At 69.3% G+C, this 57671-nt stretch carries 48 protein-coding genes, 2 pseudogenes and 1 riboswitch (2 of these 51 cut by a window edge); of the genes and pseudogenes, 17 read left to right on the forward strand and 33 right to left on the reverse strand.

All coding sequences use genetic code 11. The annotated features are described in order from the left end of the window. Positions 1-815, reverse strand: partial view of a PTS transporter subunit EIIC gene (locus AB0K02_RS23015; RefSeq protein WP_365994374.1) — the 5' portion only. Its footprint begins 421 nt before the window's first position; the window shows 815 of its 1236 coding nt (coding positions 1-815); it begins with the start codon at positions 813-815; its stop codon lies off the left edge, out of view. Positions 816-1104: 289 nt separating this feature from the next. Here AB0K02_RS23015 and AB0K02_RS23020 point away from each other — a divergent pair, with 289 nt between their 5' ends. The 6 genes from AB0K02_RS23020 to AB0K02_RS23045 all read left to right on the forward strand — a co-directional run bounded on the left by AB0K02_RS23020 (position 1105) and on the right by AB0K02_RS23045 (position 5691). Then, the gene (locus tag AB0K02_RS23020) at positions 1105-1833 is read left to right on the forward strand and encodes a GntR family transcriptional regulator (protein ID WP_365994375.1); all 729 of its coding nucleotides are present in this window, start codon (positions 1105-1107) and stop codon (positions 1831-1833) included. Positions 1834-2083: 250 nt separating this feature from the next. Next, positions 2084-2392 (forward strand): PTS glucose/sucrose transporter subunit IIB, encoded by a 309-nt coding sequence (locus AB0K02_RS23025; RefSeq protein ID WP_365994440.1) that lies wholly within the window; start codon positions 2084-2086, stop codon positions 2390-2392. Beyond that, positions 2389-2853 (forward strand): PTS glucose transporter subunit IIA, encoded by a 465-nt coding sequence (locus AB0K02_RS23030; protein WP_365994376.1) that lies wholly within the window; start codon positions 2389-2391, stop codon positions 2851-2853. Before AB0K02_RS23025 ends, AB0K02_RS23030 begins: the two co-directional genes overlap by 4 nt. Further along, positions 2850-3614, forward strand: coding sequence for an HAD family phosphatase (locus AB0K02_RS23035; protein WP_365994377.1), 765 nt, complete (start codon positions 2850-2852; stop codon positions 3612-3614). Before AB0K02_RS23030 ends, AB0K02_RS23035 begins: the two co-directional genes overlap by 4 nt. Next, the gene (locus AB0K02_RS23040; protein ID WP_365994378.1) at positions 3611-4654 is read left to right on the forward strand and encodes a Gfo/Idh/MocA family oxidoreductase; all 1044 of its coding nucleotides are present in this window, start codon (positions 3611-3613) and stop codon (positions 4652-4654) included. Before AB0K02_RS23035 ends, AB0K02_RS23040 begins: the two co-directional genes overlap by 4 nt. Then, positions 4654-5691: a Gfo/Idh/MocA family oxidoreductase gene (locus AB0K02_RS23045; protein WP_365994379.1), complete on the forward strand. Its 1038-nt coding sequence runs from the start codon at positions 4654-4656 to the stop codon at positions 5689-5691. The genes AB0K02_RS23040 and AB0K02_RS23045 overlap by 1 nt, the downstream gene beginning before the upstream one ends. A gap of 12 nt (positions 5692-5703) precedes the next feature. On the opposite strand, the gene AB0K02_RS23050 is transcribed toward AB0K02_RS23045, so the two are convergent. The 6 genes from AB0K02_RS23050 to AB0K02_RS23075 all read right to left on the reverse strand — a co-directional run bounded on the left by AB0K02_RS23050 (position 5704) and on the right by AB0K02_RS23075 (position 12326). Beyond that, positions 5704-6783, reverse strand: a complete 1080-nt coding sequence (locus AB0K02_RS23050) for an ABC transporter ATP-binding protein (protein WP_365994380.1) — start codon at positions 6781-6783, stop codon at positions 5704-5706. A gap of 1 nt (position 6784) precedes the next feature. Continuing rightward, positions 6785-7888, reverse strand: a complete 1104-nt coding sequence (locus AB0K02_RS23055) for an ABC transporter ATP-binding protein (RefSeq protein WP_365994381.1) — start codon at positions 7886-7888, stop codon at positions 6785-6787. Then, positions 7885-8730, reverse strand: coding sequence for a carbohydrate ABC transporter permease (locus AB0K02_RS23060; RefSeq protein ID WP_365994382.1), 846 nt, complete (start codon positions 8728-8730; stop codon positions 7885-7887). The genes AB0K02_RS23055 and AB0K02_RS23060 overlap by 4 nt, the downstream gene beginning before the upstream one ends. Continuing rightward, positions 8730-9605 carry a sugar ABC transporter permease gene (locus AB0K02_RS23065; RefSeq protein WP_365994383.1) on the reverse strand — a complete coding sequence of 292 codons (876 nt, stop codon included), beginning with the start codon at positions 9603-9605 and terminating at the stop codon, positions 8730-8732. Before AB0K02_RS23065 ends, AB0K02_RS23060 begins: the two co-directional genes overlap by 1 nt. 80 nt (positions 9606-9685) lie before the next feature. Next, on the reverse strand, positions 9686-11281 hold the full coding sequence (locus tag AB0K02_RS23070) for an extracellular solute-binding protein (protein ID WP_365994384.1): 1596 nt from the start codon (positions 11279-11281) through the stop codon (positions 9686-9688). Between the two features lie 19 nt (positions 11282-11300). Further along, entirely contained in the window at positions 11301-12326 is a 1026-nt protein-coding gene (locus tag AB0K02_RS23075) for an NAD(P)-dependent alcohol dehydrogenase (RefSeq protein WP_365994385.1), read from the reverse strand. Between the two features lie 178 nt (positions 12327-12504). Here AB0K02_RS23075 and AB0K02_RS23080 point away from each other — a divergent pair, with 178 nt between their 5' ends. The 3 genes from AB0K02_RS23080 (at position 12505) to AB0K02_RS23090 (ending at position 17129) form a co-directional block, all read left to right on the forward strand. Further along, positions 12505-14289, forward strand: a complete 1785-nt coding sequence (locus AB0K02_RS23080; protein ID WP_365994386.1) for a GAF domain-containing protein — start codon at positions 12505-12507, stop codon at positions 14287-14289. Positions 14290-14589: 300 nt separating this feature from the next. Further along, positions 14590-14808 carry a hypothetical protein gene (locus tag AB0K02_RS23085; RefSeq protein ID WP_365994387.1) on the forward strand — a complete coding sequence of 73 codons (219 nt, stop codon included), beginning with the start codon at positions 14590-14592 and terminating at the stop codon, positions 14806-14808. Positions 14809-15392: 584 nt separating this feature from the next. After that, positions 15393-17129, forward strand: a complete 1737-nt coding sequence (locus tag AB0K02_RS23090; RefSeq protein WP_365994388.1) for an Ig-like domain repeat protein — start codon at positions 15393-15395, stop codon at positions 17127-17129. A gap of 228 nt (positions 17130-17357) precedes the next feature. On the opposite strand, the gene AB0K02_RS23095 is transcribed toward AB0K02_RS23090, so the two are convergent. The 9 genes from AB0K02_RS23095 to AB0K02_RS23135 form a co-directional block, all read right to left on the reverse strand. Continuing rightward, positions 17358-17531 carry a hypothetical protein gene (locus AB0K02_RS23095; protein ID WP_365994389.1) on the reverse strand — a complete coding sequence of 58 codons (174 nt, stop codon included), beginning with the start codon at positions 17529-17531 and terminating at the stop codon, positions 17358-17360. A gap of 165 nt (positions 17532-17696) precedes the next feature. Further along, positions 17697-18503 (reverse strand): SMI1/KNR4 family protein, encoded by an 807-nt coding sequence (locus tag AB0K02_RS23100; protein WP_365994390.1) that lies wholly within the window; start codon positions 18501-18503, stop codon positions 17697-17699. Positions 18504-18654: 151 nt separating this feature from the next. Next, positions 18655-19341: an SMI1/KNR4 family protein gene (locus AB0K02_RS23105; RefSeq protein WP_365994391.1), complete on the reverse strand. Its 687-nt coding sequence runs from the start codon at positions 19339-19341 to the stop codon at positions 18655-18657. A gap of 239 nt (positions 19342-19580) precedes the next feature. Then, positions 19581-20069, reverse strand: coding sequence for a hypothetical protein (locus AB0K02_RS23110; protein ID WP_365994392.1), 489 nt, complete (start codon positions 20067-20069; stop codon positions 19581-19583). After that, positions 20057-24847, reverse strand: coding sequence for a putative T7SS-secreted protein (locus AB0K02_RS23115; protein WP_365994393.1), 4791 nt, complete (start codon positions 24845-24847; stop codon positions 20057-20059). Before AB0K02_RS23115 ends, AB0K02_RS23110 begins: the two co-directional genes overlap by 13 nt. Positions 24848-24891: 44 nt before the next feature. After that, on the reverse strand, positions 24892-25536 hold the full coding sequence (locus AB0K02_RS23120) for a hypothetical protein (protein WP_365994394.1): 645 nt from the start codon (positions 25534-25536) through the stop codon (positions 24892-24894). Continuing rightward, entirely contained in the window at positions 25526-25948 is a 423-nt protein-coding gene (locus AB0K02_RS23125) for a hypothetical protein (RefSeq protein WP_365994395.1), read from the reverse strand. Before AB0K02_RS23125 ends, AB0K02_RS23120 begins: the two co-directional genes overlap by 11 nt. A 386-nt stretch (positions 25949-26334) precedes the next feature. Beyond that, positions 26335-27174 (reverse strand): tyrosinase family protein, encoded by an 840-nt coding sequence (locus AB0K02_RS23130; RefSeq protein WP_365994396.1) that lies wholly within the window; start codon positions 27172-27174, stop codon positions 26335-26337. A 24-nt stretch (positions 27175-27198) separates the two neighbouring features. After that, entirely contained in the window at positions 27199-27621 is a 423-nt protein-coding gene (locus AB0K02_RS23135; protein WP_365994397.1) for a tyrosinase cofactor, read from the reverse strand. A 587-nt stretch (positions 27622-28208) separates the two neighbouring features. On the opposite strand from AB0K02_RS23135, the gene AB0K02_RS23140 reads away from it, so the two are divergent. Then, positions 28209-28637 carry a subtilase-type protease inhibitor gene (locus AB0K02_RS23140; RefSeq protein ID WP_365994398.1) on the forward strand — a complete coding sequence of 143 codons (429 nt, stop codon included), beginning with the start codon at positions 28209-28211 and terminating at the stop codon, positions 28635-28637. Positions 28638-28805: 168 nt separating this feature from the next. On the opposite strand, the gene AB0K02_RS23145 is transcribed toward AB0K02_RS23140, so the two are convergent. Next, positions 28806-29210 carry a hypothetical protein gene (locus tag AB0K02_RS23145; protein ID WP_365994399.1) on the reverse strand — a complete coding sequence of 135 codons (405 nt, stop codon included), beginning with the start codon at positions 29208-29210 and terminating at the stop codon, positions 28806-28808. Between the two features lie 378 nt (positions 29211-29588). Here AB0K02_RS23145 and AB0K02_RS23150 point away from each other — a divergent pair, with 378 nt between their 5' ends. After that, complete coding sequence (locus AB0K02_RS23150) at positions 29589-30272, forward strand: GntR family transcriptional regulator (protein WP_365994400.1); 684 nt, start codon at positions 29589-29591, stop codon at positions 30270-30272. Positions 30273-30335: 63 nt separating this feature from the next. Here the strand turns inward: AB0K02_RS23150 and AB0K02_RS23155 are convergent. Together AB0K02_RS23155 and AB0K02_RS23160 are read right to left on the reverse strand one after the other, a co-directional pair. Beyond that, positions 30336-30527: pseudogene (locus AB0K02_RS23155) on the reverse strand (proline racemase family protein); the annotation flags it as partial. Between the two features lie 102 nt (positions 30528-30629). Then, a pseudogene (locus tag AB0K02_RS23160) lies at positions 30630-31110 on the reverse strand (diadenosine tetraphosphate hydrolase). A 19-nt stretch (positions 31111-31129) separates the two neighbouring features. On the opposite strand from AB0K02_RS23160, the gene AB0K02_RS23165 reads away from it, so the two are divergent. After that, positions 31130-31480 (forward strand): hypothetical protein, encoded by a 351-nt coding sequence (locus AB0K02_RS23165; protein ID WP_365994401.1) that lies wholly within the window; start codon positions 31130-31132, stop codon positions 31478-31480. Between the two features lie 89 nt (positions 31481-31569). On the opposite strand, the gene AB0K02_RS23170 is transcribed toward AB0K02_RS23165, so the two are convergent. The 4 genes from AB0K02_RS23170 to AB0K02_RS23185 form a co-directional block, all read right to left on the reverse strand. Further along, a complete protein-coding gene (locus tag AB0K02_RS23170) occupies positions 31570-33453 on the reverse strand; it encodes an AMP-binding protein (RefSeq protein WP_365994402.1) in 1884 nt (627 codons plus the stop codon). A gap of 65 nt (positions 33454-33518) precedes the next feature. Further along, complete coding sequence (locus AB0K02_RS23175) at positions 33519-34853, reverse strand: glycosyltransferase (protein WP_365994403.1); 1335 nt, start codon at positions 34851-34853, stop codon at positions 33519-33521. 133 nt (positions 34854-34986) lie between these two features. Further along, positions 34987-35784 carry a CbtA family protein gene (locus AB0K02_RS23180; RefSeq protein WP_365994404.1) on the reverse strand — a complete coding sequence of 266 codons (798 nt, stop codon included), beginning with the start codon at positions 35782-35784 and terminating at the stop codon, positions 34987-34989. A 17-nt stretch (positions 35785-35801) separates the two neighbouring features. After that, positions 35802-36029 (reverse strand): CbtB-domain containing protein, encoded by a 228-nt coding sequence (locus tag AB0K02_RS23185; RefSeq protein WP_365994405.1) that lies wholly within the window; start codon positions 36027-36029, stop codon positions 35802-35804. Between the two features lie 57 nt (positions 36030-36086). Next, a riboswitch (cobalamin riboswitch) is annotated at positions 36087-36171 on the reverse strand. Between the two features lie 154 nt (positions 36172-36325). Between AB0K02_RS23185 and AB0K02_RS23190 the strand changes: the two genes are divergently transcribed. Further along, complete coding sequence (locus AB0K02_RS23190; RefSeq protein WP_365994406.1) at positions 36326-36910, forward strand: histidine phosphatase family protein; 585 nt, start codon at positions 36326-36328, stop codon at positions 36908-36910. A gap of 227 nt (positions 36911-37137) precedes the next feature. Here the strand turns inward: AB0K02_RS23190 and AB0K02_RS23195 are convergent, their stop codons facing one another. The 4 genes from AB0K02_RS23195 to AB0K02_RS23210 all read right to left on the reverse strand — a co-directional run bounded on the left by AB0K02_RS23195 (position 37138) and on the right by AB0K02_RS23210 (position 39972). Next, positions 37138-37740, reverse strand: coding sequence for a hypothetical protein (locus AB0K02_RS23195; RefSeq protein ID WP_365994407.1), 603 nt, complete (start codon positions 37738-37740; stop codon positions 37138-37140). A gap of 127 nt (positions 37741-37867) precedes the next feature. Then, positions 37868-38740 carry a peptidase gene (locus tag AB0K02_RS23200; protein ID WP_365994408.1) on the reverse strand — a complete coding sequence of 291 codons (873 nt, stop codon included), beginning with the start codon at positions 38738-38740 and terminating at the stop codon, positions 37868-37870. Positions 38741-38831: 91 nt separating this feature from the next. Continuing rightward, a complete protein-coding gene (locus AB0K02_RS23205) occupies positions 38832-39416 on the reverse strand; it encodes a hypothetical protein (RefSeq protein WP_365994409.1) in 585 nt (194 codons plus the stop codon). A gap of 13 nt (positions 39417-39429) precedes the next feature. Then, a complete protein-coding gene (locus AB0K02_RS23210; RefSeq protein WP_365994410.1) occupies positions 39430-39972 on the reverse strand; it encodes a hypothetical protein in 543 nt (180 codons plus the stop codon). Between the two features lie 145 nt (positions 39973-40117). On the opposite strand from AB0K02_RS23210, the gene AB0K02_RS23215 reads away from it, so the two are divergent. Next, entirely contained in the window at positions 40118-42133 is a 2016-nt protein-coding gene (locus AB0K02_RS23215) for a S8 family serine peptidase (protein WP_365994411.1), read from the forward strand. 82 nt (positions 42134-42215) lie between these two features. On the opposite strand, the gene AB0K02_RS23220 is transcribed toward AB0K02_RS23215, so the two are convergent. Further along, positions 42216-44219, reverse strand: a complete 2004-nt coding sequence (locus AB0K02_RS23220; RefSeq protein WP_365994412.1) for a glycoside hydrolase family 15 protein — start codon at positions 44217-44219, stop codon at positions 42216-42218. Between the two features lie 273 nt (positions 44220-44492). Here AB0K02_RS23220 and AB0K02_RS23225 point away from each other — a divergent pair, with 273 nt between their 5' ends. After that, the gene (locus AB0K02_RS23225) at positions 44493-45230 is read left to right on the forward strand and encodes a TetR/AcrR family transcriptional regulator C-terminal domain-containing protein (RefSeq protein WP_365994414.1); all 738 of its coding nucleotides are present in this window, start codon (positions 44493-44495) and stop codon (positions 45228-45230) included. Positions 45231-45239: 9 nt separating this feature from the next. Here AB0K02_RS23225 and AB0K02_RS23230 read toward each other — a convergent pair whose 3' ends face one another. The 3 genes from AB0K02_RS23230 to AB0K02_RS23240 form a co-directional block, all read right to left on the reverse strand. Continuing rightward, the gene (locus AB0K02_RS23230) at positions 45240-46028 is read right to left on the reverse strand and encodes a leucyl/phenylalanyl-tRNA--protein transferase (RefSeq protein ID WP_365994415.1); all 789 of its coding nucleotides are present in this window, start codon (positions 46026-46028) and stop codon (positions 45240-45242) included. Continuing rightward, on the reverse strand, positions 46025-49300 hold the full coding sequence (locus AB0K02_RS23235) for an amino acid adenylation domain-containing protein (RefSeq protein ID WP_365994416.1): 3276 nt from the start codon (positions 49298-49300) through the stop codon (positions 46025-46027). The genes AB0K02_RS23230 and AB0K02_RS23235 overlap by 4 nt, the downstream gene beginning before the upstream one ends. A gap of 72 nt (positions 49301-49372) precedes the next feature. Then, complete coding sequence (locus tag AB0K02_RS23240) at positions 49373-52546, reverse strand: EAL domain-containing protein (protein WP_365994417.1); 3174 nt, start codon at positions 52544-52546, stop codon at positions 49373-49375. Positions 52547-52914: 368 nt separating this feature from the next. Between AB0K02_RS23240 and AB0K02_RS23245 the strand changes: the two genes are divergently transcribed. Together AB0K02_RS23245 and AB0K02_RS23250 are read left to right on the forward strand one after the other, a co-directional pair. Then, positions 52915-54123 carry an MFS transporter gene (locus AB0K02_RS23245; RefSeq protein ID WP_365994418.1) on the forward strand — a complete coding sequence of 403 codons (1209 nt, stop codon included), beginning with the start codon at positions 52915-52917 and terminating at the stop codon, positions 54121-54123. Further along, the gene (locus AB0K02_RS23250) at positions 54120-54266 is read left to right on the forward strand and encodes a hypothetical protein (protein ID WP_365994419.1); all 147 of its coding nucleotides are present in this window, start codon (positions 54120-54122) and stop codon (positions 54264-54266) included. Before AB0K02_RS23245 ends, AB0K02_RS23250 begins: the two co-directional genes overlap by 4 nt. A 24-nt stretch (positions 54267-54290) precedes the next feature. Here AB0K02_RS23250 and AB0K02_RS23255 read toward each other — a convergent pair whose 3' ends face one another. Then, positions 54291-55178, reverse strand: coding sequence for a glycosyl hydrolase (locus tag AB0K02_RS23255; RefSeq protein WP_365994420.1), 888 nt, complete (start codon positions 55176-55178; stop codon positions 54291-54293). A gap of 953 nt (positions 55179-56131) precedes the next feature. Then, positions 56132-57671, reverse strand: partial view of a right-handed parallel beta-helix repeat-containing protein gene (locus tag AB0K02_RS23260; RefSeq protein ID WP_365994421.1) — the 3' portion only. Its footprint extends 110 nt past the window's final position; only the last 1540 of its 1650 coding nucleotides appear in the window; its start codon lies off the right edge, out of view; its stop codon occupies positions 56132-56134.

The following is a 57671-nucleotide window of genomic DNA, read 5'->3' on the forward strand; positions in this document are numbered from 1 at the left end:
GCGGCCGGGAGGGCGAACATCATGATCGGGAAGAAGCCGGTCATGAAGATGCCCGCCTCCGGGTCGCCTGCGAAGAACCGGTTCAGGTCACCGTGGGCGCCGTTGTAGTCGCCGAGGATGAACCACACGACGGAATTGAGGATGTGGTGCAGGCCGAGCGGGATGAGCAGTTTGTTGGCGGTTCCGTAGATGCCGCCGCCGACGATGCTGTTCTCGTCGACGGCCTCCCCGACCGCGGTGAGGCCGGTGTTGAACAGCGGGTAGACCAGACTCATCAGGACGCCCACGACGAGTGCGGTGACCGCCGTCAGGATGGGCACGAGTCTGCGGCCGCTGAAGAAGCCCAGGTAGGGCGGGAGCGCGGTGCGGTGGAAGCGCTGCCAGAGCATGGCGGCGAGCAGACCGACGACGATGCCGCCCAGGACCCCGAACTCAACGAGGGCCTGCTCGCCCACCAGGTCCTTCTTCCCCGCCAGGACCACCGGCGACATCGCCGTGAAGACACCGTCCAGGACGAGATACCCGACCACTGCGGCCAGCGCCGTGGAACCGTCCGCCTTCTTCGCGAACCCGATCGCGATGCCGACTGCGAAGATCAGCGGCAGATGCGTGAACAGCGCTCCCCCGGCGGCGGAGATGACGTGGGCGGTGTCCTTGAGAGCGGAGAACCGGCCCAGGACATCGTCCTGACCCAGCCGGAGCAGCAGACCCGCGGCCGGAAGCGTGGCGATCGGCAGCATCAAGCTGCGGCCGAGTTTCTGCAGGCCCGCCAGGCCCGGACGGCGGCCGACGGAGGTGGACGTACTGGTGCTCATGACAAACCTCGAGGGGGAGAAGGAACACGCCGGGAGCGGCAGCTCAACCGAGACACGACTTGGTACTACTGGTTATGACCAGTAGTCCTCAGAATGGCCCCGGCTTCACGGCATGTCAATGCCTCGAGACCGAAGAGCCGGGTCTGCGGCGCGTGTCAGCGGGTGATTGGGTCCAGGCACCCTGACCTCGCAGCCCTCACGGCGCGCGGACGCGAGGGACAGGCGTGATGCATACTGGTAGTAACCAGCTGGGAGACGTCGTCTCCAGGAGACCGGGAGTGGAGTCACAGTGGCCGCACAACAGATCGCCGCCAAGGGCATGGTGCCCAAGCACGCGCAGCTGCGCGCGATTCTGGTCGACATGTGCACCAACCAGCTCTCCCCCGGCGACGCGCTGCCGAGCGAGCGGCAGCTGTGCCTCGACCACGGGGTCAGCCGGGTGACGGTGCGTGAAGCCCTCAGCCAGCTCGTGGCCGAAGGCCTCGCCGTCCGGGTGCACGGGCGCGGAACGTTTGTGGCCGAGCGGACACACCGCTCGGAACTCGGGCTCGCCTCGTTCCACGAGGACATGCGCCGGCTCGGCCTCGAGCCGGGCACCGTGGTGCTCTCCGTCGAGAAGGAGCCCCCCGCCGCGGCCACCGCTGCGGCCCTTCAGATGACCGAGGAGCAGGAGGCGTGGCACGTCCGTCGCCTGCGACTGGCCAACGGGACCCCCATCTGCGTCGAGGACGCCTGGTACAGCGCCGACCTTCTGCCGGAGCTGGACAGCGTGGACTTCACCGCCTCCATCTACGACACTCTCGGCTCGCGGTTCGGATATCCCGTCGACCGCGCGGAGCAGACGGTCGGGGCAGGGCCGGCCTCCGCCGAGACCGCCGCGCTCCTGGGAACGCGCAAGGGCACTCCCGTCATGACCTTCGACCGGATCGCCTACAGCGCCGACCGCCCCGTCGAGCACGCGTACTCATGGTTCCGCGCCGACCGCTACCAGTTGCACATGACCCTCACCGACCACTGAGCCTTCTTCTTCGCAGCCCCGCAAGAGGGCCGCCGGCCTCCGAGCCCTGCGACCGTTGCCCTTCGACACCGGTTCGGGATGCCCCGAGAGTGGCGGGTCGGAGCGAGAGCCGGTTCGCCCCCGCGGCAAACCGCGCATGTACAGCGACAGACACGGACGGACCGTCACGTCACACACAATTGACATGCGCATGATCATCGCTGCTTGCCTCGTCGACACCTCCGGGTTAGCCTTCTGGTCGTAACTGGTCATTACCAATTTACCCACGGCATGGTCGCCACTTCGGCGGCACCGCAATCCATCCGTCACAACGCGAGGGGGGCACCCCATGTCCAAAGCCCGGCTCATCGTCGAAGGGCTCGGAGGGCCCGACAACATTGCCGACATCGAGGCCTGCATCACCAGGCTGCGCACCGAGGTGAACGACCCCGACGCCGTGGACGTGGGCGCCCTCAAGAGGGCCGGCGCCCACGGGGTGCTGGTGTCGACCGGCATCGTGCAGGTGGTCGTCGGTCCCGAGGCGGACTCCCTTGCCGAGGACATCAAGGAGCTGTTGTGAGTCTTGCCGTCTACGCCCCGCTGTCCGGGACCCTCACGGCGCTCGGCAAAGTCCCCGATCCGGTCTTCGCAGCTCAGATGGTGGGCTCGGGAGTGGCAGTGGAGCCTCCCCCCAGCGCCGGCCCCGTCGACGTCGTGGCACCCGTCGCCGGCACGGTCGCCACCCTGCACCCGCATGCGTTCGTCATCCGTACCGACAGCGGGGCGGCCGTTCTGGTGCACCTGGGCATCGACACCGTGCGGCTGAAGGGGGAAGGGTTCAACGCGCAGGTGGCCGCAGGGGAACAGGTCGAGGTCGGCCGGACTGTGATCACGTTCGACCCGTCTGCGGTCCGGTCGCGCGGCATGTCCGCGGTCTGCCCGGTCGTGGTCCTCGACAGCCGGCCCGGATCGGCGCGGCCGCCGTCCGTCACCGGCCCTGTGTCGGCCGGGGCCCTGCTGTTCGGCTGGGCGGCGCCGTGACGACCGCCGGCTCGCACGCGCCGAGGAGGCCCGGCAACCAGCGGTCCGGTTCGCGCCCGCCGTGCGAGGCGGTCCTGCTGGACCTGGACGGCACCCTGGTCCTCAGCGAAGAGGTCCACCGCCTCGCCTGGCGGGCCTTCTTCGACACATGGGGCGTCGAGGTGACTGACGCCGACTACCAGCAGCAGTACATGGGGCGAAGGCCCAGTGACATCATCGCCGGCGTTCCCGGGCCCTGGACGGGCACCGACGCACAAGCCGTGCTGTCCACCATGACGGCCTTCACGCTGGAACACGCCGGCAGCATCGAGGTCGTTCCCGGTGCTGCGGCACTCATCCGGCGGCTGCGCGTGAAGTACCCCGTCTCCGTCATCACCAGCGCCGGAGCGCTGTGGGCCCAGCACCTCCTCGACAAGGTCCTCGGCGTACGGCACTTGGTGGACGTGGTCGTCACCGCTGAGGACACCACGTCCGGGAAGCCCTCCCCCGAGGGCTACCTCAAGGCCTGCACCGCACTGCGAGCGCGGCCCGAGCACTGCCTGGCCTTCGAGGACTCACCCTCGGGAGTCCGTGCTCTGGTCGCTGCCGGTGTCCGGGACATCGTCGGCGTCACCACCACCGCCGCCGCTGCCGACCTCACCGGCGCCGGAGCGCGCTGGACAGTCCCCGATCTCACCTCCGCAAGCGTGCGCAGTATCAGCGGCGCCCTCAGAGCGCACCTCCCGGCCGCGGGAATCGACGACGAGGAGAAGGAAGCATGAAGAGACTCGACGTGGCCGTGATCGGTGCCGGATTCATCGCGCGCACCCATGTGCCTGCCTGGATCGCCCTCGGCGCACGGATCCGCATCTTCTCCACCGACGACCAAGCCGCGCTGCTCGCCGAGGAGTTCGGCCTCACCGAGGCCGGCTCCCTCGAGGAGGCGCTGGACTGGGCGGCGGTCGTCGACATCTGCACCCCCACCGCCACCCACCGCGACATCGCCCTGGCCGCCTTCGATGCGGGAGCGGACGTCCTGTGCGAGAAACCCCTCGCCCTGACGCCGCAGGACGCCCAGGAAATGGCCGAGGCCGCACACAGAGCCGGACGCCTGCTCTACCCCGGCCACGTCGTGCGGTTCTTCCCCGCATACGTCCGCCTCCGCGACGCCGTCACCTCCGGCGCGCTCGGGCGCGTGGCCGTGGCCCGCTTCACCCGCACCGGCCGCTATCCGACGTGGAGTTCCTGGTTCGCCGACCCCGCCCTCTCCGGAGGCATCGTGACCGACCAGATGCTCCACGACATGGACATCGCCAGGTGGCTCTTCGGGGAGGTGGTCGGCATCCATGCCACCCAGCGCGGCCACCTCACCACTCACCCCTCCGCCTCCGCCTCCGCCTCCGCCTCCGAGGCGCCCGTGGCCACCGGCAGCGCCACCCTCACCCACGAATCCGGCGTGATCTCCCAGGTCCTGGGCGTATGGGGTCCGCCTGCCACCCCGTTCCGCTACACCTTCCACGTGGCCGGCTCCAACGGCACCCTCACCCACGACTCCCTCGCCCACCCGTCGCTGCGCCTGAGCGGCGCAGGCGGCGCCGAAGCCGGCGCAGTACCCACCGGCGACTTCGGCGAAGACCCCTTCGCCGCCCAGATCCGCGAGTTCGCAGCCGCCTTCCAAGGCGGCCCGGCCCCGCGCGTGAACGCCCTGGACGGTGTGGCAGCCGTCCGGATCGCGGCAGCCGCCCGCCGGTCCGCGGCCACCGGGCTGGCCGTCGCCGTCGACGACACGGCCCCGCACACGCTCACGGAAGGAAACTCCTGATGAAAGTCGCCCTTCTCTCCTTCGCCCACGTCCACGCAGCGACGTACATCCAGCTCCTGCGCGACCGGAGTGACATCGAGCTCGTCGTGACCGACCCCGACGCCGAACCGGGCGATCCCACGCGTGGCAAGGCCCTGGCCGACGAACTCGGTGTCACCTACCGGGCCGATTACGAGGAGGCCCTCGCCGAGGGTCCCCGCGCCGTGATCGTCACCAGCGAGAACACCCGCCACCGGGACCTTGTCGAGCAGGCGGCCGCCGCAGGTGCTCACATCCTGTGCGAGAAGCCCCTGGCCACCACCGAGGACGACGCACGCGCCATGATCGACGCCTGCGAGCAGGCCGGCGTGAGCCTCATGACCGCCTACCCGGTCCGCTTCCACCCGGCTTTCGCAGCGCTGCGGCACACCCTCACCGACGGCACCCTCGGGCCCCTCCTCAGCGTCCACGGCGTCAACAACTCCCGCCCGCCCGCCTTGGTCCGACCCTGGTTCGCCGACCCGACCCTCGCCGGAGGCGGCGCCGTCATGGACCACACCCTGCACATCGCAGACCTCCTCGACGTCCTCCTCGACGGCGAACAACCCATGCACGTCCATGCCGTCGCCAACACCCTCCTCACACCTGACGGCGCCCGTGAACCGGAAGTGGAGTCCGCCGGACTCCTCACCCTCACCTACGCCAACGGGCTCACCGCCACCATCGACTGCAGCTGGAGCCACCCCGCCACCCACCCAGCCTGGGGCGGCCTCACCCTCACCTGCGTCGGCCAACGCGCCCTGGCCGAATTCGACGCCTTCCCACCCCTCCTGACGGGCTACGACACCACCGACGCCATCACGCGCTGGGAACCCGCCGCCATCGACCTCGACGCGGCCATGCTCGACACCTTCCTCACCGCCGCCCGCACCGGACAACGCTCCCACCCCGACGGACACACCGGACTGCGCACGCTGCGCACCGCCCTCGCCGCCTACGAATCGCTCCGCACTGGCCAACCCGCCACCGTGACGGAATCCGGAACCGGCAGGCGGTGACAACAGCAGGATCTACGACTGGAGGACCAGGCGACCGTCCGCATACGGGAGGGCCTTGGCACGAGGCAGATGCACCAGAGGCTCCTCCACCGCCGGAATGCCTTCCTCCCGCGGCGCCTTCGCCCGGATGAGCTGGCCGGCCACGTCCATCTCCAGCACGAGCTGCGGCCCGTGGTCCCGGACGCCCCGAAGCCTGGCGGGAAACGTATTGGGTCCGGGCTCCGTGACGACTTTGACGTACTCGGGCCGGATTCCCACCTGACTCTCGGTGGTGCTCTCCGGAAAGTCCCACGCCATTGCCAGCGACCTACCACCCAGGGTGACGCTCCCGTGCGCCCGATCAACGGTCAGGAAGTTCATTGGAGGTGATCCGATGAAGTAGCCGACGTACGTGGACGAGGGGGCCTCGAAAAGCTGCTCCGGTGTGCCCTGCTGCACGGCTCGGCCGTCCTTCATGACCAGTACTTCCTGGGCAATGCTCATCGCTTCGTACTGGTCGTGGCTGACGTAGATGACCGTGGGCCGGAACTGCTCCGTGATCTCACGGATCTTGCGCCGCAGCGAGTGCTTCAGCTGTGGATCGATGACGGTCAGTGGCTCGTCCATCAGCACGGCGGCCACGTCATCACGGACAAGACCACGACCGAGCGAGATCAGCTGCTTGTCGTCGGCGGTGAGCTGCCGGGCAGGTTGTCCGAGCCGGTCGTCCAGGTCCAGCGCCTCGGCGACCTGATGGACCTTGGCATCGATCCTCGCCTTGTCCCACCGGCGGCACTGCAGGGGGAAGGCGAGGTTCTCGTACACCGTCATCGACTGGTAGATAACGGGGAACTGGAACACCTGGGCGATGTTGCGCGCCTTCGTGGGCAGCGCAGTGACGTCCGCACCGTCGAAGAGGACCTGGCCCTGTGACGGCCTGACCAGCCCGGACAGGATGTTCAGCAGCGTGGTCTTGCCGCAGCCCGACGGCCCGACCAGTGCGTAGGTCTTGCCGGCCTCGAAGGTCAGCCCGATCGGCTTGAGAGCCCACTGTTCCTCTTCGACCCCGTGCGTGTAGCTGTGCCCGACGTCGACGATGTCCAACTGCGCCATATCAACGCCCTTCCACTGAAGCGAGATCGTATGAAGGTGTCCGTACGAGCGTTCCCTGCTCGTCGAAGGCGAACAAACGCTCGGGGCGCAGTCGCAGTTTCACGAGATCACCCAGAGCGACGTCATGGATGCCCTCGATCTGTATGACGAACGGGGTCTCGCCGACGGCCGCATGGACGAACGTCTCCGACCCGGAGATCTCGATGAAGGTGACCTCGCCCTCGACGCCGACGGACGCCAGGCCGACGTCCGTCGCGCGCAGGCCGAACTGGTAGGCGCCGTCGGGCAGATCCGCGAGGTGCGCGGACACGTGCGTGGCCTGGAAGCCGGCCACCGTGACCTGACCGCTCTCGATGCGGCCCGTGAAGACGTTCATGGGCGGATCGTTGATGATGGACGCCACCGTGGTCGTCGCCGGGCGCTCGAAGACCTCCTGCGGAGGACCGATCTGGAGGATCCGCCCCTCGTGCATGACCAGCACCACGTCACCGAGCATCATCGCCTCGGCGGGCTCGGTGGTCGTGTAGATCACAATGGTGTCGCCCTGGTCCGAGAAGAGGGTCTTGAACTCGTCTCGCAACTGTTCACGCAACTTGTAGTCCAGATTGGCCAGCGGCTCGTCGAGCAGGAGGATGCCCGTGGCGCGGGCGAGCGCCCGCGCCAGCGCGACTCGCTGCTGCTGGCCGCCGGAGAGCTGGGACGGCTTGCGCCGCTCGAAGTCGGCAAGGCCGACACGCGCCAGGCTCTCCCTGACACGACGCTGGATCTCCTGTCGTGACAGTCCCGCCCGCTTGAGCGGGAAGGCGACGTTGTCGAACACGTTGAGATGTGGGTAGTTGATGAACTGCTGGTAGACCATGGCGGTGTCGCGTCGCCAGACCGGCGTCTTCAGGAAGTCGGCTCCCCCCCTGGTCAGGGAGCCGGAGTCGACCGCCTGGAGACCGGCCAGTGCCCGCAGCAGCGTGGTCTTTCCCGCCATCGTCCGGCCGATGACGGTATGGAGCCGTCCCGGCAGGAAGACCGCGGTCACTTCCTTGAGGTGATCGACGCCGTCGACGGTCAGGCACAGATCGGTGGCGCTCAGATCAGTGGTGCTCAGCTTCATCGGACCGCTCCCGAGAGGTTGCCTTTGGACAGATAGCGCTCGACCCGGAGCGCGAGAAGAACCAGCGGCGTCACGCCGAAGAGAGCGGCGGCGGACAGCGTCCACCAGGGCGGGATGGACGAGTTGAGGGCGACGACCGCCTGGGGAAGGGTCTGGACCTCGGTGAAGGTCAGCCGGAAGGCGAAGAAGAAGTCGTTCCAGCCGAACACGACACAGAACATCGCGGCCACGGTCAGCCCGGGCAGGGAATTCGGCAGGATCGCACGCACGAAGGTCTGGAACGGGCCGCAGCCGTCGAGCATGGCCATCTCGTCGATCTCACGCGGAACGCCGTTGAAGAAGTCGACCATCACCCAGACGGCGATTGGCAGCAGCAGCGCGACCGTCACGATGACCAGGCCCAGGATGGTGTCCAGCAGGCCCGTCCACTGGAGCAGGTAGAAGAACGGAATCACCAGGACGACCGGCGGCATGATCCGCTGCGATACGAAGAAGAAGATGATGTCGCTGTTCTTGACGAAGCCGAACTTGAAGCGGTACCGGGACAACGCGTAGGCGGCCAGGGACCCGAGGACGAGGCTGATGGCCGAGGCGGCGATGGTGACGATGGCGCTGTTGACGAAGGGCTGCATCACATCGACACCTCCGGCTCCGCCGAAGATGTTGCGCCACCCGGTGACGGTGGGTTCGTATTGCAGCCATGGCAGGTAAGTGGCGCCCCCCTGGACGCCGTTGACGTCCTTGAAACTGGTCGTCATGGCCCACAGGAACGGCCCCGCGACGAAGCAGGCCCAGAGGGTGATCACGGTGTACTTGAATATGGGATAAAGGCGTGACCTCATCAGTCCCCCTTCAGCTTGAAGGCCCTGGCGAGCAGGGCGGCGACAACCGTGAGCGTGACGATCATCAGGACCAGATAGGTCAGGGACATCGCCCCGCTGTACCCGGTCTGCTGATCCCTCAGCCCCTGGATGTAGAGGTAGTAGCCCGGCGTCTCCGTGGCGGAGCCCGGCCCCCCGGAGGTCAGCACGTAGACGCTGTCGGAGAGCTTGGACGCCTCGATCAGCCGGATGATGACTGCCGCGACCGACACCGGCGCCATGAGCGGAAAGGTCACCTTCCGGAAGGTGCGCCAAGCGTCGGCCCCGTCGATGGCTGCGGCCATGAACGGTTCCTTGGGGAGGCTCAACAGGCCGGCCAGCAGCAGCAGGAACATGAACGGGGTCCACTGCCATACCTCGACGGTCATCAGCGCGATCAGCGCCGGACCGGACTCGGTGAGCCAGGGCACCTCGGTCAGGCCGAGCATCCCGAGCAGATCGTTCACCGGCCCCAGCGACTCGTGGAAGATCATCTGCCAGATGGCGGCCATCACCACGGGAGTGGTCATCATGGGGACGAGGAAAAGCACCCGCCACAGGCGACGGCCGCGTGTCTCACGCCAGACGAGCAGGGCCATCCCGAACCCGATCACGTACTGGATCAGGACTGTGCCGCCCGCCAGCAGGACCAGGCGCATGATCGAGGCCCAGAACCGGCTGTCCTGCAGCATCGTGGCGTAGTTGGCACCTCCGACGAAGTCCATCTGAGGGTTGCTCACGTTCCAGCCGGAAAAGCTGACACGAATGGTGAACAGAAGCGGAAAGACGATGATGAGTGCGAGCGTGAGCAGTCCTGGGAGGAGGAACATGCTCTTGTGCCGGCGCAGAGCTTCCATGGTTGTCCTTGTGGAAGTGGGCGGACGGCCCCGGGTGGCCGACCGGCTCGGCCGGCCACCCGGAGCGTTCCGCGATCAGGTCAGTTGTCCTCGAGTGCGACGACGTGTCGATAGGCGCTCTGCACCTTGTCCTTGCCGATCTGGCCGGTGATGGTGTCCCACTCCTTGGCCACGTCGTCCAGCGCGCGCTGCGCAGACTTCTGGCCCGCGAGAGCCGCGGCGACGCCGTCGGCCAGGGCGGACATGTACCCGTTGACACCCGGTACGCGCAGATCGAAGACGCGGTTGATGCTCGACTCCATGCCGGAGAGCGTCTCGACGTACGACTCCGCGACGTCCTTGTCCCAGCCCTGCTGCTCCCAGAATTCCGCGCTGAAGTGCGCGTTTCGGTACGGGTTGACACCGAAACGACCGATGGTCAGGTCGAGAGCGGTGTTCGCCTCGTTGCTGAAGAAGCACAGATAGTCGAAGGCCATGTTCTGGTTGCGCGCGCCCTTGGCCACGGCCGAGGTCCATCCCCAGGTGAAGTAGGGAGCCTGGTTGGGCTTCTTGTCCCACTTCTTCGTGGTGCGGTTGTAGACCTCCTCGGAGCCCGGCAACTCCGCCGCCTTGATCTTGTTCCGGATCCTGCCATCCGGCTGCTGGCCCTGAATGAAGGCGTCGTCCCACGAATAGGACATGACGCTCTGGCCACCTCCGAAGGACAGGATTTCGTCCCCCAGACCGAAGTTGGCGCCACCCGGTGCCCAGGTCGACTTGGCCTTCACCATGTCCTCAAGGGCGCGTACGAAGCCGGGCGTGTTGATCAGCGGCTTCATCGTGTCGACGTCGAAGAAGAGGCCACCCTTGACATCCGGGTGCCTGACGTACGGCGCCGCACGGCTGATGAACGCCGAGAATGTCAGGTCGTCACGCTTGGTCACCTCGGCACTGCCGAAGTTCGGCTTGCCGTCACCGTCGACATCCTTGCCGCTGAAGAACGCGGCGACCTCCTGGTATTCGGCCCACGTCCGGGGAGTCCGGAGGTCCCTGCCCGTGGCCGCCTTGTACGCCGCCTGCTGCTTCGGGTCCTCGAGGACATCCGTCCGGACCTTGAGATAGTGCCGGTCACCGTCCACGGGGTACTGCACAACCTTCCCGTCCCAGGTCGCCACGTCCATGTAGGCCTTGGTGACGTCCTTCATGCCGGGAGTGTCCAGGTACTTCTTCGGCACCGGGGCCAGGTAGGGGGCCATGTCACCGATCCACAAGGACGGGTAGAACATGACGTCGTACGCCGGCTGGCCGGCTTGCAGGGGCGTGAGGATCTTCTGGTGCAGCTCCCCGAAGGGGACGTTGACCACCTGCACCTTTGCCCCGGTGATCTCTTCGAACTGCCGGGCGTGCAACTGGGTCGGCTCGCCGATGACGGGGACGGCATGGCTGATGATCTTCAGCGTCTGTCCCGAGTAGTCCTTGCGGCTGATGGACTCGTAGCTGCACGGTCCCGGGACGTCCTTGACCTTCGTCGCCGGGTACGCCTTGCTGTAGGCCTGGTAGCTGATCTCCGAACCCGGCTTGAACATCGCGGGCTTGTCGGGCTTGTTCTCCACTGGGCCCTGGCCGGTGCAGGCGGTGGCGGAGAGGGCCACGGCGATCGCGGCGGCGACCACGCCCTTGTACGAACTGTTACGCATGGGAGTGCTCCTTCGACGGTCAGGGAATCAAGATCGCTCTGCCGCGTACGGCGCCGGCGGACAGGTCGTCGAGGGCGTCCTGGAAGGACGCCAGGGGGTACCGCTGGGTGTGCAGGCCGACCTTGCCCTGAGCCGCCAGCACCATCAGCTCGGACAGGTCGTTGTAGGACCCCACGAGGTTGCCGATGAAGTTGATCTCGGTGGAGATGACATCGATCGTCGGAACGTCGAGCCGGCCGCCGTAACCGATCACGTAGTAGTTGCCGTTACGGCGCAGGCAGGCCACGCCCGTGTGGACAGCACCCCCCTCGCCGACGAAGTCGAGCACCGCCTCCGCCCCGTGCCCTCGGGTGAGCTCCCGTACGCGCTCGGTCTCGCTGCCGTCGGCGACCAGTGTGTGGTCGGCACCCAGCTCCTTGGCGAGGGCGAGGGCATCCGCGCTCCGGTCGATCACGATGATCTCGACCGGAGACAGAGCCCGGAGCACCTGAACACCGATGTGCCCGAGACCTCCGGCACCGATCACCACGGCCCGGTCACCCGGCCGCAGAGTCCGGGCCGCCTTGGCGACGGCGTGGTACGCCGTGAGCCCGGCATCGGCCAGCGCGGCCACCGAGGCCGGCTCGAGGGACGGATCGAGTGCCACGACCGAGCGGGCGGTCGTCTTCAGGTACTCGGCATAGCCACCGTTCGTGTCGATCCCCGGGAAGGCCGAACTCATACAGTGCACGTCGTCGCCGGCCCGGCACGCCCGGCACAGACCACAAGTCACGAGCGGATGCAGGATGACCGGGTCGCCGACCTCGACGTTGGTGACGGCCTGCCCCACCTCCTGCACCCAGCCGGCGTTCTCGTGGCCGAGGGTGTACGGCAGGACAACCCCGCTCTTGGCGGCCCACTGACCCTCGAGAACATGGAGATCGGTGCGGCAGACCCCCGCACCACCCACCTTCACGATCACATCCAGCGGACCGGTGATCTGCGGGTCCGGCACATCCACGAGCACTGGCGGCTCGTCGTACTCGATGACCTGCACGGCTTTCATGGCGCTCCCTGCGAATCGGCGGTGGATGGTGCGCCGATTACACAGGCCGCCGCTCGCAGGCCGATGTCTCAGAAAGGGTCCCTGGATGTCTCAATGTGATACACGGCATATGCGCGGCGTCATCGAGCTGGTCCAATCAGTCCATCGAGGGATGACGCGCGTGATTCGGAAGTGTTAAATGCCCCGACGCCGACCTGGCAGCTCGCTGACAGCAGCCAGAGAGCTGTACCTGGAAGTCACCAAGGACCGAAGTGCCCGCCCGCTCGTGGTCGCTTCGTGGCAGCGCTCGATGGAATACCAGGTGAAGTCGAGCCGCATCGAGGCTCCCTACCTCGAGAACCCCAATCTGGACAGCCCCCTCGCCAGGGCGGCGCTGCCGATCGTGAACAGGCTGCACGAGCAGCTCGCCGACGACCCCGTGTCCACGATGATCACGGACCGGGACGGTGTGGTGCTGTCCCGCAAGCTCTCCCACGAGGGTCTGACGACGCGGCTCAACCGGGTGCAACTGGCCCCGGGCCACGTATTCGCGGAACGCTATGTGGGCACCAACGGCATCGGAACCGCGCTGGCCAGCGGCCGTCCGGTCATGATCGCCGGAAGCCAGCACTACGTCGAGGAACTGCGGGACTTCCACTGCGCGGCCGTGCCGATCCTGCATCCTGTCCGGCGCACGCTGCTGGGAGCCTTCAACCTGACCACGCTGCGTCAGGGATCCGCCGGGATGCTGATGGCCCTGGCCCGGTCCGTCGCGGGTCAGATCGAAGGTGAGATCGCCGCAATCAGCTCGCGACGGGAGCGGGCCCTGTTCCAGGACTACATGGACGCCTGCTCCTCGGCACGCCCCGGTCCGGTCCTGGCCCTCAATCGTGAAGTCGTCATGATGAACGAGCAGTTCAGGTCGATCGTGACAGGGCCCGATCACTACGCGCTGCTCGACCACGCACGGGAGATCGCCGCCGACGCCCGCTTCGAAGGGACACGGAGCATCGCCCTGCCCTCCGGACGGGTCGCCGAACTCCGGGTCAGCCGAAGCCGGCGCGAGGACAGCGACGCGGGCGCCGTCTTCCGGGTCCGGATCATCGGACGTCCCCAGCCCGGACCCGTCCCTTCCGCCGGCCTCGGACGATCGAGCCTGGGGTTGGTGGGCTCCTCCCCGCAGTGGCTGCGCGCGGTCGCCGAAACCGAGGCGGCGTTCGTCGCAGGATCCTGGCTCCATCTCGTGGGCGAGGTCGGTACCGGCAAGCGGACGCTGGTCCATGCCGTCCACCGAGCCCACAGTGGCGAACGCCGGCTCGAGATGGTGGAAGCGCCTCCGTCGGAGTCACCGCACGCCACCGAGCACTGGCTGCGCGAGGTCCGCGACCTGCGGGCCAGGCCGTCGACCGTGGTCGTACTGCGCGACGTCCACCTGCTGAGCGATCGGCTGCGCCGGCAGCTGACAGGCCTCCTGGCACACCCCGAAGGGACCGCCGCCGGGCAACTGATCATGACCAGCCAGCCGTCCATGGTCACGACCGACGACGCGCTCCACCATCTGTGTGGCGTATCGGTGGAGGTGCCGCCCCTGCGCCATCGCTATGGCGACATCGAGCACCTGGTTCGGTTCTTCCTGCTCAAATACCGGCCAACCGGAGAGAACAGCTGCTCCCCGGACGCTCTGGCGATGCTGGAGCGCTGCCCCTGGCCGGAGAATGTCCGGCAGCTGGAGTCGGTGATCCGCGGCCTCGCACGGCGCCCGTTGGCCGGGACCATCCATGTGGACGATCTTCCACCGGAATGCCGGGTGTCGTCGCACAAGGTCCTGACCGCCATCGAAGCGCTGGAACGGGATGCCATTCTGCGCGGGCTGATGGACCGCAACTCCAACGTCCAGCGCACGGCTCAGGACCTCGGCATCTCCCGCGCCACCATGTATCGCAAGATGCGCCGTTACGGGATCGTCCCGTCGAGCCTCACCTAGCCAGCTGACGCCGCAACCGGCCGCCGCGGACGACGGGCCGAAGATCCCCCGAACCGACTGCGACCTGTGCGGGAGCCTGTGTCGGGGATCGCCGACCGGTAGGCATGCGGGGGTGTGCGGCTGGGTGAACCGCTGGTCCGAGGGACACCGGCCACGACCGCCCGCGGAGGCCGACGTCGACTACACCCCGGAGCTCGTGCGAGGCCGCTCGACGCCGCGGACGGGCTGATCGTGCGACTCGCACAGCGCGTCGCCGCGCCTCCGGCGTAGCAGCAGCGAGCGCGGTCGTACTATCCGGCCGTGGCTGACAAACTCCCCGAATCCCTGATCGAACTCCAGCGTGAGGCGAACCGAGCTCGCGAGGCGGCGACAGCGGCCGGCTACAGCCCAGAAGCCTGGCGACCGTGGGTCGAGGCGGCGGCGGTGGTCCAGAACGCCATCAGCGAGTACGCGGCGTCGACAGGCGCGAACAGGAACGAGCTGGAGCAGGCCGTGAAGAAGGCCGCCCAAGAGGACTGATCATCACACTGAGGTGCCGGGACGCCCACCGTACACACCCAGGGTTACCGGGCTGGCTGAAGAACGCCCGCGCCGCCGCCCAGAAGGCAGCCGGGATCGACCAACGGCGTGTTGCCGAGGGCCTGCCGGTCCAGTCCCCGGCCCGCGCGCCCTCTCCCCCGGAGCGGAGAGGCGGGGGATCATGTCGTCGCTGCCGTCCCGGCCGCCGCCGGCGCCGCACCTGGGGCGGGAGGCCTTGAACTCGCCAATGACACGCCGGGCCAGTGCTCGGTGCCGCCGCCGTCGGCTGGGACGAGGACGACATGCCCGGTTCGCGACCACACGCCCAACGAACTGCGGGATCAGCACCGCGCGCTGGTCGCCTGGCCTCGGCTGATCGTGCGCCTCGTGGCGGGGCGTCCGGCATCCGCCCTGACCTGCGGGGTCGCGAACGACCCGTCAGGTGACGAGGGCCCCTGGCGCCCCTCAGGATCCTGGGCCGAACTCTTCACGGGATCCGGGCGCGGCGTCTTGCGTCCACGGCTCGCTCACATGTTCCATGGATCTTCATGTTCAATGATGAACTGAGCCTGTGGGGGGCATAGTTGAGCACGTTCAAGTACAGCAGGAGACGCCTCGCCGCCATGGTGGCCGCCGCTGTCATCGGCGGTGGCGGCATCGTCCTCGCGGCACCCGTCGCGCACGCGGCGGAGACGTCCGACGTGGTCGCCAAGCTGCCGTTCTCGTCGTTCTCCGACATGGTCGTCGACTCGGTCCACCAGCGCGTCTTCGTCTCCGACAAGGCGGGGTACGCCCACTACCCCGGCACGGTCGCCGTCTACAACTTCCAGGGCCAGAAGGTCGGCTCGTTCTACACGAACACCCGCGCATCCGGCCTCGCACTGAGCGAGGACGCGACCAGGCTGTACGTGGGACAGCGGGACGAGATCCTCGCCTACGACACCCAGACCCTCGCCGTGACCGGCCGCACCACCGCGTACACGGACACCTGCCAGCGCGAACTCGCCTTCAGCGGCACCAAGCAGTGGCACACCACGACCAACGCCTCCAACGACTTCTACTGCGACCGGGAACGGACCGACCTCGACTCCGTCGTGAACGGCGTCAACACGCGCACCCACTGGAACGCCCCGGGCAAGCTCCTCCTCGCCACCGGTGACGGTGCCGCCAACCGCATGTTCATGGGCCAGGCCAAGGGACCTGCCGCCGCCGACCCGTTCCTCACCTCCTTCGACACCTCCGGCGACACCCCCGTGCGCGGCGACTCCCGCCGCTTCGCGGACGTCGAGGGCAAGGGCGCCCTGGATCTGAAGGACATCGCGGTCAGCGCGGACGGCAGGCACCTCGGCGTCGCCGACGCCGCCCACGGCACCCGTCTGCTGAACTCGGGGGACCTGTCCGACGCCGCCGTCGGCTACCAGCCGTTGCCCGCCGGAGCGGTCTCCTCGGCCGTAGCGTTCAGCGGTGACGGCACGTACGTGGCGCGCGGCGCGTCCGCGGTGGGCAGCACGCCGGACCTGCTGATCCAGCCGGCCGACCCGGCGAACGGCACGACGGCGATCGAGTTCGCCTACGAGGGCGACCTCGACGGCAACCGCATCGTCAACCGTGGTCTGGAATGGTCGAAGGACGGCTCCCGGCTGTTCGCCCTCACCACCAACACCACCGGCAACGCCTTTTGGCTGCACGTCATCCAGCCGCCGGCCGCCCAGTACGACTCCCGGTTCAGCGGCGCCCTGACACACACACCGGCCCAGGCCGTCGCCGGCGAGCCGCTGGGCATCCGGGGCCGCCTCGAACTGGACGGCCCCGCCCCGGCCGAGCCGGCCAAGGTGACCGCCGTACGCACCACCGCCGACGGCACCCGCACACTCGCCGCCGCGCAGGTGGCGGCGGACGGCACGTTCACCGTTCTGGACGTGCCGGACGCCGTCGGCAGCGCCACCTACACGCTGTCGTTCCTCGGCGACCTCACGCACCGGCCTGCCGAGGACGTCTCGATCACCGTGGACGTGGCCAAGGCGCCGACGTCGATCGCTCTGACGGCGCCCGCGGAGGCCGGCATGAGCACGGGCGTGGAGATCACCGGCCGGCTGTCCGCCCAGGGGCGGGCTCTGCCCGCCGGGGTCACCCTGTCCGTGGAGCGCACCGACCGGCTGGGCACCGGCACGTTGTCGTCGGTGCCGGTCGCGGCCGACGGCACGTTCACGGTCAAGGACGTGCCGCGCACGCGGCGGGAGGTGACCTACACGATGTCGTACGCGGGCGACGACCTGCACACCGGCAGCACGGCGTCGGCCACGGTGTTCGTCACGCGCTGAGCCCGGTCATGCCTGTGCCCGTAGCCGGACGGATCCGGGTACGGGCACAGGCGGTCGCGGGTGGCACCTGGTCCGCGTGCCTCCCCGGCCGTGGACCGGGCCTTCCAGGGGGCGCCGCCGCAGATCGCGGCTCATTGCGTGCCCTGCCGTCTCCGCGGCGGACACGCCGCGCATGACGACGGGCCCGACAGGCGTGCTCGCCCTGCCGAGCCCGTCGTCCGGGGAGGATCAGCGCCTGAAGTGGCCCTTGGTCCTCTCCTTGGCGTCCCGTGCCTCACCCCGGGTTTCCAGGGCAGCACCCTTGATCTCGGCGGACCGGTTGTGCATCGCATGGCCCGCCATCTTCACCGCCTTGCCGACGATCTGCTCGGCCTTGGCCCTGACCTTCTCTCCTGCACTCATGATCAGTCCCTTCACCTGGGGGCACGTCTCGCGCGTGCCCGCCGCAGCGCCGTTGAAACGGTCCCACGCACTTCGCCCCCACCTGACGACGAGGGCAGACACCGGCGCCGCCGCCCGCCGGCCTTCGAGGTGAAGCCGGGCGGGGTGTGCGCGAGGGCAGGCCACTCAGACGCTCAGCCGCGCCAGGGCGCGCTTGACCGTGTCGTCAGGCCGAAAGGACGGGGTACTCACGTCACCGATGGACAGAACGGACCGCACGGTGGTGACCAGATCGACCAGAAGATCCTCGGTGGGCGCCCAGAAGTAGACACTCCAGCCGCACCCGGCGGCGAACGGCGGTATGAGAAGGAGGCGCTGGTCGTCGTCGTGGCCGGCGAACCGTCGCGACTGCCGGGTGGCCGCTGTCACCGGACGTGCCTCGAGCAGCTGACCGAGGGCGTCCAGGTCGGCTTCTGTGATTTCCTGCGCGGTGGCCTCCAACGCGCCGGCGCTGCGCAACGGCGCGAAGTCCCACACACGCGTGTAGACCCACTGGGAAAAGCTCTCCGCATGGGGGAGCCACGAGTCCGGCAGCACACCGTCCCAGGACAGCAGCACGGGCGGGTCGTCGGAACCGTCCAGCCGGACAGCCAGGCAGTAGACCCCCTGATTCTCGTTCAGGAACGGCAGCAGGTCGTGCGCCACGGGGTCGAACTCGCGCTCCTCCTGCTCCTCCACGCCTTCGGGCCACTCGTCGTCGGTCGGCCAGTAGTACGTCTCCGGCTCGCCCAGTCTCTCGACCGGGTACACGAAGTCGCCGTTGCTCTCCGGCTCCAGAATCGTGGTGGCGGCGGAGAGGGAGTACCACGTGCGCACCGTTGCCGGAAGGGAGCGCCCGTGCTCGGCTTCGAGAGCGTTCAGTCGGGCAACTGCCGTGTCCGAGCGCTCGGCATGCGCGCCCGCCAGTGCAAGGGCGTTCGCCAGGTAGTCCATGTCCTCAATCCGTTCGTGATTCGTGATTCATCGGCCGCATACCGCGGCCGGCACCAGGTGCTTTTCGGCACCACGGTCAGGGAGTTCGACAGGCAGCTCGAAGTGCCGGATGAACGGCCAGGATCCCAGCCTGTTACCGGCGAAACATCCCTCAGTGGGTGGCCACGGTGTCCCGCGCCTGGCGCTCCGCCTCCTCCAGCCAGGTCAGGTACCAGTCGGCGAAGGTCATGGGGGAACCGTCGGCGTTGCTCATCGGCTGCAGGTCGATGCCGTCGGCCCGGCGGTCGTCCCACATCCGCCCGCGGTCCGGCCCGCTCACGACCAGCCACCGGCGGAGCGCGCAGCCCAGGTGGCACAGGCATATCGCGCCCACCGTGAGGTCATCGGACCACAGCGGATCGCGCTCGTCCCAGGCCTCGTACGCGGCGTCGTACGCGTCGGGGTCGTCGAAGTCGTCCTCGTCGGGACACTCCGACTCGTGAGCCGCAAGGGCTTCTTCCCGGGGACGGTCGACGGGGAAAAGCTCGGTCATGCGGTCCAGAGACGCCATGTCGCCACCGTCCCCGTCCCACTCCCATTCCCCGTCCTCCCCGCGCTGCACGGGGAACACCCCGTATGCCGGACCGGCGCCGCCCGCGCCGACGTGGAGCAGGAACGCCCGGTAGTCCTCCGGCAGCCGCACCCCCAACCGCTCCTCCAGCGCCGCCAGTTCTTGAGGCGTCAGCGGGTCCTCCAGTCTGAATCCGTGCCCGTGGAACCCGAACACCTGGACTGCTCCTGGAGTGCCGGCCAGCGCCTGCACCCGCTCGCGTACCCCCACCCACATCTGTGCGTTCATGTGGGGAGGGTACGAGCCGCCACTGACAGCGAAGCCGCGCTCCCAGGGATACGGGGCGGACGGCCACCAGGGCCACCGGTTACGGGAAGCACTTGATCCGCTCGTGTGGCCCTGCGCGGCGTGCGGGTGCGGGCTGTCACCCGGTCGGCGTGCTCAACGCGCAGCCGGCGGGCGGCTCGCCCGGCCCCGGACCGGAGGCGAGAACCCCGTCCCGCCTCCGGGCGCCCGGGGAGACTGTGTCAGGCGGAGGTGGCTGCCGACTGCTCCAGGGTGATCACGACCATCACCGGGAGGTCGGTGTCCTGCTGGACGACACCCGCCGTCAGGACCCGGCCGTCCAGGGTCCACTTCCGCACCGCGATGAATTCGTCCTTGTCCGCCGCCGTCTGCTCGGCCTCGGTGAGGTGGCCGGCGAGCGGGGACTGCTCGATCTCGGGGAGGAACGCGGCCAGCGCCCGCTCGCCCTCCTCGTAGACGGCCTCCAGGTCGTCGAAGTAGCCCGACTCGTCGACGTCGCGGATCCAGACGGCGAACGAGACGCGGACCGCCCCGCTGCGGAACGTCTGGATCCACCCTCGGACTCCGTCCTTGCGCCAGGACGTCTCCACGCCGTCTCGGGGCTTGCCCCCCGGCGTCCACCCCTGGGCCGCGAATCTCTCCGCACCGCCCTCGGCGGTCAGCGGGACAAGGCCTCGGAGCTCTTCCAGCATCGCGTTCACTGCAGCCATGAACTCATTCCACTCATGCCGTTGCCGGGCACGTGATAGGCCCTGAGCCGCCCACTGGCGTACGCCTCCGGGAAGGCCTTGGACAGCACCTCGTTCACATGCGCGGCACCCCATTCGTTGGACACCATATAGCGGACTCCCTTGCCGCCGAGATCCTCGTTGAGAGCGAGCAGCTTCTCGGCCTGAGTGGTGATCCGGCTCTCGTTGTAGAACTCGAAGTCGGGATTGTACGGCGAACTCTCCCACTCGCCGTGGTTGTCGCCGCCGGTCCACTTGGCCTCGGTGATCCACCCGTCCCGCGGGCCGCCGTCGACATGGACCTCCCGGCCGTCCGGCAGGATCCACTGCTGCTCGTAGCTCTGGTCGGTGACGAGTCTCTGGTATCGGAACGACGGACGTTCGAGCAGCTTGTCGGTCAGCCAGCCCAGGCCCTTGAACTGCGAGTAGGGCGACAGCCCCAGCGGGTCGCAGACGGTGAACGGGTTGTGCACGTAGGCGACCGGGTTCGGCGCTGGGCCGAGGCCCAGCGGGTCCGGGGAGGTGTAGCGGCCCGTTTCCGGGTCGTAGTGGCGGAACAGGTTGTAGTGAAGGCCGGTCTCCGGGTCGTAGTACTGGCCGGGAAAGCGCAGCGGGGTGTAGGCGGTACTGGAGCGGGTCCAGGCGGTGGTCCCCCAGAGGGTGCTCCTGGCGCGCCAGGCGATGTCGCCGGACTCGTCGACGAGTTCGGTGGGCGTGCCCACGAGGTCGGTGGCGATGGCGAAGAACCGCCGGTCGATCTCCTCCTGCCGGGCGTCCGGGGTGAGGATGCGTTCTGTCTGGGACAGCGGGACCAGGCCGCGATGGTCCCAGGTGAGGGCCACCACATGCGGCAGGTCCGGTGCATGGACCGTCTGTTCGCACAGGGTCTGGCCGTCCCAGGTGAAACGGATCTCCTCGGCGACGCTCTCGCCGTCCACGGCGAGGCGCTGTTTGGCGGTGCGGCGGCCCAGGGGGTCGTAGCGGTAGCGCCAGCGCGTGCCGTCGGGTGTGACGACGGAGGTGAGGCGGCTCTCGGCGTCCCACTCGTAGCGCCAGGTGTCAGGCTTGCGGGAGAGGCGGGTCTTCTGGCGGAGGGTGACGCGGCCGAGGGCGTCGTGCTCGAAGCGGACGTTGCCCGCGCGGGTGACGGTGGTGCCGGAGTAGGAGCGGGGGCCGGTGGCCTCGTGGCCGGGGTGGGAACCGGGCCAGGAGGCCGCCGTCTGGTTGCCGGCGGAGTCGTAGGCGTAGTGCTCGCTCCAGCCCTGGGCGTGGACGCCGGTGACCCGGCCGGCCGCGTCCAGGTCGAACGTACGGGACCCCGACAACGTGTCGGCCACGGACCCGAGATGGCCGTCGGCGCGGTAGGAGTACCGGCGGTGGTTGAGGGATCGGTCGCCCATGGTCAGATGCTGGGCGGCGAGTCGTCCCGCCTCGTCCCAGGCCGAGGTCACGGTGAGGGCGCCGCCGAAGACGCGTTCCAGTTCCCTGCCCGCGGCGTCGTGGGTGAAGGAGACCTCGTGGCTTCCGGCGGTCATCCGAACGGGGCGGCCCGCGGCGTCATAGGCGTACGTGGTGACCGCGCCGGTGGGGGTGGTGCGGCGGATCCGGCGGCCCAGTGCGTCGTAGGCGTAGTTCGTGGCGCGGCCGTCGACGAGTTCCGTCTTGATCCGCCCGCGCCGGTCGTACACGTAGGCGATCTCGCTCTCCGGTCCGACTGCTTGCAGCAGGCGCCCGGCCCGGTCGTACGTGTAGGTGGTCACCTGGCCCGCGGCGTCCTTGCGGACCACCTGGCCGAGCTGGTCGTAGGTGTGGGAAACGGTCCGGCCGAGCGCGTCCGTCCGGGAGATGAGCTGTCCGGCGGCGCTGTAGCGGTACGTGAGGGTGCGGCCGTCGAAGTCGGTCTCCGAGGCGAGCCGGCCGGCGGCGTCGTACTCGTAGGTCCAGGTGAGGCCGTGCGGTCCGGTGACCTTGGTGAGCCGCAGCTCGGCGTCGTGCTCGAACGTGTGGCGGGAACCGTCGGGGCGGGTGCGGGCGGTGAGCAGGTCGAAGTGGGTGTACTCGAACCGGGAGACGCCGCCGATCGGGTCGGTGTGACTGAGGCAGTTGCCCTCACCGTCGTAGGTCCACGACTCGACGGAGCCGTCCGGGGAGACACGGCGGGCGAGATTGCCGTCCGCATCCCATGCGCAACGCGTCACGCCGCCCACCGGGTCGACGGTGCGCACCGTCCGGCCCAGGGCGTCGCGTTCCAGCAGGGTGGTGCCACCTGCCGGGTCGGTCACCTCCACCGGCAGCCCGGCGACGTCGCAGCGCACGGTCGTGGTGGCGCCGAGCGCGTCGGTGACGGTGCTGAGCCTGCCCCGGTCGTCGTAGGCGTACCGCGTGGTGGAGCCGGCCGGGTCGGTGACGGCCGTGCGGTTGCCCTGCTCGTCGAACTCCTGGAGCCAGCGGGCGCCGTCCGGTCCGCGGAACTCCGTCGACAGCCCGAACCGGCCCCTCACGGTGCGCAGTTCGCTGCCGTCGGGCCGCACGACGGTGAGCAGGCGGCCCTCCTCGTCGTAGGAGAAGGCGGTGGTGCGGCCCAGGGGATCGGTCCGGGTGAGGGTGTTCCCGCGATGGTCGTAGGTGAAGCGGGTGGTGTTCCCGAGCGGGTCGGTGGTGGCCACCACCTGGCAACGGCTGTCGATCACATGGCGGGTGGTGTGGCCGTCGGCGGTGGTGAGGGTGGTGGTGCGGTGGCCGGTTTCGGGATGGGGTTCGGTGTAGGTGAGGGTGATCTTGACGTGGCCGGCTTCGCCGCCTTCGGCGACGACGCGGTCGTGGTCGTCGTACGTGTAGTCGTAGCGGCTGTTGTTGGAGTCGATCCAGGCGGTGACGCGGCGGCGGTCGTCGTAGACGAAGGTGGTGGTGGCACCGGACGGCTTGGTGACGGTGGTGAGGTTGCCGTCCTGGTAGCCGTAGGACATCAGCGGCAGGTCCGTGCCGCCCTCGCCCGCGCCGGCCAGGGACAGTCCCGTGATCCGGCCGTCGCTCACCGAGACGGTCACCCGCCGACCCGCCGAGCAGGTCAGGGCCAGCGGTACGGCGTCCTCGGCGCGTTCCACGGCCCACCAGTTGCCGAACCGGTCCTCGGTCCGCTCCAGCCACGCGATGCCGTCCTCCCCCGGCTCGCCGCCGAGCGGGGCGGGGAAGTGGAGGACGAGGCCGCTGTCCGGGTCGGTGACGGTGTAGTCGCCGTTGCCGTCGCGAGCGAGCAGGGTGCGGGCGGAACCCGACTCCGGCCGGGTCGGCGCGCCGGGGACGGGGTGCGGGTAGGGGATCAGGAGGCCGTCGGCGGTGACGTGGACGACGCCGACGGGGTCGATCTCCAGTCGTTCGTCGACGGTGGAGGTCCAGGAGGGGCCGAGGAAACGGCCGGTCGTGTTGCCGGACTCGGTGCGCCGGGTGAAGGCCGGCGCGAGCTTACCGGGCAGCGCGACGTCTGTCTGCGGCAGGAACATCCGGCCGGAGGCCAGGTCCACCGGGTCGGTGTTGACGGCGGTACGGGTGCCGTCGGGGCGGCTGTGCGTGCCGTTGGGGGCGTTGTCGATCAGGCGGCGGGCCCGGGCGGCGTCCGCGGCGATGCGGACGCCCTTCACGGCGGCGCCGCCTCCGCCGGTGGCTGCGGTCAGTGCCGCGTCGGGCAGCAGGCGGCCGAAGCCTTCGTACGGGTCCTTCATGAAGTCGTTGATCATTTGCTTGCCGGTGCCGACCGGGTCGTTGGCGGCGAGGACCAGGCCGGAGGCGAGGCTGTTGAGGGAGGTGGCGTATTCGGCGGGGTGGGTGATGTTGTACGGGTCCAGGGGGTTGATCCCCCGGACGAAGTTCACCAGCCCGGCAGTGCCCTTGATGATGCCGCCGCCGACGTGGTCCCCCATGATCTGCATTTCCTGGAGCCCGTCGCGCAACTGCTCCGCGTAGGACGGCTTCTCCGGGGCCTTGTCGCGAGCGGCGCGGACCGCGGTGCGCGCGGTTTCCGCAGCCGTGTTCCGCTGCGTGCGGGCCTGGGCGAGGATGTCCTGCGCGTCCTCCATCAGCTTCTTGCCGGGGTCGTGGAAGGTCGGAGCGGGGCAAGGCGGGAGCGTGGACGGGTTGCGCTGGTCGGCAGGCTGGGCGTTGTAACGGTCGACGGCCTTGTTGTAGTCGTCGATCCGCTTGCGGTGCGCGTCGGCCGCGTCCTCGGAGGCCTTGACGCCTTCCTTCCACATGTCGATCGCCGTCTGCGCCTGGTTCTGCGCCCACACCACGGTGCCGGCGAACGCCTCCAGCGCGGCGGCCGCCTTCTCGCAGGCATCGGCGCCGGTGAACCACTTCGGCGGCTGCGTGCTCACCGCGGTGCGCAGTGCTTCGGCGGCTTCGCCCTTGAGTCGGGAGGAGTCGAGGCCCTTGAGGCCGTCGCCGGCGTTGTCGAAGGCCGTCTGGAAGGCGCGGAGTTTCTCGGCGGTGGACCGGATCTTCTCGGGGCTGCCGTAGATCAGTTTCGTCTTGTCCTCGGTCTGCCCGAGGTCCATCTCGTCGACCTCGGCGCCCATCCGGTTGGCGACCGAACGCGACTGCTCGCGCACCCAGTCCGCGCCGGACTCCCAGCCGACGTCGTCCAGCCGGTCGGCCGTCCAGTTCCCGGCGTCCTCGACCCGGTTGCCGGCCCACTCGACACCGTCCTCGACCACCTTCTCGACCGAGTCAGGCGTGATGTCACTGATGAAGTCGCCGATGCCCATGCCCAGTTACCCCCGTCAATCGCCCCAAGCCCTGTGCCCGTGCCTCATTCGCCCTGCTGCTGCGCCTGCCGGGCGCGTTCCTCGGGCGACGGGCCGAACGTCTCGTCCAGCGCCCGGTTCCACTGGTCGTCGGAGATGCCGAGTGCGTCGTTGAGCATGTCCGACTGGCGGCCGCCCTGGCCTTCGGTGAGGAGGGTGCGGCCGGTGTCCTTCCAGGTCTGTTCCATTTCCTGACCGGCCTTGTCCCACGACTCGGCGCTCCAGTCCGGGTCGAGGTAGTCCGGGGTGAACACCTCGCCCCAGTCCTGCTGGGTGATCTCCTCCTCGGTGGCGTGCGGGTTGCCGCCCATCACGGAGTTGACGCCCACCTTCAGCGCACCCTCCACGTACTGGTCGTGCTCCCACTGGGTGCCCGCCGCCAGGCCGAGACGGTTCGCGAGCGCGCTGGCATCGCTCACCAGGGCGCGCACACCCCACTCCCAGCGTTCGCAGAAGTCCTCGAAGTCGACCGAGAGGCCGTGGTGCCCGGCCTCCATGCCGGTCATCGACAGCTCCGAGAAGCCCTTGCCCATCACCGAACCGGTGGCGCCACCGAGTTCACCGAGCCGGTCGATCGTGGCGCCCACGCCTTGCGTGAACTTGGCAACCGACGCCTTGTCGAAGCGCAGCTCGCCCCCGTCACCGCCCACGGCCGGCCCCCTCCACCGCCTCGTCGGCGTCCACGGCGGCCGCCTCGGGCACGATCCCTGTCACCGGCGGGAAGAACATGGACCCGTCCTCGGTCGCGATGTCCACAGCGAGCCCGGCCGGCTCGTTCAGACCCGGCACGATGTCGTCGACGATGCGCGCCCCCAGCAGCGCCGCGTAGTCCAACGGCCGGTCAGCCGGCCCATGGTGAAGCGCGAATTGCGCCAGGGCCGTCTCGTCGGTGAACGCGCAAACCCACCGCACACCGCCCGAATGGGCGCTCCACAGACCGCCGTTCGCCAACGGCACCAGAAGAACCGAACGCCGCATCTCGCCGACCAACGCGCGCGGGTCGCCACCCCCCGTCCGCTGCTCGGCAATCCGCTCGGCCAGCGCTGTCCTCGCCTGTTCCACGGGCCCCTCCCACGTCGTGAGCGACTGATGGCACCGTAGAACAGGATGCCTGTCGCGGGGCAGACGGTTCTCGTCATGGGACGCTCGGGGCCGAACCGAGCGTCGGCTCGGGGCCGACGGACGGCTGCCGCTGATGCGTCTCGTGGGCCTGGATTCCCCAACTTCCATACCGAAACGCCTCATTGCTTCCACAGGCGGACCGGAACCCGGGGGCCGGCAGTGAGGATCACCGTGCGCAGAATGACCCGCGTGCCGATGACGCACATGTCCGGTGCGGTGCCGTCAGACACCTGGTCATAGGTCGGCCGTCCGCAAAGTCACCACCGGTAGGCGGTGAACGCGTCCCGCAGGTCCCGCCACCACGGACCGGACACGGCCACCCAGCGTCACGGCACACGGCTGGGCTCCGTGTCGAACGTGTAGAACTGGGTGTGGTCCAGCATGTCTCGCGGCGTGACGTCGTTCCAGGGGCGCATCGTGAAGTCCAGGTGCACCACGTTCGCGGTAGGGGTGTCGGGCAGATAGCGTGAGGCGGGATGGCGTGTCTGCCAATCGGCCCACAGCTTGTCTATGAAGGCGTGGTGGAGCCAGAACACGGGATCGTTCGGGGACGCGCCCGTTGCCATGTGGCCTCCTACCCAGACGTGGACGCGGTTGTGCAGGTTGACTCCGCGCCAGCCCTCGAGGAGATTGCGAAAGCTCCAGGAGGTGCTGTTCCACGGCGGTGCGTCGTAGGTCTCCACCGAGAGAACCGCCTCAATGTCCGCGCGGGTGGGCAAGGGCCTTCCGCCACCGCCCAGGGCACGCCGGAGGAAGGGGCGGGTGTCCACCTGGGTGTCGATGGACCAGTCCCCGGCGAGGTTCGCGAACGGTCCGCTCATCACCTGGCCGTCGCGACTGCGTCCGTTGCCGCCCAGGAAGTCGGGGCCCCACAGAGGGGAATCGGGCGTACGGTCCCTGCTCCAGTCCCAGTAGGGCAGGGTCACGGACGGGATGACTCGTTGCAGATCCGACTCGAATTCGAGCAGAAACTTCCGGTGCCAGGGCAGAAAGGACGGAGACCTGTGGCCCACCCGTTCTCCCTGGTCCGTGTCACTCATGATGAATTCGTTGTGGGTACGCACGAAGTCGTCGTAGCGCCCGCTGCGTTTGACCGCGAGGAGGGCGTCGACGAAGTCGCGCCTTTCCGTGGACGTGAGCGTGGACTGGTCTTTTCGCACTGCCATGTCAGTTGCTCCTTTCCGCAACGCTCACGAATGGTGCACGCCGGGCACGAGGTCGGCGCCGGCCAGATTGTCGACCGCCGACCGTGCAAGGGCACGCGGCGTCGCGAAGACCTCGTAGTGATCGATGAGACTGACCCACGTCCCGTCTCCGTTCTGCATGACGTGCAGCTCGGTCCCGTCGATCAGAACGCGGTAGTGGCTCCCGGTCCCGTGATGCCCGTTGTGCCCGTGGTGCTTGTGCTCAGTAGGCCATCCCTGGATGTGCCGGCCTTTGTAGGTCTCGTCGAACGGCTCGCCGGCCATGTTGCCGGTCCGGCCCGCGCCGCCCTTCCCCCTCCCGGTCGCCCGGCCGGGCTCTTCCTGGTGAGCTTTTGCGGTTGTCCCGGCGACGGCCAGCGCCGCCAGCGCGGCAGTTCCGCCTCGAAGAAATCGACGACGAGTACGCAATGGCCTTCCTTCCTGCCATGGGGCCCGACCGGCCCGCGTTCGGCAACGACTGCCCCGAATGGGACGGACGTTGCCGACGGATTCGGTGAGGCTCGATGAACAGGCGGCGATCCGGACAACAGATGCATGAAGGAGCAACTTCCGAGCGAGGGGATCGTCCTGCCCACGCCCGGCGGCAGACCATCCGCACAGGAATTCATGTACCACTCAGGGGACTTGGACAAAGGATTTTCACCCGCCGACGTCACCACCTGCCGCACGTGACGCGACGACTTGACTCAAACCCGCGTCCGAGGAATTTCGATGCCGCTTCAACCACTCCCCTCTCCCATTCGCTGAAAAGGTGTCATCTCGGTCGAGGAGCCACGGCTCATTGACAGGCACAAAGTCGGCCCGCACTTCGACAGCCCCTGCAGACGAATCGGCATCAAACCTGCATTCCCACCATTTCGGCGGCCCCGGCCGTGCCCCTTTTCGGCCCACTTGCGCCCTCGCCGGTGTCCGAAGTGGGCGGCGTCGATGTGACGTTCTCCAGGGCACCGAGCAACGCTGAAGGGGTTCCGCAGTCCACAGAAGAGGAGACTTCGATGCGTCACTCATCTTTCAAGATCACCTGCATCGCGGGGGTCGTCGCGGGAGTCGTCGGCCTGACGGCCGGCTCCGCCGCAGCGAGCACGCCCGAGAGCATGTACGCCCCGTCCGCCCTGGTGTTGACGACCGGTCAGGGCGACAGCGCGTCCACCGCCACCGTGGAACGGGCCGTCACATTGGACTGCATGCCGACCGCCCGGGGAACCCATCCGAGCGCCGCGGCCGCATGCGCGGATCTTGAACGCGCCCACGGCCAGCCCGCCCTCACGCTGAAGGAGCACTCGGACCGCGTCTGCCCGAAGATCTACGCTCCGGTCACCCTCACCGCCGACGGCGTATGGGAGGGCCGCCGGGTCTCCTACGAACGGACCTTCTCCAACAGCTGTGTGGCACAGTCCCAGGTCACCGACCTGTTCGACTTCTGACACCCGACAGCGGCACCACACCCGGACGGTGGCCCGGCCTCATACGGCCGGACCACCGTCCCCTCATGCGCCCGGCGCACCCGCGACCCAGTCGCCAGGGCCGCGGCTCATCGACTTCCTGCGCCCAGACCATGAACACGGGCGCAGTCCGCGTACGGCACGTCGGGTTCAGTCGGTGATGTACCAATCGTTCTCGAGGTACTCCATGGTGCAGTCGCCGAGGTCGCTCTCGGAGAAGGCCACGGAGGCCCTGACCGCTTCCACCGGCATCTCGATCCTGTCCGGCGTACGCACGGCAACGCCCTGCCGGTCGACCGTCGCGGTCTGCAGGGCCTTCTTCTGCGCCGGCGAGATCATCCCGAACACAGTCGCGTACGTCGACGTGCACGGACCGAAACCCTGGTCCTGCGCCTTCTTCGCGGCAGGCCCGGCCACTTCGCAGACCGTGCCGATGTCCTCACGGCCCAGCGCGTGAAGATACAGCTCGTACCGCTGGATCGCACGCTCCTTCGTCCTGGGCGCGGACCGGCCGCCGGTCGGCTCGGCCGACGGCTTGTCGGTCCGAGCGGACACGGACGGCGTGGCCGGCGGCTGCTCGGCCCGTTCGGACGGGGCCGGCCGCGAAGGCTTCGCGTCCGCGTCCTCCCTCGATTCCCCGGGGCCGCACGCGCACACCACCAGCGCCACACACGCCGACACCGCCACTCTCACCATCGCCCGCGTTCTCATACAGTCCCCTCGCCCCAGCCGACATGCCGTCAACAGACCACGCAGAGTGCAGGAGAACGGTTCCCGAACCAGCCGAGGCGCAACCGGCCAAAGGCCCAGTGGCGTTCGCCGCCCTCGGGGCCCCATCCATGACTGTGGCTGGGACCGCTCGAGGCAGTAATGCATTACACCTTACACAGAGGCTTGTCGACGGCCTGTGCGCTGACGTGTTATGCATGAGGCGTGACTCCTTCCCGTCCGGCAGCCGCCGTACCCCAGCTCAAGTCGGTCAGCCTCCGTGAACAGGCCCGGGAGGCATTGCGGACCCGGATCGTGCTCGGGGAGATCCAGCCCGGGCAGGTGGAGAGCGTCATCAACGTGGCGGCGCAACTCGGCGTCTCCGTCACGCCGGTCCGGGAAGCGGTGATGGACCTCGCCAACCTCGGCATCGTCGAGATCATCCGCAACCGGGGCTTCAGGGTGCCGGTCCTCACCGACCACGACCTGGACGAGATCTTCCGGCTGCGCACCATGCTCGAAGCGCCGGCGATGTCCGAGGTCGCCGTACTCCTCGACGGCCGGCCCATCCCGCAGTTCCGGCAGCTGGCCGAGCAGATCACCGATGCCGCCCGGGAAGGGGACCTGACCGCCTTCCTCGACTACGACCGGCAGTTCCACCTGGGCCTGCTGGAGCTGCTCGGCAACCGCCGCCTGGTCGCGATGGTGGGCCAGCTGCGCGACCAGGCCCGTATGCAGGGTCTTCAGAAGCTCGCGGATCAAGGTGAGTTGACCCGTTCCGGCGAGGAGCACCTCGACATCGTGGACGCCATCGAGTCCGGTGACGCCGAGCTGGCCGCCGAACTCATGCGGGGGCACCTCGCCCACAGCCGCGGCATCTGGGCGGGACTCGCCGAGAACGACTCCTGAGCAACGGGCGCGCGCAGCCGAAAGCGCCGCCCACGCGCGCACTCGGCCGGCCGGCGCGGGCGCCTACCGCAGGACGAAGCCGATGCCGAGGCCGTCCGCCGGATCGAGCTCGAAGCGGTGCTCACCGGTCCGGTAGGCCGTTCCCGTGACCTCGGGAACGACGGCGGGGTACCCGTCGGCGGTCAGCTCCTCCACGATCCGGGCGTGGAAGCGGGTGCCGACGATCGAGTCGTGGACGAGGACCTGGCCGGGCTTGAGGCGACCGGTTGGCCCGGGCCGCCGACCGAGCGGCCTCCAGCGAGCTTGGGCTGACCGTCACCGGTCGCCGGGCGCACCGACCGGACGGTCGGCGGGCGGTCAGGTCACCGAACGCAGCTGGTCCAGTTCGCTGCCGATCGCCTCTCGCAGCACATCATGCTGCGGACCGAGCCTGAACTGCTCGTCGCTCCACCGTTCACGCGGATAGAGCCACACCGGAGCGCCCACCGCATCGGCCGGCTCCCACGCGAACCGGGGCCAGACATGCGCGTGCAAGAACGGATCCCTGTTCCCCAGAATCTCCAGATTGACCCGCCGGAAGGCCGGGTCCAGCCGACGGCAGACGCGCTCGACCGCTTCACCCAGCTGGTCCATGTCGGACAAGAACGACAGCCGCCTCGCCTTCGGCAGGTCCGACAGCCGCTGCACTTCCGGCTCATCCACGAGCAGAACCGAGTAGCCGGGCAGGAACTGAACATCCCCCGATCACCGCGAACCCTGACGTCAACCGTCGCAACACAGTCGGGTTCTCACCCCTCAGCGCAGTCCCGATCCGGTCCATCCGCCAGTCAGCAGTCACGACCAGAACCTACATTCCGGTGCTCGCGGACCGCTCGACGCTCCCGGTCCTCCTCACACACTTCGCGGCGTCGGCCGCCTACCGGGCATGGGGACACCGCAAGATCGGCGAGGCGCAAGCGTGGGGCGAGGGCAGAGACCGCTACTGCGTCTCCGCCCTGTTCGTCCCGTTCCCGATCACCATGCTCCCGGTCGTCAAGCCGACAGCGCTCGTCCTCGGCAACTTCACAGGCGACCCCGCACCCGTCCGGCTCCCCGCCGACTGGGAGTGCGCCGACCTCGTCATCACCAACCTCCAGGACGCGCCCCTCCTGCACCCCGCCCTGACACTGGAGCCCTGGGAGGCACACGTGCACCGCCGCGACGGGTGAGCCGAACCGCCGGGCACCGCCTCCGAGAGGAAGGCGGTGAACCGTCGGTCGACCGGCGACGGGCCCTCCGGAGCCCCTTTTGATGGAGGTCAGGCCTCGCGGGAACCCTCGTACATCCCCTCGATGACCTCGGCGTACTCGCGCTCCACGACAGGCCGCTTGACCTTGAGGCTGGGGGTGAGCTCACCGTGCTCGACGTCGAGGTCTCGCGACAGCACCGAGAATTTCTTGATGGTCTGCCACCGTTGCAGGTCGCCGTTGACCCGCTGGACGAAACCGTCGATCAGCTCGTGGACCTGGGGTGAGGAGACGACCTCGGCGTAACTGCGGCCGCCGAGGTCGTGAGACGCCGCCCAGGGCATGATCACGCTCTCGTCCAGGGTGATCAGGGCGGTGCAGAAGTTACGGCTGTTACCGAGGACCACGATGTTGCTGACGAAGGGGCAGACGGCCTTGAAGCGGCCCTCGATCTCGGTGGGCGCCACGTACTTGCCGCCGGAGGTCTTGAACACGTCCTTCTTGCGGTCGGTGATTCGGACGAAGCCGTCCTTGTCCATCTCGCCGATGTCGCCGGTGTGGAACCAGCCGTCGCTCCGCAGCACCTCCGCGGTCTTGTCCGGCAGGTTGTGGTAGCCGCGCATGACGCCGGGGCCTCTCAAGAGGACCTCCCCGTCCTCGGCGATGCGGACTTCCGTGCCGGGGAGCGGTTTGCCGACCGTGCCGATCCGGTAGTCCTCGACGGGGTTGACGACGCAGCCGGCGCTGGTCTCGGTCAGGCCGTAGCCCTCCAGAACGTGCACGCCGGCGCCGGAGAAGAAGTAGCCGATGTCGGGGGCGAGGGCGGCACTGCCGGAAACGCTGGCGCGCAGATTGCCTCCGAAGGCTGCGCGGATCTTGCCGTACACCAGCCTGTCAGCGACGGCGTGCTGCACGGCGAGAGCGAGGGGCACCCGGCGTCTTCCGGTTGCCGCCATGCTCTCCTGGCCCGTCCGTGCGTAGTCGCGGGCGACCTTCGCCGCCCAGAGGAAGATCTTGTATTTCGCTCCGCCCTCGGCTCTCGCTCTGCCCGCGATGCCGTTGTAGACCTTCTCGAAGATCCGCGGCGCGGACGCCATGAGGGTGGGCCGGACGGTGGGCAGGTTGGTGACGATGCGGTCGACCCGTCCGTCCACCGCCATGACATGACCGGTCTGGATCTGACCGGAGATCAGGGCCTTGCCGAAGACATGGGACAGCGGCAGCCACACGAACTGGACATCGTCGGAGCGCAGCCCGCCGGCCTCCTGTGCCACGGCCTGGTACGACCAGCAGTCGTGCACCAGGCGCACGCCCTTGGGCCGGCCGGTGGTGCCGGAGGTGTAGATCAGGGTGGCGAGCTGTTCCCGCTCGATCGCCCGTACCGTCTCCTCGATCGCGTTCGGGTGCTCCGCCAGGTACGCCGCCCCCTGTTTCTCCAGGTCAGCGAGGGAAAGCACCTCCAGACCCGCCACCTGGGGGAGGTCCGCCAGAGGGTCGAAGAGGATCGCGTGGCCGAGTTCCGGCAGGCGTTCCGCGTGGGCGACCACCTTGTCCAATTGCTCGGCGTTCTCGACGAAGATCGCCCGGCTGCCGGAGTCGGCGAGAATGTACACCGTCTCGTCGGCATTGGTGCTCGGGTAAACGGCGGTGGCTGCGGCGCCGGCGCACATCGCGCCCATGTCGGCCAGGATCCACTCCACCCGAGTGGAGGAGCAGATCGCCACCCTCTCCTCGGGGCGCACCCCGAGGGCGATCAGGCCGGCCGCGATCGCCGTGACGCGCTCGGCGGTCTGCGCCCATGTCAGCGAGCGCCACTGTTCGGTGCCGGACGTGCCGTCGCCGGCCGGCGCGGGGTAGCGGTACGCCTCCCGGTCGGGTGTGGCCCCGACTCTTGAGAGAAAGAGGTGCGCCACGGAAGGCGGGCGGCTTTCGAGAAGAGACTGCGCGGAACTCACATCGACCTCCGGGGCCCGGTGCGCCGTCAATGAATCGTTGACTGGCTGGTAACTTGCAAGCAGGCTCAGGCTAGAGGCAAGCCCGCCGACGCGTAAGGGAGGAACATGCTGAACAATGCCGCCCGATCGATCTCGCGGCGGATCAGCTCCCAGCGGCGCGGTTGACAATGGAGCAGCCTCGGGTTCACCCCGCGCCCCCTGAGCCGATGTGAGCCAGCACCGTGGCGGCGCCGTCCTCTGCGGCGATGCGGTGGGCGAGTTCGGCCGCGCGGCGGCGGTGGGCCGGCTCCGACAGGGCAGACTCTGATCGCGGCACCGAGGGCTTCGGCGGTGAGGTCGTGGAACGGCAGAGGCCGGGGGGCAACTCCCAGTCGGTACAGCCGAGACGCCCAGAACGGCTGGTCGGCCATGACGGGTACGGGCAGGGCGGGTGCTCCGGCCCGCAGTCCGGCTGCGGTGGTACCCGCCCCGCCGTGGTGGACGACGGCGGCGGTGCGAGGGAACAGCCAGTCGTGCGGGATGTCGCCGATGGGCAGGACGTCGTCGCCGCAGCCGCTCAGTCCGGCCCACCCCGCCTGCACCACCGCGCGCACGCCTGCCCGTTGCACCGCGGCGGCCACCAGCTCGGTGAGCCGCTCCCCCTGCCCCGGTGCCATGCTGCCGAACCCGATGAACACCGGGGGCGGACCGGCCTGGAGGAAGTCGACGAGTTCGGCCGGGGGTTGCCAGCGGTCCGGCCGCGCGGGCCACCAGTAACCCGTCACTTCGACCCGGGGCGGCCAGTCTTCAGGGCGCGGCACCACCAGTGGGCTGAAGCCGTGGAAGACCGGCCGGAGGTCCCCCGGGGCCGACGGCGCGCCGGCGGGCAGCCCGAGGCGGGCACGCAGCCGGGTCACGGTGCCTGCGAAGAGCCCTTCCGCGCGACTCAGCACTGCCTGGCCTGCGGCGATGTTCCCGTCCGGCCCCAGGCCGTCGGTGCCGGGTGCGCCGGGCAGCGGGAACTGTGCGGTGGCGAACGCCGGCGTGAGGTAGGTGCCGATGACGGGGACGCCGAACGCTTCGCCGGCCGTCCGGCTGAGCGGTGCCGGGCCGAACGCGGTGAGCACCAGGTCGGATCCGCCGGCCACGGCCTCAGCCACCCCATCGGCGAGCCCGTCCGCGTACGCCCTGGTCAAGGCCCGGACCTCTTCCCGCGACGCCGCCCGGGACCAGGCTCGGATCAGCCCCTTCGGGTCTCCCGGCACAGGCCGGTACTCCAGACCGCATCCGCCGACGAGAGCGGCGAAGGACGGGTGAGCGGCCACGGCGACCCGATGGCCCGCCTCCATCAGGCGCCGCCCCAGGCCGGTGAAGGGCGCGACATCGCCCCGTGAACCGGCGGTGATGATCAGAATCCGCATGCAGCGATTCTCCTCGGCGAATGCCGCCCGGTCACCGTCGCCGGCCACCGGGATGCCTCACCCGGCAGGACGAAGGCCCCGGACCCGCGCGCTCGCGGGGACGGGGCCGTGCCGTGGACGGGCTCGGGGCCAGTCAGCCGGCAGCCGGTACGGCCTGCCCGGTTTCGGTGCCGGCGGTGGACGGCCGAGGCGCCAGCAGACGCTGCGCGAGGACACCGAAGACGACGCCGAAGACCGCCCACAGGACCGCCTGGATCGCCACGGAGGCAAGCCTGAACTCCCACAGCAGTGCTGCCGGGAAGCCGGCCTTCACCGCGTCGTCGTTCGCCGGCAGGAACACGAACGCCACAGCTGTCACGGCGATGAACCCGGCGCCGGCGGCGAGCGTCGCGTTCCAGTTGCCGAGGCGCGGCGCGAGGCGCCGCCCGGCGATGACCGCTGCGATGCCCAGCAGCACGCTGAGCAGGATCATCAGGAAGAACAGCGTGGTGCGCTTGCCGATGGTGTCCGGGTTCCCGACGGCCGGCGGCGTGGCCGGGTACTTCAGGAACGGGATCAGGTAGACGAGGATGAAGGCGGCGCCCGCGGTGAGCGCCGCGGTCGCCCGCGGACTGAACCGGCCGACGCGCCCGAGCGCGAACGAGAACGCCAGCGACGCGATTCCGCCCAGCGCCACCCCGTACACCAGCACTGCGGTGGCCAGGCCGGCTGTCGACTGGACCGGGCGGCTGACCGCTTCCTCCTCTTCTTCAGCGGCGGCCGCGCCGTGTCCGGCGTGGGCCTCCTGGGCGGCTTGGGCTTCCTCCACCGCGATCGAGCCGTCCACAGGCGGCTCCCCGACCACGTAGGCCACGGCGAAGGCGAACAGTCCTGCGATCAGGCCCGCGAGCATGCCACGGACCAGCAGGCCTCTGACAGTTGAGGCGAACATGTGCGGTGCCGGCCCCTTCAGTGGCAGGGGAAGCCGAGCAGGTGACGTCCGTCGTGCACCCACTCGTGCACGGTCTCACCCGCGAAGACGGACGTGGCGCCCTGCTCGGCGCCGACGAAGTACAGCGCGACCAGCGCCAGGAGGGCGACGAACAGAGCCCAGGGCAGGACCGCGCGCGCCGGCAAAGGAGCCGGAGCGGAAACGGAAGGGGTGGATGCGGCAGCGGAGACGGCAGCCTCGGCCATGGTGGAACCTCCTCGGGAACACGCGCCCATATGGTGGTGCGTGACGACGGCCCACGGGTCTGACTCGCCGCCGCTTCACCCCTCACGGGGTGCCGCGGCAGCACACAGTGGCGCGACCGTGCCGGTTTCCCACCGGACTTCCGTCTCGCCGTCGTCGCATTGTTCAGATGTCGCCGAGAACGTACCGCGTGCATGACATTCAGCCAAGGGCGTGAGTCCTGAATCACTCCCGTGCGCCCCCTCTGGGTAGGGTGCGTGCCGCACGACTGCCGCACACGGGCACACCGGAGAGGCTGATGACGACACGGGTGACGCTGGTCTCCCCCGCGACGAGTGAGGCGCTGCGAAGCGTCCGTTTCGACGACGACACCCCGCTCGACCCGGCGGGGATCGCGCGTGCCGAGGGCGCCGCGGCCGGGCTCCCCCCGGCCGCCCTCGCCTTCGCCTCACCGTCCCGCCGCTGCCGCGAAACCGCCCGGGCCCTCGGGCTGGACGACGTCGCACCTGAAGCTGCCCTCGCCGCCTGCGACATGGGCCGCTGGCGCGGACGGACACTGGACGACGTCGCGGCCGCCGAGGCGGAATCCGTGGCCCTTTGGCTGAACGACCCCACCGTCGCGCCTCATGGCGGGGAGGCCCTACGGGACGTACGGATCCGGGTCGGCGCCTGGCTCGACGCTCTTCGCGGCGACCCGGCCCCGCGCGTCGTCGCCGTCGTCGAACCCGACGTTGTCCGCGCCGCCGTCGTCCATGCCCTCGCCGCCGCCGATCACGCCTTCTGGCGCATCGACGTCCGCCCGCTGACCGCCACCGAACTCAGCGGCCGCGCCGAGCGCTGGAACGTCCTGAGCGGCCGCCCCCTGGAGCCGCACGGCTCCTGAAGGGTGCGCGCCGCTCAGGCCTCACCCTGCAGACCCCTGGTGGACGCGGGCGCCCGATCGGCCCGTCGCCAGCGGCTCGCTCGTGAACTTCTCGCTGCCGAGCCGCCCCTGGTCCGCTTGCCCCGCTGATACAGCCCGGGTAGAACGGCGAGGCTCTCGTCCTGGCCCGACAGGCGGTCCTGTGACCGTCAGCAGCACGCAGGCCGAACTCGGGTCGCCAGGCCTGTTCAGCCGAACATGTGCGCGTAGGGGTCGGGTTCGCCGGTCATGGGGTCCAGGCCGGCGTGGAATCGGCGTTCCTGCTCCAGGTGGTGGACGAACGTTCCCACATGTCCCCACAGTGACAGGTCACTGAGGGGACATTTGTCGAACTCGGCGGTCATGAGTCTGCGGAGGAACTCAGCCATGCCGCATTCGAACACTGCCCAGCGCGGTGATCCGTGACGGCGCCAAACCACCACCGGCCACCGGTCCGGATCCGCACTTGTCATCAGCCAACCCAGCTCGTTTGCGTTGCAGCCGCTCCCCCACGGCAGGACTCGTTCCGCGCCCAGCTGAACCCCGGGAACGCCTCCGTCCATGGCCCACAGCTCGCGCAACCCCTCGATGTGGCCGGAGATCGCCCCTGCCCAGTTCCCGCCCGACAGAGGCGAGTGGATGCCCAGGTCATCGATGGAACCACCGCCGTACAGGGCCATGAAGGCCTGGTAGTCACCGGGCAGAGAAGTACCCAAGTGTGCTTCAGCTGCCGCCCAGTCGACGTGCTCGTCAGCGCCGTAATCGTTGGGCATGATGCGCAGCAGCGCGTCGACATCGGCCCGACCTGCCATTTTCCCTCCCGGTTGTCCGCGTCCAGCGCACCGTATCGGGACGTACCGACAAGCACCCCATGGCGTTCGGGCCTCGACCTTGCCCAGCGCGTCGTGCTCGTCCTGGGTGTCGGTGATCCGGGGCCCGTCAGCGCGCGCGGCTGCGGCGGCGGTACGCGTACGCCACGAGCAGCGCTGCGACAACCGAGACGAGGCCGCCGAGCGTGAGCAGTGCCGTCTGGGGCTTTCCGTCGCGCTGTGGCGTGCTGATGGTGATGCGGCCGGTGGTCTCGCGTGTGACGAGTCCACTGGAGAGGGTCAGCCGTGCGGTCCACGCACCGCCCGGCAGTCGCGGGTCGAGTGCGGTGGTCGCGACCGTCGAGCGGCCGCGGCCGACCGTGCCCGCGTTGACGTTGAACGGGCCTGCGAACGCGCCGCCCGGTCCGTTGGACAGGGTGAGTTTGCCCGTGAGGTCGAGGGCCCGGCCGCCGGTGTTCTTCACGTGGGCCGTGACCATCGGTGCGCCGTCGGCGGCGCGGGTGGCGGTGAGATCGTCGATGCGGAAGTCCGAGCGTGGTTCGCCGCCGGGCCCGACGGACAGATAGATGCGCACCCCGGCGCGGGCCGCGTGGCGTACCTGCTTCGAGGGGTCGCGTTCGGGACTGATCTCCGCCCAGACGACACCGTAGTGTTCGCCGCCGGTCGCATGCTTCGCCACGGTGATCTCGGTCCACACGGTGGCCGTCTCGTCGGGGTCCAGGACGAGTTCGTCGTGCTCGAGCCTCACCCATCTGGTGAGCTCGTTGCCGGTGCGACCGGGGGCGAAGGCGAAGCCGTCCTTGTGGACCGCTGCGGCCGCGGGGTAAAGCTGTACGCGGTGTCGCCTGTCCGACAGGTTGGTGACCGCGATCCGCCGGCGAATCTGCTGGCCCGGTTTGATGTGGTCGATGATGTACCGGTGGGCACGGTTGTCGTCGCGGCGGCTGACCGGTGCGTCGACGATCCGGATCCCGACGCTCACGTCGTCAGTCGCCCGCCGCGGTGCCTCCGCGGCAACAGGCGCGACGGATCCGAGGAGCAGCGACAGAGCAAGGAGCAGTCCACCCACGGGCTCACGCCACCGAATGGGTCACCGTCCCGCTGTAGAGTCCGCCGACAGCCTCCTGCGGAATGGTGATCTCCAGGGTGGGGTTCCAGCTCGCGCTGTTGTTTCCGCTACCCGAGGTGTGGGAGAACGCGGTGCGTGGCCGCTCCAGGCTGGTGCGGCTGGCACGCGTGGGCTGGCCCGGCACGAATTCGCCGTTGCCGGTGGTGGAGGTCGCCGGCCCGGACCAGTAGTCCACCAGATTCGGCGGAACGGTCTCGGTGGGCTGGTCCGTTCCGGTGTCGAACTGCGTCGCGACCACCTGCGCTGTCCACGTGGCGTCTGCCGCGGCCCGTTGGTCTCTCACCGTCACGGTGCCGAGCTGACCGCTGATCGTCTGCCCCGGGAACCCGGACCCCAGGTCGCGCGCGGCGGGCACCTCGATCGTGAGGTTCGCTGTGGCCACGGTGAATGTCACGGTCGTGTCCCCCGACGGCCCTTGGGCTACCGCAGGCGGCGAAACCGCGCCGACAACGGCGGCGGCGATGACACACGAAATCAATGATCTTCTTCGCACGGAATGACCATAGCCGGGTATCTGATGAAATGTCATTATCCAGTCCCTTTCATGCGACTGAGTGGGTGACGGTCCCGGTGTAGGTGCCGCCGACGGCGGTCGCCGGCACGGCGACGATCAGCGTCGGCTGCCAGGCGGTGGTGTTGTTGCCGTTGCCCGACGTCTTGCTGAACGCCGTACGCGGGACGCTCAGGCTCTGCACCTGCGCGCTCGTGGCCTGGCCCGGAACGCGAGTGCCGGGGCCGATGGTGCTGGTGACCTGACCCGACCAGTACGAGACCTGACTCCGGGAGATCTGCCGGGCGGCGCCGCCGCCCGGCGTGGTGAAGTCGGTCGCCGCCACCGTCGCGGCCCAGACCGCCGGCCGGCTGCCCCGCGTATCCGAGACCCGGACTTCGCCGGGTTGCCGGCTGGTCGATGAGCCGGGGAAAGCCGTGCCGACATTCACCGCGGCCGGCACGGTGATCGACAACGTGCCCGGCGGCTGAGCGACGCGTTCCCCGGCGTAGCTCGCCACAGGCTGGGCCGCGCCGGGCAGCACCGACACCACGACCGCCGACCCGACGCCCACAAGCGTCCACAGCATTTGCACGCCGCGACTATAGATCCCCCTGCGGGTGATTTTGACACACCGTCACCCGATCAGACGGTTTCTTCCGCGCTTCGACCGGTTAGCGTTCCTCGACCGCTTTCACCCATCCGCGTTTTTCGGCGGATCTTCGTCCGGGAGCCTCCCCATGCGCAAGTCCGCGCGCACAGCGTCGTACACCGTGCTCGCCCTGGCCCTCGCCGCCGCTGCCAGCCCCGCCCTGTCCATGCCGGCGTCGCACCACGGCCGCACGGAAGCGACCCGGCTCGCCGGCGACAGCAAGGACCACCAGCCCACCCTCATCCGGTTGCGCACCCGCACCTTCGACCCGACCACACCGGACGCGGAACGCTCGCGGCCGCGGGGACGCCTGCGGTCGGAGGTGGGCCGTGCGTACCTGGTCCAGTTCACGACCGCACCGCGCGACAGCCACCGCGCCGCGCTGGCGGCCCTCGGAGCCCGGATCGGCGCCTACATTCCCGACGCCGCGTATGTGGTGCGCATGGACGAAGCGACTCGGGTACAGGTCGCCGCACTGCCCTTCGTGCGATGGGTCGGCCGGTACGACGCCGGCGACAAGGTCGAGGGCGGGGCCGCGCCGTCGAGCAGCGGCCGATACCTCATCACGCTCGTGGAACGGAACGCCGCCGACCAAAGGGCGGTGGTCAAGCGGATCAAGGCGCTCGGCGGGAAGGTGCACGTCGCATCGGCGAGCCGGCAACTGATCGAGGCGACCCTGGAGCCGGCGCAGGCGCTTGCCGTGGCGCACCTGGACGCGGTGCTCGCGCTCGACGTCTGGACGGCACCGGAAGTGGACATGAACAACGCCCGCGTCGCCGGCGGCGCCGACACCATCGAGACCGCCCAGGGGTACCTCGGCCAAGGCGTACGCGGCGAGGTGATGGACACCGGGCTGCGCACCACGCACCAGGAGTTCGCGGCGTTCCCGCCGATCATGCACACCGCCAACACCACCAGCACGAGCCACGGCACCTCGACGTACGGGCAGATCTTCTCCTCCGGAGTGAACGCCACTGCCCGCGGTCTGCTCCCCCAGGCGCAGCCGATCTTCGCCAACAACCAGGTGTCCGACCGGTGGACGCACACCTCCCAGCTCGTCGACCCGGCAGGTCCCTACCGGGCGGTGTTCCAGTCCAACAGCTGGGGCAGCGCGCTGACGTTCGGCTACAACTCCACGTCGGCCGCGATGGACGACATCGTCTTCGACCACGACATCCTGATCTGCCAGACCCAGGGCAACACGGGCAACCGCTCTGCCCGGCCGCAGGCGTGGGCGAAGAACGTGGTGTCCGTCGGCGGCGTCTACCACTACGACACCGTCTCCCGCACCGACGACGCGTGGAACGGCGGCGGGAGCATCGGCCCTGCCGCGGACGGGCGGATCAAGCCCGACCTGTCGAACTACTACGACGCGGTCTACACCACCGCGAGCGGCAGCGACGCCGCGTACACCGGCACGTTCAGCGGCACCAGCGCCTCCACGCCGATCACCTGCGGCTATGCGGGCCTCATCTTCCAGATGTGGGCCGACGGGGTCTTCGAGGGCGGCCCCGGTCAGGACCGCGACGTCTTCACGTCCCGGCCGCATGCCGCCACCGCGAAGGCGCTGCTGATCAACTCGGCCGATCAGTACGCCTTCACGGGCGAGTCCCACGACCTGGCCCGGATGAAGCAGGGCTGGGGTACGGCCAGCGCCGGCAACCTGTACCAGAAGGCGCAGGACAACAACTGGCATCTGCCGATCCTGGTCAACGAGACCGACGTGCTCGCCGGCGGCCAGACCGCGACGTACACGCTGACCACCGACGGCAGCGAGCCGCTGAAGGCGACGATGGCCTACACCGACCCCATGGGCTCACCGTCGGCGGCCCAGGCGCGGGTCAACGACCTGACCCTGAAGCTCACCGCCCCGGACGGCACCGTGTACTGGGGGAACAACGGACTCGCGGCCGGCAACTGGTCGACACCGGGCGGCTCGGCCAACACCGTCGACACCGTGGAGAACGTGTTCATCCAGAATCCGGCCGCCGGCACCTGGACCATCCAGGTCGTCGCCAGCCAGGTCAACGTGGACGGACACGTGGAAACGCCCGCGACCGACGCCGACTTCGCCCTGGTCACCACCGGAAAGGTCACCGGCTGAGGCTCCACTGCGACGTCAGGGCGGTTGGCCGTCCAGGAGCGGCATGGCCCGGTCCGGGGACTTCCGGACCGGGCCCGACCTCTCAGCCGATGCTCGCCGCCGCTCGAGAGCCGCCGGGTCGACGCCGTGGAGGCTGTGCCGCCGTCGTCGCCGCTCTGACCCCGGGAGGGCCCGCACGGCAGCTGTCAGCCGTTCTCCATGCTGCGGCGTCGCCCGAACCCGGGCCGTCCCCCGGCCCCGCCGGCCGCGCTGTCGATGGTGCCCGGCGTCCATGGCGGGGTCCGGGCCCTCCCGCCGGCACCGGTGGTGCCGACAGGGCGAACGCCGTCTCCACCAGGGCGATGTGGCTGAAGGCCTTCGGCGCGTTGCCCAGTTGGCGGCCGGTGTCAGGGTCCCACTGCTCGGCGAGCAGACCGACGTCGTTGCGGATGGCGAGGACCCGCTCGAAGGCCTCCCTGGCCTGCTGCGGATGCCCGGTGGCAGCGAGTCCGTCGGCGTACCACAGGGAGCACGACACGAACGCGCCCTCGGGGCCGCGCATGCCGTCCACACCGTGCACGCCGTGGCCGTCGGGCTCGTACCGCCGCACGAATCCCCCGTGGGCCAGCTGCCGCATCGCCCGCACCGTGCCGCGCACCCGTTCGTCCCGGGCAGGCAGGAAGCCGAGCCTGGGGATCAGCAGTGCCGAGGCGTCCAGGGCCGATGAGCCGTAGGACTGCACGAACGATCTCCTGTGGGCATCCCAGCCCTCACGGCAGACCTCCCGGTGCACGTCGTCGCGCATGACGCGCCACTGGTCCAGGCACCGGTTCCTGCCGAGCATTTCCCCCATGCGCACGGCCCGGTCGGCGGCCACCCATGCCATGACCTTGGAGTGCACGAACTGCCGCCGGGGTCCCCTCACCTGCCACAGCCCCTGGTCCGGCTCGTGCCAGTGCCGCTGGAGGTGGCCCATGAGCGCTTCGACCAGGCTCCACACGTGGGCCGGCATGGGAATCCCGGCCCGCAAGCACAGCCAGAGCGTGTCCAGGACCTCGCCGTAGGTGTCCAACTGGTACTGGTTCACCGCCGAGTTCCCGAACCGGACCGGCCGCGATCCCTCGTAGCCGGGCAGCCACGGCGCCTCGGTCTCGGGCAGGAGCCGCTGGCCTCCGACGCCGTACACGGTCTGCAGATCGGCGGCGGCGCCCGCGATGGCCCGCACGAGCCAGTCCAGCCATGCCGTCGCCTCCTCCCGGTAGCCGCTGCGCAGCAGGCAGGACAGGCTCAGGGTGGAGTCGCACAGCCAGCAGTAGCGGTAGTCCCAGTTGCGCTCGCCTCCGATGTCCCCCGGGAGCGAGGTGGTCGGCGCGGCGACGATGCCCCCCGTGGGCGCGTAGGTGAGCGCCTTGAGCGTGATGAGGGAACGCACCACCGCCTCCCGCCACGGGCCCTGGTAGCGGCATTGGGCGCTCCATCGCCGCCAGTAGTCACTCGTCTCCTTCAGCGCCGTCTCCGCCGGAACGGACAGCGGTGCGGGCGGCTCCGGCCGGTGCGACGGCGACCACACCAGTGTCAGGGACAGGCGCTGGCCTGCTGAAACGGTGAACTCCAGGACCGTGGAGTCGTCGTTGTGCAGGGCCGGCACGGAACCGTCGGCGTGGAGCCAGACGGCGTCCGGCCCGGCGACCGCGAGCGTGCCGGATTCGGCGACCCGGATCCACGGCACGACACGGCCCTGGTGGAAACGCAGCCGTAGTTCGCTGCGCATGTGCACCGAGCCCGACAGGCCCTCGACCATACGGACGACGCCCGGCAGCTGGGTGCGCGGCGGCATGAAGTCCGTGACCCGGACCACGCCGGTCTCGGTGACCCACTCCGATTCCAGGACCAGCGTGTCCGGTTGGTAGGCCCGACGAGTACAGGGACGGCAGGCGGCGGGAGCCACCCGCCAGAATCCGTTGTTCTCGGTGCCGAGCAGAGCGGCGAGGCAGGCCGGCGAGTCGAATCGGGGCAGGCACAGCCAGTCCAGGGACCCGTTCCTGCCGACCATGGCGGCGGTTTCCAGATCACTGATGAGGGCGTAATCCTCGATGAGTGTGCTCATGATCGATACCTAGGTCCTGGCGCTTTGCACCTGGTCGCGGGCGGCTGTGGACCTGTCGGCGGGTCCCGCGTCGCTGATACGGGTTGTCCCGTCACCACGCGCTCCCGCGCTGCGTTGCCATCGCCGGTGGCACCGGCCGCTGTGGGGATGCGGCCGGCCGCACCGCGTGACAAAACCATATATTTACGATGTATACTTACATTTTCTACCCGGATGTGCGTAGAGTCAATCAGGCGGATCACCGCTCGGGGGCGATCAGCTGGAGGCGAGGGCATGGCCGAGGACAGGGCGAAGTCAGGAGGGGCGACCGGGGACACCGCGGCGGCTCCGGCGCGCAGGGCAGGCGACCGCGGTCGCTACGGCCGGCTGAGCCGGGAGCGTCTCCTTGCCACCGCGCTGGAGCTGGTGGACCGCGATGGCCTCTCGGCGCTGAGCATGCGGCGGCTGGGCGCCGAGCTCGACGTGGAGGCCATGGCTCTCTACCGGTACGCCGCCGGCAAGGACGCCCTCCTGGACGGCCTGGTCGAAGCCTTGTACGTCGAACTCGAGGAGCGTCTGGCCGCCGGGGCCGAGGCGTCCACCTGGCGTGCCGAGCTGGCCCGGATCGCGCAGGCCACGTACGCCGTCTGCCTGACCCATCCCCATGTGGTGCCGCTGCTCGCGACCCGCATGCTGGCCGTCCCGCTGGCGCGCCGGCCCCTCCCGGTCCTGAAGCACCATGAGCGCGTGCTCGCGCTGCTGCGGGGAGCGGGGCTCGACGAGGTCCGTTCCGCGGCCGTCTTCCGTTCCTTCACCGGCTGGGTCCTCGGTTACGTCTCCGTGGAGCTGCAGGCCATGGTGGACAGCCCGGAGGAATCCGAGCCCGCGTTCCGCCTCGGCCTGCACCGGATGCCACCGCAGGAGCTCCCCACGCTCCGGGACACGGCCGCCGCCCTCGCCGAACAGAGCGGTCCCGAGGCCCTGACCGCCGGGCTGGACGCGCTGCTCGCGACGTTCGGCAGGACGGAGTGAGGAAAGAGGTCAGCGCGATCCTGCCGGCTGGGCGAGGCGGCGGGCGGGCAGGGTGGCTGTGGGCATCGGCGGGCTGTCGCACGCGGCGGGTCGCAGGTGCCGCACGTACTGCTCTCGCGGTACGAGGATGCCGCCCAGGCCACGGACGTGCGGGCTGTCCCGCTGCGCGTCGAGCAGCACGCCGCCGGCCTGTCCGAAGCGCGCCGCGAGGTCGGTCACCGCGACCTTCGAGGCGCCGGAACGGTGGAAGAACATCGAATCCATGCTGAAGACGGATCCGACCCGCAGGCCGAAGACGCCGCCGACCAGATTGCCGTCCTCCCACACCTCGACGCTGTGAGCATGACCGAGATCGTGCAGGTGGATCAGGCTTGCTATCAGCTCCTCCGTGAGCCACGGGGGGCTGCGGTCGCCGCGGCATGCGCGGACGACACGCTCGAACTCACGGTCCAGGGTGGTTGACCACGGCAGGCTGTTGCGCAGCCGGCGGGCGAGGCTCCGGCTGAGGTGCACGGCCGAGACGGGCAGCACCGGCCTCGGGTCGGGCGACCACCAGGAGACGGCATAGGGATCGGCCGGCTCCTCCCCCACGAGCCGTATGCGGCCCTCCTGGACCTGATCGGCGAAGACCACTTCGTTGAGGGTGCGGGCGTACTCGTTGTATGCCGGGAACGGATAGACCCCGGCGCGGTACGCCGCCAGGAGGCTGGCGGGACTGAGATCGGCGCAGAAGGCCACCGGACCGTCGGCCGCTCCTTCCGTGACGTCGAGCGCCTCCCAGCCGTGGCATCGGCTCACCACCGTGCAGCTCCCTGATCCGGGCTCGTCACGGGCAGGACGTAGCCGATCTGTTGGAGGAAGTCGATGTGGCGGTCCATCATCTCCGCGTCCACCGGGGGAACCTCGATCCCGGCCTCCATCAGCGCCCGTTCCGCGTTGGTACGGGTGAAGGCCGGGAAGACGCCCTGGAAGTACATCTCGCTCACGGTGATGTCGGCGCGGTGGCACCGGTCGACGAAGAGCGGGACGAACGGGGTCATCGGGTCGGTGGGGTGCCCGGCCGCGTACTTCACCAGAGCGGCGATCCACTCGGCGTACGGGACTTCCCGGACGGGGTAACCCCGCACGCGCATGCGCTCGGCGAGCGAGTGCAGTGGGGCGGAACGCGGGTTGGTGAGGTGGTAGACGTCACCGCGGGCGGGACGGTGGGTGGAGATGTGCCCCAGTGCGCGGGTGAGGCAGTCGGCCGACAGAAAGTCCAGCAGCAGCCGGACGTCAGGGCACAGTCCGGTCCGCGCGATGAAGGCGATGAGAGCGCACATCTCGCTGCTGGTGTTCATCACGCCGGTCCCACTGTTGCCCGTGACGTCCATCAGGCGGTAGACGGCGACGGGCAGGCCCGCGTCGGACGCCTTCTTCAGCAGCGCCTCGGCGACCCATTTGCTCTCCACATATCCCACCGACAGATACTCGGGGAAGCCCAGCGGCGTGCTCTCTGTCACCGCGCGCACCCCTGCGGTCCCGAATCCGGCGAGCACCGCCATGGTGGAGACGTAGTGGAGTGGGACGGCCCTTCGGGCGGCCAGGCGGATCATCTCGTACGTTCCGTCGACATTGGCCGCACGCAACTCGTGGTACGGATAGATGAAGTTGACCTGGCCGCCGAAGTGGTAGACGGCGTCGATGGTCGATCCCAGCTCTTCGAAACGGCCGGGAGGCAGCCCCAGTCCGGGCTTGCCCAGGTCGCCGACGACCGGCTGGACGCGCTCGCTGGACAGGTCGCTGAGGAGGTACCGCTGGTGACTCGCCCGGATCCGCTCCATGCCGTGCCGGTCGTCGGAGGCCCTGACCAGGCAGAGGATCCGGCCCGTCGTCCTGCGCAGCAACTCGTCGATCATGTGCGCGCCGCAGAAGCCCGTCGCCCCGGTGAGGAGGACGTCACCGGGGTGCCGGGGGTCCGGTGCCGGCGCGTCACCGCCTATCGCCGGAAGGAGCCGGTCCGTCTCGGCGGCGAAGTCGATTCTGCCGCCGTCCGGATGCGCCAGTGTGCCGGCACGTGCCCGGCGCACGGACTCGGCGAACGCGGCGAGCGTCGGGCACAGCAGCAGTGACCGGGTCAGGTCGCGGATCTGCGTGACGCCGATGCCGAACACGATGCGGGTCCGGGCGAGCATCTCCATGGCCAGGAGCGAATTGCCGCCCAGCTCGAAGAAGTCGTCGTGCGGACGAACGTAGTCCACGTCCAGGACCTGGCCCCACAACTGGGCCATCCCGTGCAGCACCGGACGGTCGTCGGCGTCGTCCGTCGCTGCGGCGGTCCTGGGTTCCGGCACGGCGCTGCGGTCGAGCTTTCCGTTGGGCGTGACGGGCAGCAGGTCCACCTCGTGGAAGGCTGCCGGGATCATGTAACCCGGCAGGGTCTCGGCGAGCGCCGACCGCAGCCGGGGGCGCAGCGCGGCTCCGTCGCCGGTCGCCGGCGCGGCCGGCGTGTAGTACGCGATGAGGTCCCGGTCGCCGTTGTCGCGGGCGCGGGCGACCACCATCGCCTGGCCGATCTCCGGGCGGGAGACGAGCGCGGCCTCGATCTCCGCCGGGTCGACCCGGAACCCGCGGATCTTCATCTGGTCGTCGACCCGGCCCAGGACTTCCAGGTTGCCGTCGAGGCGCCAGCGGCCCAGATCCCCCGTGCGGTACATCCGCTCACCCGGCCGCGAGCCGTGCTGGTCGGGAAGGAACTGCTGCGCGGTCAGGGCGGGTTGTCGCCAGATTCCGCGCGCCAGCCCCGGGCCGCCGATGTAGATCTCGCCGCGCTCGCCCGGCGGCACCGGGCGCAGTTCGGCGTCGACCACGTGGACGTGATTGTCCTCCAGGGGCCTGCCGACCGGTGCGACGGCGGTGTCCGGGGCGGCGAGCACCTCTTCGTTCAGGTCGCAGAGCGTGGAGGTGATGGTGGTCTCGGTGAGCCCGTAGGCGTTGACGAGCCGAGCGCCGGGGATCCGGCACAGAATGGCGCGGCACTGCTTCGCGGTGACGGTCTCGCCGCCGACGATGACGAGCCTCAGCGACGCGAGGATCTCCCCGCGGTCGGCGACGGAGACGAGCCGCTGCCAGTAGGCGGGCGTCAGGTCGGCGACGGTGATGCCGTGCTCCGGAAGGCGGTGCAGCAGGTCGGTGGGCGCCCACGGCCGTGTTCCTGCGAGGACGAGCGTCGCGCCGCTGATCAGCGTGGCGAAGATCTGCTCCAGTGACGTGTCGAAGCCGAGCGCGGCGGCGTGCAGCACCCGGTCGCCGGGCGTCAGTCGGTATGCCTGGGCGACCGCGGTGAGGGAGTGGCTCAGCGACCGGTGGCTGATCATCACGCCCTTGGGGGGGCCGGTGGATCCGGAGGTGTAGATCACGTAGGCGAGGTCGTCCGGCCGGGGGCCGCGTGCCGGCCGCGGTGCCTCCGCCGGCGCCTGCGTGTCCGGTTCCCCGGCGTCGACGATCCGCGCCTCGCACCCGGCGAACATCGGGGCGTGCTCGGGACTCGAGATGATGAGGCGTGACCCGGTCTCCGCGACCAGTGCGACCATCCGTTGCCGTGGTGTGGCCGGGTCGAGGGGCAGGAACGCACCGCCGGAGCTCAGCACCCCCAGCAGCGCGACGACCAGCTCGGGCACGCGGTCGAGGCACACGGTGACGACGGATTCCGCGTCTGTGCCCGCCCGCCGCAGCCGGTGGGCGAGCCGGTCGGCGCGGCCGATCAGCTCGGCGTAGCTGAGCTGCCCCTCGTCCGAGAGCACCGCGAGAGCGGACGGCTCACGCCTCGCCCGCTCCCGGACCAGCTCGGGCACGGTGCATGGCGCGGACCCCGGGGGCCGCGGCTCGGCGCGGGCGCTTGCGGGCCGCATGTCCGTCCACACGCGGTCGACCAGGCTCGCGCACCACGCGGCGGACGCCGGGCCGCCGATTCGGTGCCACCCGGCCGGAATCCGGCGATCGGCGGGCCAGATCGCGTACTGCTCCTCGTCGTTGCGCAGCACGACGCACAACGCGGCCGACGTACCCGGCGGGCGATCACGTTCCGTCACCTTGGGTCTCCTGCCTCGCGCGGCGTCCTGTGGAGCACGGCCTGCGCTTCCCGCGGGAGAGGGCGGCCGTCATCACCGCTTCCCTTCCGCAGGCGCACCAGGCGATCCGGCCAGGCGTCCGAGGGGCGGCGCGAGGACGAGATGCTCCGCCTCCTCGGCGCTGACCGGCTCGGCGAAGAGATACCCCTGGCCGAAACGGCAGCCCATGGAGATCAGCAACTCCTGCTGCCGCACGTTCTCCACTCCTTCGGCGATCACCGTGAGGCCGAGGGTGTCCGCGAGATGCGTGATGCCCTCGACCAGCGCGAACTGTTCGGGCGAGCGCCCGAGTTCGTCGATGAACGATTTGTCGATCTTCAGAATCGAGATCGGGAACTCGCGCAGATAGCTCAGTGACGAGTAGCCCGTGCCGAAATCGTCAATCGCGAAGCGGACCCCGAGGTCGGTGAGGGAACCCATCTCGGCCAGAATACGCTCGTCGTTGGACATCAGCACACTTTCCGTCAGTTCCAGTACCAGAGACGACGGGTCGATTCCGGAGAGATCCAGGGCGCGCCGGATCACCTGATAGAACGCCTCGTCGCGGAACTGACGCGGCGACACATTCACGCTGACGTACGGTGCGCCGCGGTCGGTCATCCCGTTGTGCCGCACGAAGCCCTCCCACCGGACAGCCTCCTCCGCGGCCCGGTCGAGCACCCAGGCGCCGAGCGGCACGATCTGCCCGCTCTCCTCCGCCAGCGTGATGAAGTCCTCCGGCAGCACCATGCCGCGTGCGGAGTGGGGCCAGCGGACGAGGGCCTCGAAGCCGGCTATCTGACCGCTGGTCAGCTCCACGATGGGCTGGTAGAGCACCATGAACGCGGTCTCGATCGGTGAACTGTCCAAGCCCTCCTGCATCCTTGCACGCTCCGCCATGCCGCTCTGCAGATCCGGGTGGTAGCGGCGCCACCGTCGCTTGCCCGCCGTCTTCGCCGCGTACAGCGCGAGATCGGCGTGCGTCAGCAGTTCGACGGAGTCGATGCTGTCCTCCGTCGTCGCGACGCCGACGCTGGCATACATACTCACCGGGCCCACACTGAGGCGGAACGGCTCGGCGAAGACGGCCATCACATGCTCGGTGAACCGCTCCACGCCTGCCGTCGTGACGGAGCCCTCCACCAGGATCGCGAACTCGTCACCGCCGATGCGCGCGGCGGTGTCGGAGGCACGGACGGCGGTCTGGAGCCGGAGGGAGAGCGCGACCAGGAGTTCGTCGCCCACGTTGTGGCCGTGTATGTCGTTGACGACCTTGAAGTCGTCCACGTCGACGAAGAGCACGCCGACCACCGTGCCGTCGCGCTGAGCCTGGATCAGGGCGTGGCCGACCCGGTCCTGGAAGAGCAGACGGTTGGCCAGGCCCGTGAGCGAGTCGTGGAACGCCTGGTGGGTGAGTTCCCGTTCGAGCTTGCGCTGTTCGGTCACGTCCCGCAGGGTGAGCACCACCCCGCCGACGGTCACCTCCTCGCGCAAATCGCTCCACCTCACCTCGACCTCGATGAACACCCGGTCGGCGCGGGCCATGCGCCAGTGCTCGCGCATGGTCTGCTTCTCCCCGCTGCGCATCCTGCCGAGCGTCTCGACCACCGCGCGGCTCTCCTGCAGCGGCACCAGATCGAGGAGGTAGGTGCCCTCCAGGTCCGGAATGCCGAGCATCTGGTCGGCGGAGGGGCTGGCGTAACGGACCCGGTCGTCGTCGTCGAGGATGAAGATGACGTCGGAGGCGTTCTGCACCAGCGTGCGGAAGTACGCCTCGCTGTTGCGCCGATTGACCTCTTCGGCGAGGGCGACCCGCGCCACGGCAAGTGCCGTCTGCGCGGCGAGAGTCGCCAGCGTTTCCCGCAGCACGAGCAGGTCCTCCTCGTCGCCGGCCATGACGAGCACCCCGATCAGCGAATCGCCTGTGGGGTGGTCCTGCGAGCTGAGCGGGCAGACGAGCGCATGACCGTGGCGGGTCGACTCCCCGTCGCCCGCGAGGTCGGCGGCGAGGTAGGGTCCCAGACCGTCGAGGGCCACCAGGCGGTTCTCGCCGGACGCGGTCAGTTCCCGTACCGCCGCGGTCACGCGCGCGGACAGGGGCCCGCGCACGCCGTCGTGTCCCCCGTTCAACCAGAGCATGTTGTCCGACAGGGTGAGCAGCGCGGAACGGGGCGAGCCGTGCTGCAGCAGGTCCGTCACGGCGGTGTGGGCGGCGGCGGCCACATCCCGCACATCGCCCGCTCCGCCCAGCGACGACACCGCCATGCGCAGCACCTTCTCCCGGCCGACTGCCTGCCGGTGGGTCGCCACCACGCCCGCCAGGCGGTAGAGCACCAGCCCGAAGAGCACTGCGGAGAACACCCCGATGACGCCGACATTGTTGCTCTCGCCGCGTACCGCCTGCGTCAGGAGCAGGGCCGGGGCGATCAGCGACGCCAGGATGAGCAGGCTCAGCTGGCCCGTGCCGGTATCGGGGCGCCGTTCCACCGGCCGGGTCAGCGACCGCATGGACGGATCGAGCGCGGCGGCGGCCCAGGCGCCGTACAGGACGGCCCAGCCGAGCTCGACCGCGGAGCCCGTGCGCCAGACGCCGTTCAGTTGTATCAGGCCGTAGGCGACGTCGGCGGTGAGCAGGCCGACGGTGCCCACGGTGAGCAGCATGAGCGAGAGGCTCTTGCCGCCACGGCCGACCAGCAGGCGCAGCAGCATCGCCAGAACGAGGACGTCGCCGAGCGGATAGGCGATGGAGAACGCCTTCTGCACCCAGCTGAGACCCTCGACTCGGGAGTACGGCTCGATGAGGAAGAGCCACGACAGCAGGGCCAGACCGACTGTCAGCATCAGCGCGTCGACGAGGCTCGCGCGGTCGCGATGGGCCGTGCGCCAACGGACGAAGCCCAGCATCCCGGCCGCATAGAGCGGATACGCCGCGAGGTAGAAACCGTCGTTGATCGACGGGAACGGGACTTCCTGCTGCGACTGGATGAGGACGATCTGGGTGACCTGGCCCGAGGCGAAGGCCAGGTTTCCCGAAGCCAGGAGCAGCCAGGGGAGTCGATGCTCCGGGCGGTTGAGAACGACGCCCAGGACGATACCGACGACGCCGGTCATCGAAATGGCGACGAAGAGCAGCCGATGCTCAGGAAATGTGTAGTAAATGGCAGTCAGCGCGACGATACACGCACTGACCGCGGCCATCGCGGACCGGCTTCGCAGTCGCGCGTTCACCCAATTCACCTCCTGTGGAGGGCTACTCGTCAGGCGGACCGAGCTGGGCGAACGGCACCGGGCGACGGCGGAGAAGCCCGTGGGACCGGGCTGACGAAAGGGAATTCCTCCAGGGCCGAGTCGGCACTCGTCCCCAGCCGCCTGTGAACACGATCGCCGGCATACGCGGTTGCTGGTATACGGGCTCCTTCTCGCCGAGACATCGACGTGTCCTCCATCCAGACTACTCGGCTCGCCATCTCCCGCACGCGCACAAAGCGACACCGCTCCGGGTAGCGGCACACCGCCCCATGCGTCAAAATGGAGGGCGCGGAATGCGGACCGGACCACCCAGTGACGCTCGGCTCCTGACGGAGCGTGGAGTCCCCATGCTCTACGATTACCGCCGGATCTTTTCTCCTGCAGGCAGTCTGCTTTTCTCCGCCGCAGGTTTCATTTCGCGCCTTCCGTTGTCGATGATCGGCATCGGCATCGTCACGATGCTGTCGCAGCTCGGCGGTGATTACGCGCTCGCCGGCTCGGTCTCCGCCACGCAAGCGCTTGCCACCGCGGTGATCGGGCCGCAGATCTCCCGGCTGGTCGACCGGCACGGCCAGCGCCGGGTCGTCCTCCCCGCGACGGCCGTGACGGTCGCCGCCGTCGCCGCGCTGCTGCTGTGTGCCCGGTACGCCGCCCCGGTCTGGACGCTGTACGTCGCGGCGGCGGTAGCGGGCTGCATGCCCAGCATGGGCGCGCTCGTCAGGGCCCGCTGGGCGGAGATCCACCGGGAGTCACCGCGGCTGCTGCACACCGCTTACTCGATGGAGTCGGTGCTCGACGAGGTGATCTACGTCGTCGGCCCGATCCTGGCGATCACTCTGTCGACCAGAGGCTTCGCCGAGGCCGGACCGATGGCGGCCGGGGTCCTGCTCGCCGTCGGCGTCCTGCTGTTCGCCGCCCAGCGACGTACGGAACCGCCGGTGCGCCCCGAGCCGCAACGCGCCGGGAGCTGGGCGCTGCGCATCCCGGGGCTCTTCCTGCTGGTGCTGGCGCTGACCTTGGTGGGCGCGTCCTACGGTTCTGTGGAGGTCGTGACGGTGGCGTTCTCCGACGCTCACGGCCACGAGGCCCTCTCCGGGCTGCTCCTCGGCGTGTTCGCGCTCGGCTCGGGCCTTGCGGGCGCGGTGTTCGGCGCGATCAGCCCGCGGGGGGCGATCACGCGGCGGCTGCTGGTCAGCGTCTGCGTGATGGCGGTGACGATGGCACCCCTGTTGTTCGCGACGAGTCTCGCGATGCTGGCGGGAATGCTCTTCGTGGCGGGCATGTCCATCGCGCCGACCATGACCATCACGATGGAGCTGGTGGGGTGCCTGGCCCCGGCCGCCCAGCTCACCGAGAGCATCACCTGGATCGTCTCGGGTCTGTCCGTCGGGGTCGCGCTGGGCTACGCCGCGTCCGGGTGGGTGGTCGACGCGGCGGGGGCCTCGGCGGGCTACTGGGTGCCGTTCGGGGCGGCCCTGCTCGCCGCCTCGACGGTCTTCCTCTCTCTGCCACGGCTGACCCGCGCCAGCGCGCTGAGCGCGGCGGGACCGCGGTGACCGTTCTCGGTGCCGTGGCGGACGGCTCGATGCGGCGGCCGCGCGAGCCGTGGAACCCCGGCGCCCGCCCGACGCGACAACTGGGCCGCTGGACCTCGAAGGCCCCCGCCGCGCCGGACGCCGAAGAGCCCGTCGTGAACTGACGGGCCCTCCTGGACGCTTCGAGGCTAGCCTCCGAAGCGGAGCTTGTACTGCGCCTTGCCGTTCGGGAAGTCGTCCATCGTCCCGCCGCCCCAGTCCAGGTTGAAGTACGCCTGATACTTCGAGTCCTTGACCAGCTCGGCCATCCGGTCGATGAAGTAGGGCGAGTCGCCGCCTCCCGCGTAGTCGTTGCCCTTCTTGTACAGGCCCCATTCCGGGTAAGAAATGGGCTTGTGGTGAGCGGCGGCGAACGCCTTGAACTCGTTCACGCCCATGGTGGTGGTGAGCGTGTGGTTCCACCGCTGAGCCGGCGTGGCGCCCGGGTGGTGCCACCACACGTCGTAGATGTTCAGTCCGACGATGTCGACGTAGGAATCGCCGGGGTACAGCGTCTCGAAGGACGTGACCTTGCCCGAGGGGCCGACGGCCATGTTGTAGTCGAACTGGAAAGCCGCTCCGGGACGAGCACGCATGAGAGTGACCACGCGTCGGAACGTCGCCCGATAAGCTGCCGGGTCGTCAGTGCCCTGCCAGGGTCCGATGATCTTGTTGTTGCCCTCGTACCCGAGGCGCACGACCGAGTCACCCAAGCCGTTCTTGACCATCAGGTCGGCGAGCTCCCGGAACTGGCTGTCGTACTTGCCGGCGAGCGCGTCCGCGAAGGTGCCGCCCTTGGGCAGCATGTGCAGACCGAGAACGAACTGCCGATGCTCTTCGGCCCTCTTCCAGTCGCCCCAGTACGCGAACGCGTACTGATTCCACTTGGTGTTCTCAGACGGGTCCGCATAGTCGGTCGCGTGGACCTGCGGCCGGCTGAGCCAGGTCTGGAAGTTGTTGACGGCATCGGTTTTTCCAGGGCCGACATAGACACCCAGGCGGGAAGAGGTGACGGCCCCTTCGGACGGCACGACCATGAGCGAAAGGGTAGCCGCCGCCATGGCCAATACCGTCGCCATCTTTCGCTTCATTCGTGCCCTTCCTCATCGACTTACCACCAGGCTTTGGGCGCCGGGCCGCGCCTGAGCCGCCCGGGTCGCCCCGCGGCCTCGTCATTCTGAGGAAGGCCGCACATACGGGGCAACAAGAGATCGCTACTAGGAGGTTTCGTAGAGAAATGGGGCCTTGCCTGCGGACGCACAGGCGTGCTTACCGGGCCCAGGCGGTTTCGGGAAGGAACGTGCGCACTGCGAGCACACGGCTGGCGCATGCGGGGCGGGGAATGCGACGAGCGACCGCACGCCGCGTTCACGAAGGCGAGAAATGCCCGTTTTGAGAAAATTGCACGAGTATTCCCCAGCGGGTCTCCTGCTAACAGACATCGTTGGAGCCGAACGCGGCATGGCGGATGTCACATCATCCACGAGGCTGGAGCCGCGCCTGATCGGCGGGCCCATGGAGGCTCCGGAGAACCGTCCAACGGCTGATCACAGCCTCCGGGCCGCCGAGGCGGGGCGCGTCGGGCCCTTCGGGCGCGTCGGCCACCGCCGCAGAGCGGTGCGGGCACTCCTCACGCGTGCGACCGCAGATCACGTGCCACAGCCGAAGTGCGCCCCTCAGCGCGAGGACAGACGAGGACGGAGAGCACTGCCGGTCACACCGTGGACCGGCTCACCGGCCGGCATCACCGTGCGACGTTCGAACCGGCCGGAGGCGACACCGCCGACCAGCACCAGCGCGATCCGCTGGACGGCCAGGACAACAGCGACGACGGACGTCGCGGCGCGATGACGGACAGCGTGCAGACACTCATGCGAGCGCGACGAGCGGCAACGCTCGTCGCGATCGACAGAAGGTCAGTGGCGGAGGAAACGCACTCGACGCACACATCCCGCAAAGTGCTCGGGCGGACAAGACGGTGCTCGCCCGGTCAGCGCGTCGGCTGCGGGAGTACGGCACCGATCGGAAGCGCCCCGGTGATGCTCCGGCCGAAGTAGTCCACCGGCCCCGGGTCCACTCCGAACAACGACCGCAGGTCCAGGCCCTGTCCTGCGGGACTCGCGCACTCGGGCACCATGGCGGCGGTGCCGTCGGTGCGCGTGATGACCGGATCCCTGCCGCCCGCCAGGCAAGGGGCGGCCCGCACGCCGGTCGGTGTCCAACCGTGCCGCTCCTGGCCGACGGCCGAGCGCCAGTCCGCCAGGTCGGTGAAAGTCCGGTTCCCCCATCGCACGGTCCACGGCCCGGCGGCGTTGTAGTAGTCGTTGCCCTGCAGGACGATCTCGGCCGGTGTGTACGACTTCGCGGCGTCGATGAACGGGGCCCGGGAACTGACGAACAGGTTGTTGCGCAGCGCCACGCCGTGCGGTCCGCCCGACACCCGGACGACCGTCCCGTCCCCCTGCGCGGCACGCGTGAGCACGACCGTGTTGTTGTGGACCTGGAGGTCCTCGATCCGCGCGCCGTGCACCGTGAGGCCGCCGTTGCGGGCGAGCTTGCGCCCGTCGTTGCTGCTGATGTTGAAGCGGATGGTGTTGCCGTGATGCGCACCGTTCTCGAACCGGGTGTACGCGTGGTAACCGGCACCGTCATTGCCGAACGAGAGGTTGTACTGAATCGTCGAGAGCGAGGTGTTCTGGTCCAGCCCGAAGCCGCTGCCGTCCACGTGCGAGCCCGTGTGGTTCCGGTAGGACGCGTTGTGCTGGAACACCAGCCGGGTCGAGTCGTAGGCCCAGATCCCCACCGGTCCCTCAGGCGCGTCCGTGGCGGAGGCCGACCCGTTGTCGTGAGCGGTGGACCGCTCGACCTTCCCGTCGCGCACGCTGCCCAGGATGATGCCGTTGCCCGTGTGGCGGTCATGCGCGCCGGGATCGCCGGCGTTGTGATCCGCCTCGACACGGGACAGCGTGACGTCGTGATGGGCGAAGTCCGGTGACTCGGCGTCAAATCGCGGACCGTACGTCAACAGGCCCGCGTCCTTGTTGTCATGCAGCCGGGAGTCACTGACCCGCACGTCCGTGAAACCCGCCGCACCACTCCCCCCGCCCACCACCACGCCGTACCTGAAGCCGGATACGTCGACCCGTGACACACGGATGTGTTTCGACTTCCGGCCGCCCGGGTGGTCCGCGTAGAAACTGATTCCGCTCCCTCGCGCCAAGCTGTCGGCGTTGCCGACGATCCTCAGGTCGCGGATCTCCACGCCTGCGGTGTTGTGGACCGTGATGCCCGAGGCGCCGACAGCCCTGATCGTGGCGCGCCCGTTTCCGTAGGAGCCGATGATCAACGGCTTGCCCGGCTTGCCCGCCTGGTCGGCGCCCAGGCTCAGCCGCCCTCGGAAGCTGGCTCCCCCTTGGAGCAGCAGCCGGTCGTCCGGTTTGAATGCTTCGCGGTCGGCCCGGCCGAGGGTTCGCCATGCCGTGCCGGGCGACCGGCCGTCGTTCTTGTCGTCGCCGTCGGGGGCGACATAG

Source organism: Streptomyces sp. NPDC049597 (genome assembly GCF_040675505.1).
In the GTDB taxonomy this organism is placed as follows: Bacteria; Actinomycetota; Actinomycetes; order Streptomycetales; family Streptomycetaceae; genus Streptomyces.

What these genes read in the sequence shown, in the direction of transcription:
- AB0K02_RS23075 (WP_365994385.1), bottom strand. Translation starts at nt 12,326, where the DNA reads ATGAAAGCCGTGCAGGTCATCGAGTACGACGAGCCGCCAGTGCTCGTG.
- AB0K02_RS23100 (WP_365994390.1), bottom strand. Translation starts at nt 18,503, where the DNA reads ATGGACTACCTGGCGAACGCCCTTGCACTGGCGGGCGCGCATGCCGAG.
- AB0K02_RS23220 (WP_365994412.1), bottom strand. Translation starts at nt 44,219, where the DNA reads ATGAGCACACTCATCGAGGATTACGCCCTCATCAGTGATCTGGAAACC.
- AB0K02_RS23140 (WP_365994398.1), top strand. Translation starts at nt 28,209, where the DNA reads ATGCGTCACTCATCTTTCAAGATCACCTGCATCGCGGGGGTCGTCGCG.
- AB0K02_RS23130 (WP_365994396.1), bottom strand. Translation starts at nt 27,174, where the DNA reads ATGGCAGTGCGAAAAGACCAGTCCACGCTCACGTCCACGGAAAGGCGC.
- AB0K02_RS23225 (WP_365994414.1), top strand. Translation starts at nt 44,493, where the DNA reads ATGGCCGAGGACAGGGCGAAGTCAGGAGGGGCGACCGGGGACACCGCG.
- AB0K02_RS23180 (WP_365994404.1), bottom strand. Translation starts at nt 35,784, where the DNA reads ATGTTCGCCTCAACTGTCAGAGGCCTGCTGGTCCGTGGCATGCTCGCG.
- AB0K02_RS23245 (WP_365994418.1), top strand. Translation starts at nt 52,915, where the DNA reads ATGCTCTACGATTACCGCCGGATCTTTTCTCCTGCAGGCAGTCTGCTT.
- AB0K02_RS23195 (WP_365994407.1), bottom strand. Translation starts at nt 37,740, where the DNA reads ATGGCAGGTCGGGCCGATGTCGACGCGCTGCTGCGCATCATGCCCAAC.
- AB0K02_RS23190 (WP_365994406.1), top strand. Translation starts at nt 36,326, where the DNA reads ATGACGACACGGGTGACGCTGGTCTCCCCCGCGACGAGTGAGGCGCTG.
- AB0K02_RS23050 (WP_365994380.1), bottom strand. Translation starts at nt 6,783, where the DNA reads ATGGCGCAGTTGGACATCGTCGACGTCGGGCACAGCTACACGCACGGG.
- AB0K02_RS23110 (WP_365994392.1), bottom strand. Translation starts at nt 20,069, where the DNA reads ATGGCTGCAGTGAACGCGATGCTGGAAGAGCTCCGAGGCCTTGTCCCG.
- AB0K02_RS23115 (WP_365994393.1), bottom strand. Translation starts at nt 24,847, where the DNA reads ATGGGCATCGGCGACTTCATCAGTGACATCACGCCTGACTCGGTCGAG.
- AB0K02_RS23060 (WP_365994382.1), bottom strand. Translation starts at nt 8,730, where the DNA reads ATGAGGTCACGCCTTTATCCCATATTCAAGTACACCGTGATCACCCTC.
- AB0K02_RS23215 (WP_365994411.1), top strand. Translation starts at nt 40,118, where the DNA reads ATGCGCAAGTCCGCGCGCACAGCGTCGTACACCGTGCTCGCCCTGGCC.
- AB0K02_RS23070 (WP_365994384.1), bottom strand. Translation starts at nt 11,281, where the DNA reads ATGCGTAACAGTTCGTACAAGGGCGTGGTCGCCGCCGCGATCGCCGTG.
- AB0K02_RS23175 (WP_365994403.1), bottom strand. Translation starts at nt 34,853, where the DNA reads ATGCGGATTCTGATCATCACCGCCGGTTCACGGGGCGATGTCGCGCCC.
- AB0K02_RS23055 (WP_365994381.1), bottom strand. Translation starts at nt 7,888, where the DNA reads ATGAAGCTGAGCACCACTGATCTGAGCGCCACCGATCTGTGCCTGACC.
- AB0K02_RS23185 (WP_365994405.1), bottom strand. Translation starts at nt 36,029, where the DNA reads ATGGCCGAGGCTGCCGTCTCCGCTGCCGCATCCACCCCTTCCGTTTCC.
- AB0K02_RS23045 (WP_365994379.1), top strand. Translation starts at nt 4,654, where the DNA reads ATGAAAGTCGCCCTTCTCTCCTTCGCCCACGTCCACGCAGCGACGTAC.
- AB0K02_RS23205 (WP_365994409.1), bottom strand. Translation starts at nt 39,416, where the DNA reads ATGACATTTCATCAGATACCCGGCTATGGTCATTCCGTGCGAAGAAGA.
- AB0K02_RS23040 (WP_365994378.1), top strand. Translation starts at nt 3,611, where the DNA reads ATGAAGAGACTCGACGTGGCCGTGATCGGTGCCGGATTCATCGCGCGC.
- AB0K02_RS23065 (WP_365994383.1), bottom strand. Translation starts at nt 9,605, where the DNA reads ATGGAAGCTCTGCGCCGGCACAAGAGCATGTTCCTCCTCCCAGGACTG.
- AB0K02_RS23255 (WP_365994420.1), bottom strand. Translation starts at nt 55,178, where the DNA reads ATGGTCGTGCCGTCCGAAGGGGCCGTCACCTCTTCCCGCCTGGGTGTC.
- AB0K02_RS23105 (WP_365994391.1), bottom strand. Translation starts at nt 19,341, where the DNA reads ATGAACGCACAGATGTGGGTGGGGGTACGCGAGCGGGTGCAGGCGCTG.
- AB0K02_RS23080 (WP_365994386.1), top strand. Translation starts at nt 12,505, where the DNA reads ATGCCCCGACGCCGACCTGGCAGCTCGCTGACAGCAGCCAGAGAGCTG.
- AB0K02_RS23095 (WP_365994389.1), bottom strand. Translation starts at nt 17,531, where the DNA reads ATGAGTGCAGGAGAGAAGGTCAGGGCCAAGGCCGAGCAGATCGTCGGC.